Source organism: Pantoea leporis (assembly GCF_028048155.1).
Classification (GTDB): domain Bacteria; phylum Pseudomonadota; class Gammaproteobacteria; order Enterobacterales; family Enterobacteriaceae; genus Pantoea; species Pantoea leporis.
In genome coordinates this window covers 286,793-344,463 of the sequence record NZ_JALMEU010000003.1, presented here as the reverse complement: position 1 = coordinate 344,463, position 57,671 = coordinate 286,793, and the positions used below count along the sequence as shown (strand labels likewise).

Below are 57,671 nucleotides of genomic sequence, written 5' to 3'. Positions count from 1 at the left end.
CCCTCCTCGGTCGGTGCTCGCTGTCCCCCTCCTCGGTCCTCCCCCACAAGTGGGGGAGGAAGATGCTGCAATATGTCAGTTCGAGAGTTGCATGTGGCAGCGTCTCCTTCCCCCGCTGGCGGGGGAAGGCCGGGATGGGGGACAGCCAGCACAATCTCAATCTAAATCTAAACCGTCAACTCCAATCCAATACCCCGCTCGCGCAGGTCGCGGCACACCGCTTCATCCAGACGTGCATCCGTCACCACATCAGTCAGGCTATCAATCGGCGCGGCGCAATACAGCGACCATGAACCGTATTTACTGCTGTCAGCCAGCAGAACGCGGCGGCGCGCGTTGGCCAGCAGATCCATCTTCAATCCGGCTTTCTCTTCGGTTGGCGTGGTAATCCCGCGTTCGATGCTCCACGAGTTGCAGCTGACAAAGGCAATATCAGGATTGATGCTGCGCAGCAAACGGCGACCATGTTCGCCAATGCACGACTGGCTGGAATCGTCGATGCGTCCACCAATAATGGTGGTTTCAATTTGCTTAAACTCCGACAGAAACAGCGCGATATGCAGATCGGCGGTGATGACCCGCAGCTTGAGGTGCGTCAGCTGGCGCGCCAGCTCCAGCATGGTGGTGCCGGCATCCAGCACCACCGCATCACCCGACTGCACGTAGCTGGCGGCAAACTGCGCGATGGCCTGCTTCTCGGCGAGATTACGCTGCATCTTCTCCAGCGTGGTCGGCTGATTGGGGATAAAGCGATTCAGCGTAACGCCGCCATGGCTGCGGCTGATAACGCCTTCTTTATCCAGCTTGATCAGATCGCGGCGGATCGTCGCTGGCGAGGCAGAAATCGCGCTCACCAGTTGTTCAACAGTGACCAAATTATGGCTCTTCAGATAATCCATAATCTGGTCGAGACGGCTTTGTCCCTTCATATTTCCCTATGCAAGCTGCATCGCGAGTTTAATGGAGATCGCCATGCTCGCAGAGTTCGCTTTACCTGTCCAGGCGATATCAAACGCGGTGCCGTGGTCCGCCGAGGTGCGGATAAACGGCAGGCCCGCAGTGATGTTAACACCATCGTAAAAGCCTAGTAATTTCAGCGGGATATGGCCTTGATCGTGGTACATCGCTACCACCATATCGTATTGTCCTTCCTGACACTGCAGGAACACGGTATCGGGCGGACACGGGCCGCTGACATCAATGCCCTGCGCTTTCATGGCGTTAATGGCAGGCGCGACGATGGTGATCTCTTCATCACCAAACAGACCGTTTTCACCGGCATGCGGATTAACCCCCGCCACCGCGATGCGCGGCTGGTCGAAACCGACGCGGCGCAGGAAGCTGTCGGCCATGCCGATCACCGTTTGAATGCGCTCGCCGTTTAAGGTATCGAGGAACTTACGCAGCGCAATATGCGTGGTGACGTGAATCACTTTCAGCTTATCGGTGTAGAGCACCATGGCGTAATTTTTGGTGTTGGTCAGTTGCGCCAGCAGTTCGGTGTGGCCGGGATAGATATGACCCGCCGAGTGCAGCGCCTCTTTGTTTAACGGTGCGGTAGCGATCGCCTGCACGTCGCCAGCCAGCGCCAGTTCGGTGGCGCGTTTGACGCAACGCCAGGCCAAATCACCCGCTGCTTTCTGCACCACGCCAGGCTGCAGCGCGGCGGCATCCGCCAGCGGCTCATCAATCACGTTGATCATGCCGGGCGCGAAATGCGCATCCTTGACCTGGTCGAGCACGCGCAGTTCAGCCTGCGGCGTGACATGTAAACCCATCACCCGACGCAGCGTGTTAGCGCAACCGACCACCACGGCAGGCGCGCCCGCTAACTCCCCTTCTGCCAGCGCTTTAATGATGATCTCCGGGCCGATGCCCGCCGGATCGCCCATGGTAATCGCAATAATTTTACTCACTCGACTTCTCCTCAATAAAACGAATGGCTTCTACCAGGGTGTTTTCGTCACCAAAGCCACCTGCTTTGGTCATCACCGGCAGGTGTAATTCACTGTTAAGCAAAACCCCGTGCGGTACGCAGCCCGCCACAAGGCCCTGAATCTGAAAACCGCGGGCACCTGATGCCTGTGCCACGGCAATCGCCACATCGCCGCCAGAGAGATAAAGCCCAGCAGGCTGCACCTCGCGGCACACGCGGCGGGTTAACTGCGCGAGAAACTGGCAGATGCGTTCGCCCAATAGCTGACGAGAAACCTGATGCTGTTGGCACAACTGCGCAATCTCATGACGCTGCCCGGCATGTTGGGTAGTGCGTACCACGCAATGCGCGCCGTCGTGCAGCGCCTGCTGCATCTCTTGCTGCCACCGTTCAGCCTGCGGCCAGGCCGGTTGGGCAAACAGCTGACGGATATCAATGTCGATAATGCGGATGTCACGCTGGCTAGCGAGGCGTGTAATCTGCTGCTGCGCAATGGCGCTCATCGAACCGACCACCGCCAGCACCGGACGCGACTGACGTGCCGCCAGCAACGCGCCGAGCGCATCGCTGAGCCCGGATGCTCCGGCCAACAACGGACGCGTCTCCAGCGTGGCTGCCGCGGCCATCAACAAGGCAATGTCGGCGTCCTGCTCGATATCCACCACCAGCAAACCTTGCTTGCTGGCCAGCACCTGCGCCAGTTGATCGCTGCGCAGCGTGGCGAGATCGAGGGTTTCACCCGGCAATGTGCTCTGCATCTGCAGACACGTCAGCACATGGCCGCTGGTGACCGGCGTTTTGGGATCGCTGGCGAATTCGCTGTCGATCAAACGCTGCTGATGGATCCACACGTCACCCGCACGCGTGGTGCGTCCGAGCTTCGGCACCGCCGGCACCACTAAGGCTAATGTTTTACCGCTGGCCTGCATCGCGGCTTCGATCTCCGCGCCGGGATTGCCGCGCAGCGTGGAATCGATCTTCTTAAATAACCAACCGTCGTTAGCGATGGCCTGATGTTGCTCAATGGCAGCTCGCGTGCGTTGGGCCGCTTCTTGTGCGCTGGTTGCACGGCTATCGGTGCTGATCACCAGCACATCGGCAGCACCAGCGTCGTGTGGCGTGCTGCTCTCAAACAGCACATGCACACGCGCCCCGGCTTGTGCCAGCCCGCTGCCCGCGTCATTGGCGCCGGTAAAGTCATCGGCAATCACTAAGACTGGCGTTTTCCATGGCTGTGAAGTCATGCTCTCTCCTCTTCCGGCCGCTGCCGGGTCGCAATGATTATATTCAATCATGATTGATTATATGTGAGCAAGATCAAATTAATCGAAATCAATTTGCCCTATAAAATTAGGCACTGCAGTGATGGAACTTGCGGCGATTGAGCAAAATCAATCATTCCGCGCAAAAAACGTAAGGGTAAGAGATGAATATCAACAGCACCGTGATCAGTGGCTTTCAGGCGCTTAATGACCTCAGCTATTTACTGCAAGGTAAAGACAAAGCGCTGCTGGTGACCGATAAGAATATTGAAGGCATTCCGGCGGTACAAAAGCTGATCGCCCAGCTCACGCAGCAGATTGCCAGCCTGAGCATCGTCAACACGGTGCCGCCAGAGCCTAGCCAGCACGATGTGGCGGCCATTGTCGCCGCGCTGCCGAGCACCGATGTGGATCTGGTGATTGGCATCGGCGGTGGCAGCGTACTGGATGTCGCTAAGCTGCTGTCGATTCTGTGTGTCGAAGATGCGCCGACACTGGAGGCGTTACTGGCTGGTGAGAAGCCGCACACGCGCACCACTTCGCTACTGATTCCGACCACCGCAGGTACTGGCTCGGAAGCCACGCCCAACGCGATTCTGGCGATCCCCGAGAAAGAGACCAAAGTCGGCATTATCACGCCAGTGATGCTGCCAGATTATGTCGCGCTGGTGCCAGAACTCACCACCAGCATGCCACCGCACATCGCCTCTTCCACCGGTATCGATGCGCTGTGCCATTTGATTGAGTGCTTTACCGCGACCGTGGCGAACCCGGTGAGCGATAACTATGCGCTGATCGGCATGAAAAAGCTGTTTGCCAGCCTCGAAACCACTATCGCCGAACCCGACAATCTCGAAGCGCGCCTGAATATGCTGTGGGCATCTTATTATGGTGGCGCGTCCATTGCGCATGCCGGTACGCATCTGGTGCACGCCATGTCTTATCCGCTGGGCGGCAAATATCACCTGCCGCACGGTGTCGCCAACGCCATTCTCCTTGCGCCCTGCATGCGCTTTGTACGACCGGCGGCGGTGAGCAAATTCGCTCAGGTTTACGATCTGCTGTCGGATGCCGACATCACGCTGGACGACGAAGCCAAATCCCACGCGCTGGTGGCGTATTTTGCCGCACTGGTGAAGCGCCTGAAGCTGCCCGCCAGCCTGGAAGAGCTGGGTATCGGCCCGGATCATTTGCCGTATCTGGTGGAAGCCGCGCTCGACGTGCAGCGCCTGATGAAGAATGTACCGATGAAAGTGGGCGCCGAAGACGTACGAAACGTCTACCTGACGCTGTTTCCGGCTTTGAATCACTAAGTATTATCGAGGACAACATGAGTAAGAAAATTCAGGGCGTGTTAACCGCCATCGTCACCACCTTTGATCGCGACGGCGCATTCAACCCAGCCGCCCAGCGCGAGCAGGTACAACGCCAGTTAAGCGCCGGCAACGGTATCTTTTGCGGCGGCACCAACGGCGAATTCTTCGTGCTGAACGAACAGGAGAAGCTGGCGGTAACGCAGACCTGCGTTGATGAAGTGAACGGCAGCGCACCGGTGGTGGCGCACATTGGCGAGATCTCCACGCGTGAAACCATTCGCCTTGGGAAACAAGTGGCGAAGCTGGGCGTGGATGCGGTTTCGGTCATCACACCCTATTTCGTGCCGCTAAAGCAGGAAGAGCTGATTGCCCACTATCGCGCGGTGGCTGACGCCATCGACGTGCCGCTGTTCCTTTACAACATTCCGGCGCGCACCGGCAACACGCTGCAACCGGAAACCGTACGCACGTTGGCCGCACACCCAAACATCATCGGTATCAAAGACAGCGCCGGCAGCTATGAGAGCCTGAGCGGCTTCCTGCAAGCGGCTGCAGGCATCAACAGTTTTGATGTGCTGAACGGCCCGGATTCGCTGATTCATCAGGGCTTTGTCGACGGCTGTTCGGCCTGTATTTCTGGCCTTGCTAACGTGGCGCCTAAAGAGATCAACGCAATTTGGGCGCACTTCCATGCCGGCGATATCGAAGGTTCGCGCCTGGCGCAAGAAAATGTGACCGGTCTGCGCACCGATCTGTATAGCGTCGGCTTCTCTCCCGCCGCAGTGAAAAAAGCAGTGACGCTGCTTGGTTTTGAGGTTGGTGACAGCCGCTACGCGGTGAGTTTCTCAGCCGAAGAAGAGCAGAAGATCCGCCAGATTGTGAATCAGTATTTGCAGTAATTAGAGTCATCACCATAGCAGCGTGAAGCCGATTTCAATCGCCGCACAAGCCGTAGCGGCGCGATTTTTCGCGCAATAAATTGCGCCGCTACGATGCATGCGATCCGCGGGAACGGTATTTATTTTCAACATCGGGAAGAATTATGAAAGTCATCTGTACCTCACCGTCGTTTGCAAAATATGACGCGACGCCGATAACCACGCTGCAACAGCACGGTTTTGAGCTGATCACGCTGCCCGCCGATGCGCCGCTGAGCGCACTCCAGCCGCATCTGGCGGACACCGTGGCGCTGATCGTGGCTTTTACTGACATCAATGAAGAGCTGCTGGCGTTAGCACCGCAGCTGAAAATCGTCTGTAAGCACGGCGTTGGCGTCGACAACATCAATCTGGATGCCACGCGTGCACGCGGGATTTACGTCACCAACGTGCCGGATGCCAATAAACATGCTGTCGCTGATTTCGCCTTTGCTTTGATCCTTAACAGCGCGCGTCAGATCACCCAAGCCGCCATCGAAACCCGAGCGGGCAGCTGGCCGCGTATTTTTGCCACCGACGTGTACGGCAAAACGCTGGGCATCATCGGGCTGGGCAATATTGGCAAGCAGGTCGCGCTGCGCGCCAGAGGTTTCAACATGCGGGTGATCGCATTTGATTTTTATCCTGATGAGCCGTTTGCTGCTGAAAACGGCATCGACTTCGTCACGCTGGATCAGCTGACCGAAACCAGCGATTTCATCACTCTGCACATGCCGCTTACCGACAAAACGCAGAATCTGTTTAATGCCGCGCGCCTCAAACGCATGAAGAAAAATGCCTTCCTGATTAATGCCTCACGCGGCGGCGTAGTGAATGAGCAGGATCTTTATCAGGCGCTGCTGGATAACGTGATCGCCGGAGCAGCGGCTGACGTGTTTGTGCAGGAACCGCTGACCGAGCATCCGCTGTTTACGCTTAGCAACTTCATTCCCACTTCGCATATCGCCGGTTACACCGACGGTGCGATCAGCGCGATTGGTGAACGCTGCGTGACGCAAATTGTGCAGTGCATCCAACAGGGCGAACGCCCAATCAACGTGATGAACGGGCTGGAATAACACGCCGCCTTATCCTGTAACCTTTTTCGAGTGGATAATTACTATGACTAACTCTGCGCGCTCGAGTCGTATCCGTTGGTGGATTGCTGGCCTGATGTGGCTGGCCATCGCCATTAACTACATTGACCGCACCGTTCTCTCGGCAGCGGCTCCGCATCTGATCAAAGAACTCGATATCAATCCTGAAATGATGGGCTTCATCATGGCGGCGTTCTTCTGGTCTTATGCGCTGTTGCAGATCCCGGCGGGCTGGTTTGCCGATCGCTTCGGCCAGAAAAAAGGGCTTGGTATCGCCGTCGGCTGGTGGTCGATCGCCACCATGGCGATGGGACTGGCGACCGGCTTTAAATCGCTGCTGGCGCTGCGTTTAGCACTCGGTGTCGGTGAGGCCGCCGCCTATCCCAGCAACGCGGGCATTACCGCGCGCTGGTTCCCGGATCGCGAACGCGCCACGGTTTCTGGCCTGTTCGACAGTGCCTCCAAATTTGGTGGTGCGGTGGCCATGCCGCTAATCGTCTTTATGATCGCCCTGTTCGACTGGCGTCTGACCTTCCTCGCTATAGGCGCGCTGGGCTTGTTCTGGGTGATTGCCTGGTACTTTATCTACGCCGAGAATCCGGAAGATCATAAGTCGATAAGCCAGCAAGAAGTGCGCTTCATCCGTAATGGTCAGACGCAAAAGCACGGCGACAAAAGCGTGCGTCCGATGAAGTGGTACAAGCTGCTGCGCTATCGCAATATCTGGGCAATGTGCATTGGCTTTTTCACCATCAACTACACCTCCTATTTCTTTATTACCTGGTTGCCGACCTATCTGGTGAAAGATAAAGGCATGGATTTCCTCAAAATGGGGATGGTGGCTGCGCTGCCGCTGATCTGTGGCATGGTGATTGAAGTGCTGGCGGGTTGGGCATCGGATCGGATGGTGCATAACAAAGTGCTGTCGCTGACCGCTACACGCAAACTGTTTCTCACCATCGGCCTGCTGATGGCGCTGTGTATCGGATTTGCCCCGTTCACCGATTCGGTGTTTATGACCGTGCTGCTGCTGTGTATCGCCAAATCCGGCACCACCGTGGCGGCATCACAAGTGTGGGCCTTGCCGGGCGATGTGGCACCGCAAAACAGCGTGTCGATTGTGGCGGGGCTGCAGAATACCGTTTCAAACATGGGCGGCGCGGTGGGTCCAATCATAACCGGCGCGATTGTTGGCGCAACCGGTCACTTTACCTGGGCGCTGGTGTTCTCGGCGGTGCTGGTGGTAATTGGCATTCTTAACTATCTGTTCCTGATGGGTAAAGTTGAACCTATCGTCGATGAGGAACAGGTGACGCATGCGCATTCCGTGGCAAGTGGCGCGACGCGGTAATCGGCTGGGTCGCCATCAATGGCGACCTTACTGTTTAGTTATTTACCGGCAATAAACAGCCGATAAGCGGCAATCACTGCAAGAAAATCGTCGACGCCACAGAAAGAGAGGCTCTCTTCGTCGTAATAAGTCATGCCCTCTTCCATGCCGTCATCTTCCAGCGCCAGCTGGTTGGCACGAATCATCACCTCTTCATCATCCAGCCACAGCGTGTATTCATGCCCGACACGCTGCCACTGATTGATGGTGCCTTTCACCTGTTGGGCAGCGGCCTCAACTTCATCCAGCAACGGCAGATTGTCTTTGACCTCTTCGTTGAACCAGTGCCCCACCGCTTCGTGGTCCATCGACATACGCACTTTGACCTGACCGGTCAAATCACGCAGAAATTCATATTCCATGATTGCCTCATACTGATGACGCGCTGTGCAGCACAGTGTTAGTGCATTTTGTGCGCAGCACGCTGAATAAAGTGGGATCGCGCTCGCATTATGCCTGGAGATGTCAGCGGAAAAAAGGGCATAAAAAAAGGGACGATTTTCATCGTCCCCTTGTTCATCCCGATAACCGATTAAACGGCAGTCTGGAAGATCACTGTGTCGGCTTTGTCAGTGTATTGTCCCAGCTGATCAAAGTTGAGGTAGCGATACGTGTCAGCCGCGGTCTTATCAACCTGCAGCATGAACTGCTGATACTCGTCCGGCGTTGGCAGCTTGCCAAGCAGCGAAGCGACCGCCGCCAGCTCTGCTGACGCCAGGAAGACGTTCGCACCGGTACCCAGACGGTTCGGGAAGTTACGGGTTGAGGTGGAAACCACCGTCGCGCCGTCTGCCACACGCGCCTGGTTACCCATGCACAGTGAACAGCCCGGAATTTCGATACGCGCACCGCTCTTACCAAAGACGCTGTAATAGCCCTCCTCGGTCAGCTGTGCGGCGTCCATTTTGGTTGGCGGCGCAACCCACAGACGGGTTGGCAGCTGGCCTTTATGGGCATCCAGCAGCTTACCGGCCGCGCGGAAGTGACCGATGTTGGTCATGCACGAACCGATGAACACTTCGTCAATCTTCTCGCCCTGCACGTCAGACAACCAACGCGCGTCGTCTGGATCGTTCGGTGCGCACAGAATTGGCTCTTTGATCTCGGCCAGATCGATATCGATCACCGCCGCGTATTCAGCATCCGCATCGCCTTCCAGCAGTTGCGGATCGGCCAGCCATTTCTGCATGCCTTCAATGCGGCGCTCCAGCGTACGACGATCGCCGTAGCCTTCCGAGATCATCCATTTCAGCAGCACGATGTTCGAGTTGAGATACTCGATGATCGGCTCTTTATCCAGCTTGATGGTACAGCCGGCAGCAGAGCGCTCAGCCGAGGCATCGGTCAGCTCAAATGCCTGCTCAACTTTCAGTTTCGGCAGACCTTCGATTTCCAGCACGCGGCCAGAGAAGATGTTCTTCTTCCCTTTTTTCTCAACGGTCAGCAAGCCAGCTTTGATCGCATACAGCGGAATGGCGTGTACCAGATCGCGCAGGGTGATACCCGGCTGCATTTCGCCTTTGAAGCGCACCAGCACCGATTCCGGCATATCCAGCGGCATCACGCCCGTCGCAGCAGCAAACGCCACCAGACCAGAACCTGCCGGGAAGGAAATACCGATTGGGAAACGGGTGTGTGAGTCACCGCCGGTACCAACGGTATCTGGCAGCAGCATACGGTTCAGCCAGCTGTGGATAACGCCATCGCCAGGACGCAGCGACACGCCGCCACGGTTCATGATGAAGTCTGGCAGCGTATGGTGCGTGGTCACGTCGACCGGCTTCGGATAGGCGGCGGTATGGCAGAATGACTGCATCACCAGGTCAGCGGAGAAGCCGAGGCACGCCAGGTCTTTCAGTTCATCACGGGTCATTGGACCGGTGGTGTCCTGAGAACCCACTGAGGTCATTTTTGGTTCGCAGTATGAGCCCGGACGGACACCCTCTACGCCGCACGCGCGGCCGACCATTTTCTGCGCCAGCGAGTAACCGCGGGTGCTAACAGCCACATCTTTGGCTTGCACGAACACATCGCTATGCGGCAGACCCAGCGATTCGCGCGCTTTGGTGGTCAGGCCGCGACCGATGATCAGCGGAATACGACCGCCAGCACGGACTTCGTCCAGCAGCACGTCGGTTTTCAGCTCAAAGGTCGCCAACAATTCGTCGGTTTCGTGATTGCGCACTTCGCCTTTGTACGGGTAAACGTCAATGACATCGCCCATGTTCAGACGATCAACGTCGAGCTCGATCGGCAAGGCGCCCGCATCTTCCATGGTGTTGAAGAAGATTGGAGCAATTTTACCGCCGAGGCACAGACCGCCGCCCTTTTTGTTTGGCACGTAAGGGATATCATCGCCCATAAACCACAGCACCGAGTTGGTGGCGGATTTACGTGAAGAACCGGTACCGACCACGTCGCCGACGTAGGTCAACGGGAAGCCTTTGGTCTGCAGTGCTTCGATCTGTTTGATCGGGCCAATGTTACCCGCATCGTCGGGTTCGATGCCTTCACGGGCGTTCTTCAGCATTGCCAGCGCGTGCAGTGGAATATCCGGACGTGACCATGCATCCGGCGCCGGAGAGAGGTCGTCGGTGTTAGTTTCGCCGGTCACTTTGAACACGGTGGTGGTAATTTTTTCAGCCAGTTTTGGACGCTTCAGGAACCATTCGGCATCGGCCCAGGACTGGATAATTTTTTTCGCGTGTGGGTTACCCGCTTTGGCTTTCTCTTCGACATCGTAGAAGTTATCGAACATCAGCAGCGTGTGAGACAGGGCTTCGGCAGCAATCGGTGCTAAGGCTTCATCTTCTAGCGCTTCAATCAGCGCATGGATGTTATAACCGCCCTGCATGGTGCCCAGCAGCTCAACGGCTTTTTCGCGAGTAACCAGAGGAGAGTGGGCTTCGCCCTTAGTGACAGCTGCCAGGAAACCGGCTTTTACGTACGCCGCTTCATCAACACCTGGTGGGACACGGTTGACCAACAGGTCGGTCAGGAATTCTTCTTCACCCGCTGGCGGGTTTTTCAGCAGTTCAACCAGCGCGGCCATTTGGGAAGCATCTAACGGCTTAGGTACGATTCCCTGGGCAGCACGCTCGGCAACGTGCTTACGGTATTCTTCTAGCACGACGTTCTCCTCGCTCTCATTGTATAGCTTTCCGGTGCACCCCTTGATGCTGACGAACAGTAGGGTGAGGTGCCCGGTTCCGCGTGGGGCAGCATAGCAGCATTTCGCCTGATTGTTAATCTGTTTACAAAAAAGCAACATTCGTGCGTTTTTTAGCAGCTTCATCTGCAAATTGAGCGGGATCACATAAAAAAGCAGGCTTTGAAAGCCTGCTTGTTCTCATATACGCAGAAGAGTGTTAACGATCAACCAGCACGAATTCGCTGTCGTTATAGCGTTCGCCCAGAATATTTTTCTCGCTAAACCACTCGTCCAGCGTGGCGACATCCGCATGACGTAATGCTAAATCGGCGGCGACACAGTTCTGTTCCAGATGGGCGATTTTGCTGGCACCGGGAATCGGCACAATAAACTCGCCTTTTGCCAGCACCCACGCTAACGCTAGCTGGGCGGCTGTTGCATCATAACCTCCAGCCATCTCGGTAAGTTGATTCACTAACTTCTGGTTATGAGCCTGCGCATTCTGCAGGGTGGTAATGAGCGGATATTACACGCAGCCCGTACGGGCGTAGGCATTGCCTTTCTGCATCAAGGTACGGTGCGGGAAGATTTAATTCGCGGTGACTTAGTAGAAATACTGGCGGACTTCACTCAGGTAGAAGAAGGATTCTGGCTCTACTATCCGAGCCGTAAATATCTTTCTGCTCCGCTAAGGCATTTTATTGATTGGCTTAAAGAAATTAACTTTTAATTAAAAACATCCATTACTCGATCTATTTAAATGGTTAGATAATATATGAATCCATTAATCATAAATAATTTTAGAATTAAGGTGAAATATAAGAAGTTTGGCGTACGCTGCCTGCGGGCGCTTGAGGCAACTTGCTTCAAGCTGAAAAGATTGGGGTAGGTTGTGGAGAGTGAACCCGTGAGATTAATTTTCATTAACCACACGGGTGAGCGACTTAACACCCTAACACCTAGACAATGTCAGGGTAGTCGCTTGCTCGTGCTAAATCAAGAGGAACGTGACTATGAAGTCTATATTCAGCAAGCTGATTATCAGCGGACTCATTCTATTAGGATTGTGTCTGGTTAATCGCAGTTCACTCTGTGAATTACGATTACGGATATTCACTGCTGAATTATCGGCTGTTATGGCTTACGAACCACAACAGTAAAACTTCATTAGCGGGAGTTCGCTCCCGCTATTTCGGCATTGCGCATGTGTTAGCTATCGCGCCTTTTTTATTTGTTTATGTAAATAGAACCACTAATAATAAACGGCTCCTTAAAGGAGCCGTTTATTTATTCAAAGCGCAAACTTATTTCTTTTTCGCTTTAGGGTTCGGCAGGTCCGTGATGCTACCTTCGAACACTTCGGCAGCCAGGCCGACAGACTCATGCAGCGTTGGGTGCGCGTGAATGGTCAGAGCGATATCTTCGGCATCACAGCCCATTTCAATCGCCAGACCGATTTCACCCAGCAGCTCGCCGCCGTTGCTACCGACAATCGCACCACCGATAACACGGTGAGTCTCTTTGTCGAAAATCAGTTTAGTCATACCGTCTGCACAATCAGACGCAATAGCACGGCCTGAAGCGGCCCACGGGAAGGTGGACACTTCGTAGCTGATGCCTTTCTCTTTGGCTTCTTTCTCGGTCAGACCAACCCAGGCAACTTCTGGCTCGGTGTAAGCAATGGATGGGATCACTTTCGGGTCGAAGTAGTGCTTCAGACCCGAGATCACTTCCGCCGCTACGTGGCCTTCGTGCACACCTTTGTGCGCCAGCATTGGCTGACCCACGATGTCACCGATAGCGTAGATGTGCGGTACGTTGGTGCGCATCTGCTTGTCGACGCGGATAAAGCCGCGATCGTCCACTTCCACGCCTGCTTTACCCGCATCAAGGCCTTTACCGTTCGGTACGCGACCAATCGCCACCAGCACCGCATCATAACGCTGTGCGTCAGCTGGCGCTTTTTTACCTTCCATCGATACGTAGATACCATCGTCTTTCGCTTCAACAGCGGTCACTTTGGTTTCCAGCATCAGGTTGAATTTCTTGCTGATACGCTTGGTAAAGACTTTCACTACGTCTTTATCGGCAGCCGGGATCACCTGGTCGAACATCTCAACCACGTCGATCTCTGAACCCAGCGCTTTATAAACGGTGGCCATTTCCAGACCGATGATGCCGCCGCCCATAACCAGCAGACGCTTCGGCACTTCTTTCAGTTCCAGCGCATCGGTTGAATCCCACACGCGCGGATCGTTGTGCGGAATGAATGGCAGTTCGATTGGACGAGAACCGGCCGCGATGATCGCGTTATCGAAGTTAATGGTGGTTGCGCCACCTTCACCTTCGACCACCAGCGTGTTAGCACCGGTGAATTTGCCGAGGCCAGTCACCACTTTCACTTTACGACCTTTCGCCATACCCGCGAGGCCGCCAGTGAGCTGGTTGATCACCTTCTCTTTCCACGAACGAATTTTGTCGATGTCAGTTTGCGGCTGGCCAAACACGATACCGTGCTCTTCCAGGGCTTTTGCTTCGTCGATCACTTTGGCGACGTGCAGCAGCGCTTTTGACGGGATACAGCCTACGTTCAGACAAACACCGCCGAGGGTGCTGTAACGCTCAACGATTACGGTTTCCAGACCTAAATCAGCGCAACGGAAGGCTGCAGAGTAACCTGCAGGACCTGCCCCAAGTACCACGACTTGAGTTTTAATCTCTGTACTCATCATGACCTCTTGTTTGATTACCGGCAGTCAGGAAAAAGCTTTTCCCAAGCTCTAATGCCCTATATCCGCCGGGACATTTCACCGCGAGAGTTTACAGAATTGTTAACAAACTGCCAACCGCGGCAACATTGAATGCTTACAACAAGGCCGGCTTTCGCCGGCCTTGATTAACTTCACATCACCAGACGGCGAATGTCGGACAGTGTGTTGTTGATGATGGTGATAAAGCGCGCACCATCAGCACCGTCGATCACACGGTGGTCGAAGGAGAGTGAGATCGGCATCATCAGACGCGGCTCAAACTCTTTACCGTTCCACACCGGCTCCATCGCTGACTTGGAAACACCGAGGATAGCCACTTCCGGCGCGTTGACGATTGGCGCGAAGTGCGTGGTGCCCAGGCCGCCAAGGCTGGAGATGGTGAAGCAACCGCCCTGCATGTCGCCGGCGGTCAGCTTGCCATCACGCGCTTTCTTGGAAATCGCCATCAGCTCGCGGGACAGTTCAGTGATGCCTTTCTTGTTCACATCTTTGAACACTGGAACCACCAGACCGTTTGGCGTATCAACCGCCACACCGATGTTGATGTATTTCTTCAGCGTCAGTTTCTGTGCATCTTCAGACAGTGAACTGTTGAAGCGTGGCATCTGCTCAAGAGCAGCGGCAACGGCTTTCATGATGAACACCACTGGCGTGAATTTCACATCCAGTTTGCGTTTCTCTGCTTCGGCATTCTGCTGTTTGCGGAACGCTTCCAGATCGGTGATATCGGTTTTGTCGAAGTGTGTAACGTGCGGGATCACCACCCAGTTACGGCTCAGGTTGGCACCGGAGATTTTCTGGATACGGCCCAGTTCCACTTCTTCAATTTCGCCGAACTTGCTGAAGTCCACTTTCGGCCAAGGCAACAGACCTGGCAGGCTTCCGCCACTGGCTGCTGCAGCCGGAGCCGCTTCAGCGCGTTTCACCGCGTCTTTGACGTAAGTCTGCACGTCTTCTTTCAGGATGCGACCTTTACGGCCGGTACCTTTGACTTTTGCCAGGTTAACGCCGAACTCGCGCGCCAGGCGACGAATCACCGGCGTCGCGTGTACGTAAGCATCGTTCTCAGCGAACTCGCCTTTCGCATCGGCTTTCGCTGCTACTGGGGCCGCTGCCGGTTTCGCGGCTTCTGCCGCTGGAGCCGCTTCCTGCTTAGCCGCAGGCGCCGCAGCCGGTGCCGCGCCTTCCACTTCGAACACCATGATCAGTTTACCGGTGCTGACTTTATCGCCAGTCGCCACTTTCAACTCTTTCACGGTACCGGCGAACGGTGCAGGCACTTCCATTGAGGCTTTGTCGCCTTCAACCACGATCAGGGATTGCTCAGCAGCGACTTTGTCGCCCACTTTCACCAGGATCTCGGTGACTTCAACTTCGTCGCCACCAATGTCCGGCACGTTGACGTCTTTAGCGCCAGAAGCGGCAGGTGCTGCTGCTGGAGCCGCTTCCTGTTTAGCTGCTGGAGCAGCCGCCGGCGCTGCGCCTTCTGCTTCGAACACCATGATCAGTGAACCGGTGTTCACTTTGTCGCCGGTGGAGATTTTAATCTCTTTTACCACGCCCGAGAACGGTGCCGGGACTTCCATTGAGGCTTTGTCGCCTTCAACGGTGATCAGCGACTGCTCAGCCGTTACGGTGTCGCCCACTTTGACCAAAATCTCAGTGACTTCAACTTCGTCGCCGCCGATGTCCGGTACGTTGACTTCTTTGCTGACCGCAGCAGCGGCAGCAGCTGGAGCAGGAGCGGCTTCCGCTTTCTTCTCTTCGGCTGGCGCTGGCGCCGCTTCTGCGGCACCTTCTGCGTCAAAAATCATAATCAGCGAGCCGGTTTCTACTTTGTCGCCGGTCGAGATTTTGATCTCTTTAACCACGCCCGCCTGCGGCGAAGGCACTTCCATGGAGGCTTTATCGCCTTCCACGGTGATCAGCGACTGTTCAGCTTCAACTTTGTCGCCCACCTTTACCAGGATTTCGGTGACTTCAACTTCGTCTGCCCCGATGTCCGGTACGTTAATTTCGATAGCCATTACTCTCTTACCTCTTATGCCAGACGCGGGTTAACTTTATCGGCGTCGATATTGAATTTGGTGATGGCTTCAGCCACCACTTTCTTATCGATTTCACCGCGTTTAGCCAGCTCACCCAGCGCAGCCACAACCACATACGATGCATCCACTTCGAAGTGGTGACGCAGGTTTTCACGGCTGTCAGAACGACCGAAGCCATCGGTACCCAACACGCGATAATCGCTGGAAGGCACGTAGCTGCGAACCTGTTCTGCGAACAGCTTCATGTAGTCGGTCGATGCGACGGCCGGTGCTTCGTTCATCACTTGCGCGATGTAAGGTACGCGTGGCTCATCGGTTGGGTGCAGCATGTTCCAGCGCTCACAATCCTGACCATCACGCGCTAGCTCGGTGAACGAAGTTACGCTGTAGACGTCAGAAGCGATGCCGTAATCTTTCGCCAGGATCTGCGCGGCTTCACGCACGTGACGCAGAATTGAACCTGAACCCAGCAGCTGCACTTTGCCTTTGCTACCTTCTACGGTTTCCAGCTTGTAGATACCCTTACGGATACCCTCTTCCGCACCCTGCGGCATCGCAGGCATGTGGTAGTTTTCGTTCAGCGTGGTGATGTAGTAGTAGATGTTTTCCTGCGCTTCGCCGTACATACGCACCAGGCCATCTTGCATGATGACCGCGATTTCGTACGCGTAAGACGGATCGTAAGAGATACAGTTCGGGATAGTCAGCGACTGAATGTGGCTGTGACCATCTTCGTGCTGCAAGCCTTCGCCGTTCAGCGTAGTACGACCTGAAGTACCGCCCACCAGGAAGCCGCGTGCCTGCATATCGCCGGCCAGCCACATCAGATCGCCGATGCGCTGGAAGCCGAACATCGAGTAATAGATGTAGAACGGAATCATCGGCAGGTTGTTGGTGCTGTAAGAGGTCGCCGCCGCCAGCCAGGATGAACCTGCGCCCAGCTCGTTGATCCCTTCCTGCAGAATCTGGCCTTTCTCGTCTTCTTTATAGTACGCAACCTGCTCGCGGTCCTGCGGGGTGTACTGCTGACCGTTCGGGCTGTAGATACCAATCTGACGGAACAGACCTTCCATACCGAAGGTACGGGCTTCGTCGGCAAGGATTGGAACCAGACGATCTTTGATCGACTTGTTCTTCAGCATCACGTTCAATGCACGCACAAAGGCGATGGTGGTGGAGATCTCTTTATTCTGCTCTTCCAGCAGTGGACGGAACTCTTCCAGCGTTGGCATTTCCAGCTTCTCGCTGAACTCAGCCTGACGCGTTGGCAGGTAGCCGCCCAACTTCTCACGCTGACCGTGCAGATAGTTGTACTCTTCAGAGCCTTTTTCGAAGGTGACGTATGGCAGCTCTTCGATTTTGTCATCGGCCACCGGCACATTGAAGCGATCGCGGATGTAGCGAACGCCATCCATGTTCATCTTCTTAACCTGGTGCGCGATGTTTTTACCTTCAGCAGTGTCACCCATGCCATAACCTTTGATGGTATGGGCCAGAATCAGCGTTGGCTGACCTTTGGTTTCCTGCGCTTTTTTCAGTGCAGCGTAGACTTTCTTCGGATCGTGGCCGCCGCGGTTCAGCGCGAAGATCTCTTCGTCTGACCAGTCTTTCACCAGAGCTGCGGTTTCCGGATATTTACCGAAGAAGTGCTCACGTACGTACGCGCCGTTACGGGATTTGAAGGTCTGGTAATCGCCATCAACGGTTTCGTTCATCAGCTGAATCAGCTTGCCGCTGGTGTCCTGACGCAGCAGTTCATCCCAACGACCGCCCCAAATCACTTTGATCACGTTCCAGCCAGCACCGGCAAAGATGCCTTCCAGCTCGTTGATGATCTTACCGTTACCGGTGACCGGGCCGTCCAGACGCTGCAGGTTACAGTTGATGATGAACACCAGGTTGTCCAGCTTCTCGCGGGTGGCGATGGTGATCGCACCTTTGGATTCCGGCTCATCCATCTCACCATCACCGAGGAAGGCGTAAACGGTTTGTGCTGAGGTGTCTTTAAGACCGCGGTGTTCCAGATACTTCAGGAATTTCGCCTGATAGATCGCGTTCAACGGACCCAGGCCCATTGATACGGTTGGGAACTGCCAGAAGTCCGGCATCAGTTTCGGGTGCGGGTAAGAAGAGAGACCTTTGCCCTGCACTTCCTGACGGAAGTTGTTCATTTGGTCTTCGCTCAGACGACCTTCAAGGAAGGCGCGGGCGTAGATACCTGGAGAAATGTGACCCTGGAAGAAAACCAGATCGCCGCCGTCTTTGTCGCTACGCGCGCGGAAGAAGTGGTTAAAGCACACTTCATAAATGGTCGCGGAAGACTGGAAGGAGGACATATGACCACCCAACTCCAGATCTTTCTTCGACGCACGCAGCACCGACATGATGGCGTTCCAACGAATTGCGGAACGGATACGACGTTCAAGAGAGGTGTTGCCCGGATAGTCCGGCTCATCTTCAACAGCAATAGAGTTAATGTAGTTGCTGATTGCAGAGGAACCTGCGGCAACTTTCACGCCACCTTTGCGTGCTGCACTCATTACCTGATCAATCAGATACTGCGCGCGCTCAACACCTTCTTCACGGATGACCGATTCGATCGCTTGTAGCCAATCACGAGTTTCGATCGGATCCACGTCATTCTGTAAACGTTCTGACATGGGGTGTATTCCTTATCTGTGTCTAATACGTTGAAATTATCAGGAGCCTGTCTTCTTGTGCTTTGCTTCTGGTTCACAGCACAAGAAGACAGGCCCGTCGTGTTTTCCGCACGTTCGTTGCCGTGCGTTATTCCTTACGTTGCTGTAAACGACGCAGGGAGCGTTCACGACGACTCTGCTCCCGACTTCTATCCAGCAAGATTTCCTCAATGAACGCCAGGTGACGATGAGATGCCTCGCGTGCTTGTTCTGGCTCACGAGCCACAATCGCCTCGTAGATACTGGCGCGGTGACCGCTCACTTTCGCCAGCATTTCCCGACGAGCGTAGAGCAATTCAAAATTCTGACGGACGTTTTGTTCCAGCATAGGGCCCATGGAACGCAGCAGATGCAGCAACACCACATTATGGGCGGCTTCTGTGACAGCGATCTGATACTTCATCACTGCATCCGCTTCGGCGTCGAGATCGCCGCTGTCCTGTGCCTGCTGAATATGAACATGGCAGTCGCGGATGCGCTGCAAATCTTCATCGGTTCCCCGCAGTGCCGCGTAATAGGCAGCCACGCCTTCCAGCGCGTGGCGGGTTTCCAGCAGATCAAACTGAGATTCTGGATGTTCGGCAAGCAGACCGACCAGCGGGTCGCTCAGGCTTTGCCAGAGATTTTTTTGGACGAAGGTGCCGCCGCCCTGACGACGTAGCAGCAGGCCTTTAGCTTCCAGGCTCTGAATCGCTTCGCGCAGGGATGGACGTGAGACATCAAACTGTTTCGCCAGTTCACGCTCGGGGAGCAGTTTTTCACCCGGCTGGAGCGTCCCTTCCATAATGAGGGATTCCAGCTGTTGCTCAATCGCATCGGAGAGCTTGGGTTGGCGAATTTTACTGTAAGCCATCTTCCCTTCTTATCAGCCAAACGTCCGGAGTAAATTGGTAATACCAATTGAAAAATGGTGCCGGTAAAGTAACAAAGTATTCACCTTGTGTCTATATGGGTGCGGTCACACTTCAGGGGAGGATCGTAGCGCTGGTGCGCTAACCTACCGGCATCAAGCGAGAAATCCTCCGCACGCGGCAAATGTTAACGAATTGCACTTTTACCTAACCTTACACTGAGTTAGCCCCCGAAAAACGGCCCAACCATAAGGGAAACCTATTCGTGTTCACCCTTTTTTCATGGCAGAAATACTGCGACGGGCGCGCAGAGGATGCTGCTGCTTTTTCAGTCATCTCTCAGCACAAAAAGCAAAAGCAGGTGCAAACTGACGCGCTTATCACTATTCTGAACGCCGTGGTAGCTCATGCATGCACACAGCACGCCAGATACCGTAAAGAAAAGAATACATTAAGGTAAACAGCCTTACAGTGCGGGCACTGCAGGTGCACAATAACAACATCACGAGGTTTGTATGGAACAACAGCATGGCGACACGCTGCACCGCGGCTTAAAGAATCGCCATATTCAGCTGATTGCGCTGGGCGGAGCCGTAGGTACTGGCCTGTTTCTGGGTAGCGCATCAGTGATTCAATCGGCCGGTCCGGCCGTGATTCTGGGATATGCGATTGCCGGTTTTATTGCCTTTCTGATCATGCGCCAACTCGGCGAGATGGTGGTTGAAGAGCCGGTTGCCGGCAGCTTCAGTCACTTCGCCTACAAATATTGGGGCAACTTCGCCGGTTTCGCCTCGGGCTGGAACTATTGGGTGCTGTATGTGCTGGTTGCCATGGCCGAACTCACCGCTGTGGGCAAGTACGTACAATTTTGGTGGCCGGATTTTCCTACCTGGGCCACCGCCGCCATCTTCTTTGTATTGATCAACGCCATTAACCTGACCAACGTCAAAGTGTTCGGTGAGATGGAGTTCTGGTTCGCGATTATCAAAGTGGTCGCGGTCATCGGCATGATTCTGTTCGGTGGCTGGTTGCTGTTTAGCGGCAACGGCGGCCCGCAGGCGAGCGTCAGCAACCTGTGGGATCAGGGCGGCTTCCTGCCTCACGGCATGACCGGATTGGTGATGATGATGGCAATCATTATGTTCTCGTTTGGTGGTCTGGAGCTGGTGGGCATCACTGCCGCAGAAGCCGACAATCCACAAGAGAGCATCCCGAAAGCCACCAATCAGGTGTTGTGGCGTATTCTGATTTTCTATATTGGCTCACTGGCGGTGCTGCTTTCGCTGCTGCCTTGGACGCGAGTCACTGCCGATACCAGCCCGTTCGTGCTGATTTTCCATGAGCTGGGCGATGCCTTTGTGGCCAACGCGCTGAACGTGGTAATCCTGACGGCGGCGCTATCGGTCTACAACAGCTGCGTTTACTGCAACAGCCGCATGCTGTTCGGCCTGGCGCAACAGGGTAACGCGCCGAAAGCATTGCTGAAAGTGGACAGTCGCGGCGTGCCGGTCGCCACCATTCTGGTCTCAGCCGTAGCGACCCTGCTGTGTGTACTGATCAACTACCTGATGCCAGGCGAAGCCTTTGGCCTGCTAATGGCGCTGGTGGTTTCTGCACTGGTGATCAACTGGGCGATGATCAGCCTCGCGCATCTGAAATTCCGTAAAAAGAAAGACCAGCAAGGTGTCACCACGCGCTTCAAAGCGGTGCTCTATCCGCTGGGTAACTGGATTTGCCTGGTGTTCCTCGCCGGTGTGTTGGTCATTATGCTGATGACGCCAGGCATGGCGATATCGGTATGGTTGATTCCGGTATGGCTGGTGATTCTGGCTATCGGTTACACCATCAAAAACAAACTACAGAAAGCGTAATGTTGTTCCTGCCCGGCACGCTGTTGCCGGGCAGCACTTCTGATCTGGCTCACACTTTTCCCCGCCCGCGCGTTTTGTCCATCTACCCGACCATTTGCTCCCCAGCAGATTACTGATTTTGCACAGATAATTCCTGCTCATCATATCGCTGGAGACGATCAATGAAAGGAGCAGCCCTCTCGTTCAGAGAGAAACTGGGATATGGCATGGGCGATGCCGGATGCAACATGATTGGCGGTGCCATCATGCTGTTCCTCAATTATTTCTACACTGATGTGTTTGGTTTAGCCCCGGCGCTGGTCGGTACGCTATTACTGTCGGTACGCGTACTTGATGCGGTAACCGATCCGATCATGGGCGCCATTGCCGATCGTACGCAAAGTCGCTGGGGCCGCTTCCGTCCGTGGCTGCTGTGGGTTTCCGTGCCTTACGTGCTGTTTAGCGTGCTGATGTTCACCACGCCGGAGTGGAGCTATGACAACAAGGTTATCTGGGCGTTTGTCACTTACTTCCTGATGTCACTCACTTACACCGCCATCAACATTCCTTACTGCTCGCTGGGCGGTGTGATCACCAACGATCCGGGTGAGCGCGTGTCATGTCAGTCCTATCGCTTTGTGATGGTGGGCATCGCCACGCTGATCCTCTCACTTTCGCTGTTGCCGATGGCCGAATGGTTTGGCGGCGACAACAAAGCGCGCGGTTACCAAATGGCCATGGGCGTGCTGGCGCTGATCGGTTTGGCGATGTTCCTGTTCTGTTTTGCCAATGTGCGTGAACGCATTCGCCCGGCCACGCCAAGCAACGATGATTTGAAACAAGACTTGCGCGACGTGTGGAAAAACGATCAGTGGGTGCGCATTCTGCTGCTGACCTTCTGCAACGTCTGCCCCGGTTTTATCCGCATGGCCGCCACCATGTACTACGTCACTTGGGTGATGGGGCAATCAACGCACTTTGCCACGCTGTTTATCAGCTTGGGCGTCATCGGCATGATGTTCGGCAGCACGCTGGCAAAAATCCTCACCGATCGCTGGTGCAAGCTCAAGGTGTTCTTCTGGACCAACATCGCGCTGGCGCTGTTCTCCTGCGGCTTCTACTGGATTGATCCGCACGCCACCGTCGCGGTGGTCATCGCCTACTTCGTGCTGAATATCCTGCACCAGATTCCCTCGCCGCTGCACTGGTCGCTGATGGCCGACGTGGATGATTACGGCGAATGGAAAACCGGCAAACGCATCACTGGTATGAGCTTCTCCGGCAACCTGTTCTTCCTCAAAGTGGGGCTGGCGGTGGCGGGGGCGATGGTCGGTTTCCTGCTGTCGATTTATGGCTACGATGCCGGCGCAAAACAGCAGGCCCCCAACGCGATTAACGGCATCATGCTGCTGTTCACGGTGATTCCGGGCGTGGGATATCTGATCACTGCCGGCGTGGTGCGTTTAATGAAAGTGGATCGCAACTTAATGCGTACGATTCAGGCCGATCTGGCGCTGCGCCGTGCCCATTCACACCACGAATCCCCTATCGCGTCCTCTGCGACTGCGCAACCCGGAGAGATCAAATGAGCTGGCCCAATCCTTTTATTACGCAACGCGCCGATCCCTTTATTCTGCGCCATGCCGATGGCTACTATTTTATCGCCTCGGTGCCGGAATATGACCGACTGGAGATTCGCTATGCCTCAACGCTGGCTGGCCTGATTGAGGCAGAAGCGGTAACGGTGTGGCACAAACCGGATACCGGCCCCTTTAGCGCGCTGATCTGGGCGCCAGAACTGCATCACATCAACGGGCAATGGGTGATCTATTTCGCTGCCGCACCGACGCGGGCGATAAAAGATGGCCTGTTCCAGCACCGCATGTATGCGCTGGTGTGTAATGATGCCGATCCGCTGAGCGGTAACTGGCAGCCCTGCCGCCGCGTACATACGCCCATCGACTCCTTCTCACTGGACGCCACCTACTTCCACCATCAAGGTAAACACTGGTATCTGTGGGCGCAAAAAGATCCGGCGATTCCCGGAAACTCTAACCTGTATCTCGCCGAGTTGCTCAATCCGTGGACGCTAAAAAGCGCCCCGCTGATGCTGAGCCGACCGGAGTATGAATGGGAGTGCGCAGGATTTAGCGTTAATGAAGGACCGGCGGTGATTCAGCATGGCGACCAGCTGTTTGTCACCTATTCCGCTAGCGCGACCGATGAAAATTACTGTCTGGGGATATTAAGCATTGATGTGTTGGCCGATCCACTCAACATCAACGCCTGGCGTAAATCCGCGCGACCGGTATTTGCCACCAGCTGGGATAGTCAGCAATACGGACCGGGACACAATAGCTTTACAGTGGATGAAGCGGGAAGAGCGGTGCTGGTGTATCACGCACGCAATTACACCGAAATTGAGGGCGATCCGCTGTGGGATCCGAATCGCCATACGCGCTTGAAATATTTCGACTGGCGTGAAGACGGCACACCGGATTTTGGCGTGCCGCCAGCCGATCACACCAGCGTGCCGTAGATCGTCAACAGCGCGACCACCACCACCAGCACCAGAGAAATACGTTTCGCCAACGCCACTGCAACACGTGGCGTTTCGACTTTATCCATGTGCGGATCGCGCGCCAGCGAGAACTGCGCCAGGCTGGTCAGCACCTGATATTGCGGGCGATGCAGATCGCCCAGCGCGGCAAACCACGCTGGCAGCGCACGTTCGCCGTGGCCGAGCAACGCGTAAGCCACGCCGGTCAGACGCACGGGGATCCAGTCCAAAACGTGCAGCAGACGATCAACGCCAGACTGCGAGCGCGCCAGCGGCGACTGATGCTTCGCCAGCCAGCTCTGCCAGGCGCGCAGAAACGCATAACCCACCAGCAGCACCGGGCCGTAAGGTCCACCGACCACAAACCAGAACAGCGGCGCAAGATAGAAGCGGAAGTTAATCCAAATCAGCGCGTTCTGCAGTTCACGCAGGAACTCGCGCTCGCTGCACTCAACCGGCACGCCGTGAATCAGCGTCAGTTCAGCCGCCATCGCCTGATGCGCCGCTTCATCGTCATGGCTCGCCGCTTTGAGATAGCTGTGATAGTGCAGTCGCACCGAACCCGCGCCGATACACAGCAATCCCACCAAAATCCAGAACAGCAGTTGCGCCACGCCAAACAAGATGCCTTTCAGGCTCCACACCACCAGCCAGACGATCAGCATCGCTATCACTGTCATCATCAGCGTGCGCAGCAGGGAAAAACGCTGGCGGCCACGAAACAGCGGCTCCAGCCGATGGTCCAGTTGCCAATGCTCACCCAACTTAAACAGGCGTTCCCAACCTAAAACCAATAACAAGCTAAACAACGTCATACCCGCTCCTGCTGTCTCAGGGATTCTCCTGCCTGATGGATTCTTTATAGCGCAACCAGTCAAAAGAGGAACCGGGATCGGTTTTCCGCTCTGGTGCGATATCGCTATGGCCGGTGATGCGCGCTGGCGTCAACGGATAGTGCTGCAGCAGGAGTTGAGTTACCTGTTGCAAAGTCGCGTACTGGGCATCGGTATAGGGCAGCGTATCAGTGCCTTCCAGTTCAATGCCCATGGAAAAATCGTTGCAGCTTTCACGTCCTTCAAACTGCGACACGCCGGCGTGCCAGGCGCGCTGATCGAAAGAGACGTATTGCACCAGCTCGCCGTCGCGACGGATTAAGCAGTGCGCCGCCACGCGTAAATGGGCGATGTCCGCAAAATAGGGATGCGCATCGGCAGGCAACGTGCCGGTAAATAAGCGATCAATCCACGGCCCGCCAAACTCACCGGGCGGTAAGCTGATGTTGTGAATCACCAACAGCGAGGGCACTTCATCATTTGGACGCTGATTGAAGTGTGGTGAAGGTACTTTACGCGCGCTGGTAATCCAGCCCTCTTCCAGTTTCATGCTGTTAAATCCTAAGCAAAATCAGGCTGAGAATAACATGTTTCACTCAGCAGACTTGCGACTTAATGCGCCGACACAGTTGAGTTCAGGATACTAAACATTTCACCGCCAGCAACTGGCAATGGTCGATAAATCAGGCTAAGGTGAGCGCACGAAATTTCGTCTTATAAGGGGCAAACCATGGCAACGCGTCGTTACGATCCCGATCATCGCCGTCAGGAGCTAATTAAACGTATTGAACAGGATATCCCGGAGGCCGTTGCCCGGGCGCTTCAGGAGGATTTAGGCGGCGAAGTGGATGCGGATCGCGATATCACCGCGTTGCTGCTGCCAGCAGAAAAGCAGGCGGTGGCAAAAGTCATCACCCGTGAAGCCGGTGTTTTTTGTGGTAAACGCTGGGTAGAGGAAGTATTTATCCAGCTCGGTAATAAAGTCACTCTTAACTGGCATGTAGAAGATGGACAAGCGCTGGTTGCCGATCAGCTGCTGTTCGAGCTTACCGGCCCGGCGCGCCTGCTGTTAACCGCAGAACGCACCGCACTCAACTTCGTGCAGACGCTCTCTGGCGTGGCCACCGAGGTTAGCCGTTATGTCGCCCTGCTGGCGGGCAGCGAAACCCAGTTGCTTGATACACGCAAGACCTTGCCAGGCCTGCGTACCGCGCTGAAATATGCGGTGTTGTGCGGTGGCGGTAATAACCACCGTTTAGGCCTGTCGGATGCTTTCCTGATAAAAGAAAACCACATTATCGCCAGCGGCTCGGTGCGTAACGCCGTAGAAAAAGCGCTGTGGCTGTCGCCGGATGTGCCGGTAGAAGTTGAAGTTGAATCGCTGGCGCAACTGCAGGATGCCATCGATGCCGGAGCGGACATCATCATGCTCGACAACTTTAGCCTTGAGATGATGCATGCAGCGGTTGCGCTAACCCACAAACGCGCGCTGCTGGAAGTCTCTGGCAACGTAACCGAAACCACGCTGCCACAAATTGCCCAGACCGGCGTTGATTATGTCTCTGTCGGCGCGCTGACCAAACATGTGCGCGCGCTGGATCTGTCGATGCGTTTCCGAGAGCTTTAATGCCCCGTTCTGCCGCGTGTTAGTGCGGCAGATATGCGAGCTGGCTTCCAAAATGCTGTTATCTCCGCTGTAAATCTGACGATTCTCTGCGCGATGCTTTCCAGCCTCGCGCCGCCATGACTTCCGCTTTCCCTCGTCCTTTTCTACCGTAGCGGCTCCACAACAAGGAGCCTCACTATGGACAGACAACGCGGTTTTACCCTTATCGAATTAATGATTGTGATTGGCATCGTCGCCATTCTCAGCGCCATCGGTTTACCGGCCTATCAAAACTACCTGCAACGCGCAGCGCTCACCGACATGCTACAAACCATGGTGCCGTACAAAACAGCAGTAGAACTCTGTGCCATTGAGCGCGGCGGACCGGCGCAGTGTCAGGCAGGAGAACATGGCATTCCGGTGGCCAAAGGTTCGCGCTATGTGGCAACGCTGAGCGTGGTAAACGGAACCATCAACCTGACCGGCCAGGAAAGTCTCAGCGGATTAACGGTTGAAATGCTGCCGATTTGGAGCGCAACGGATGGCACGTTGAGCTGGCAACGCACTTGTACCAGCGATAACAGCAGCCTGCGCGATAGCTGCCTTGAGCAGTTTCGCTTTGCCGACAAGGATGCCAACTGATGGACAACCCTAATAGTGCGCTGCACACGTTGTGCGCCCGTTATCAGGCGGTGATTCTGCACCATGACGCCACACTACTGCGCGTAGCGGTAGCCGACACACCCGATCCGCTGCTGCTGGAAGCGCTACAGTTCGCCAGCCAGTGCAAGGTGGAGGTCGAGTGCTGGCCTGCGGCACGGCTTGAGCAGTTGCTGCACGAGCCGGATGCCGCTGCAGCACCACGTGAACAGGCCAGCGCTGAGTCAGCGATTAACGCGGTCGATCAGATTTTGCGCCAGGCCATTCAGCGGCGCGCCTCAGATGTGCATTTTGAACCGCAGCGCCATGGACTGCGGGTGCGTCTGCGCATCGATGGCGTGTTGCACAAACTACCGCAGCCTTCTGAAGCACAACCCGCTGCGATTCTGGCGCGCCTGAAAATTCTCGGAGGATTGGATATCGCCGAACGGCGTCTGCCGCAGGACGGACAGTTTACGCTGGAAATAGAGGACAAACTGGCGGCGTTTCGTCTCTCAACGCTACCGGTAAGCCAGGGCGAAAAAGCCGTGGTGCGGCTGCTACAAAGTGAAAACAGCGCCATCACCCTCGATAAACTCGGCATGCCCGCAGCACAGCTGCGTTTACTGAAAAACGCGCTGGCGAAACCGCAGGGTTTGATTCTGGTCACCGGACCGACCGGCAGCGGTAAAACCTTCACGCTCTATAGCGGGTTAAGCGCGCTTAATGTGCCAGAGAAGAACGTTTGTAGCGTGGAAGATCCGGTTGAGATCCCGCTGGATGGTATTAATCAAACGCAGATCCAGCCGCGTAGCGGGCTCGATTTCAATCGTGTGCTGCGCGCACTACTGCGCCAGGATCCCGATGTGATTATGGTGGGGGAAATCCGTGATGCCGAGACGGCCAGCATAGCCGTTAAAGCAGCGCAGACCGGCCATCTGGTACTTTCCACACTGCATACTAACTCGACTGCTGAAACCCTGACGCGCCTGCGCCAGATGGATATTCCCGGTTATCTGCTGGGCCCCGCTTTGCAATTGGTGGTGGCGCAGCGTCTGGTCAGACGCTTGTGCGTGCATTGCCGTCAGCCGGGACAAGCCATCGCCCATCTGCCGGCCGAACTCTGGCCGGGCACACTGCAAACCTGGCGAGCGCCGGGCTGTGATCACTGCTTCTCCGGCTATTACGGGCGACTGGCGCTGTTTGAAGTCTTGCCGCTAACCAGCAAATTGCAGAATGCTATCTCGGCAGATATGCCGCTGGAACATCTGCTAACGCTGGCAAATGAACAGGGAATGAAAACATTGCTAGCTGCGGGACTGGAAGCAGTAAGTCGCGGCGATACTTCTTTCGAAGAGATGCAGCGCGTGGTGGGACTGGGCGATGGCTAATCTCTATCATTTCCGCTGGCAGGCTCTTGATACCATGGGTGTGCTGCAGGAGGGCGAATCACTTAATGCCAGCCAGGATGCGTTGCTCAATCAACTCTCCGATCGCGGCATGCTGCCGGTGAACTGGCAGCGTGGAAAATGCTGGCGTTCGCGCGACTGGAAGTGGCAGCAAAAAATCGATTTGGTGCGGCAACTGGCGACGCTGCTAAAGGCCGGCTTACCTCTGGCGGAAAGTCTGATTCTGCTGGCAGAAGGCCATCCTCATGCCGGTTGGCGGATATTACTGAAAGGATTGCAGCGCCGCGTCATCGCCGGTGAGCCCTTCTCGCAAGCCTTGCAGGAGTGGCCGCAAATCTTTCCCCCGCTGTTTCCCGCTTTGATGCAAGTGGGTGAATTAACCGGCCAACTCGACGAGTGCTGTCGCCAACTGGCGCAGCAGCAAAGCAAGCAGCAATACTTACGGCAAAAAGTGGTGAAGGCGCTGCGCTATCCCCTGTTTATCTTGCTGGTAGCGCTCGCGGTCAGTGCTGGCATGCTGCTGTTTGTTTTGCCAGAATTTGTCTCTGTCTATGCCAGTTTTGATGCGCCGCTGCCCGCTTTTACTGCTGCGGTGATGTCGCTGTCAGAACTGCTGCAGAAGGCCGCGCTGCCGCTGTCGCTAGTAGGTGCCGTATTAGTGATGATTGTGCATCAGACTTATCGACGTTCGGTACCGTGGCAAAAGCGCGTACATCAATGGTTACTGCTTATGCCACTGTTATCTCCGCTGTGGCGCGGCGGGCAGCTCAGCCAGATATACGCCATCCTGCAACTTACACAACAATCCGGTTTGACCTTGTTGCAAAGCCTGCAGGCGGTTGAAGTGACCTTGGTATCGCGATTGTGGCGCGATGCCATCGTTCAGTTGCAGCAACACATTGCTGCGGGTGCGCCGCTGCATCAGGCGCTGCAACAGCATCTGCTGTTTACACCTCTTTGTGCCCAACTCATCCGAGTGGGTGAAGAAGCGGGTGCATTAGATGTGATGCTGGCACGGCTGGCGGAGTGGCATGAGGCGCAAACATTAGCGCGCGCTGATGCTCTGGCGGCATCGCTGGAACCGATGATGATGGTGGTAATCGGCGGGATAGTTGGCACTTTAGTGATTGCAATGTATCTGCCGGTATTTGGTCTTGGTGATGCCATTCGATGACGGGCACGCTCGATGCGCGCCCGTTGTCTGAGATCAGCGAGTGAACACACGGTTCTCTTGTTCAGCGACGCGGATAAAGGTGGTGCGTTTCGTCAACTCTTTCAATCGTTCTGCACCGACGTAGGTACAGGCTGAGCGTAAACCGCCAAGGATATCTTTAACCGTCTCCTCAACCGGGCCGCGCACTGGCAACCGCACGGTTTTGCCTTCCGCCGCACGGTATTGCGCAACACCGCCAACGTGGCGTTTCATCGCCGATTCGGAGCTCATGCCGTAGAACAGCATAAATTTCTCACCCTGTTCTTCGACGATGGTTCCTTCACACTCGTCATGTGCCGCAAGCATGCCGCCGAGCATGGTGAAATCTGCACCGCCCCCGAAAGCTTTGGCAATGTCACCTGGAACCGAGCAGCCGCCGTCGCTGACGATTTGTCCGCCTAAACCGTGTGCCGCATCTGCGCACTCGATAACGGCAGAAAGCTGAGGATAACCAACGCCGGTCTTCACGCGTGTAGTGCACACTGAGCCGGGGCCAATACCCACTTTGACGATATCTGCGCCAGACAAAATCAGCTCTTCCACCATTTCACCGGTAACCACGTTGCCTGCACAGATGGTTTTACCTGGGAAGCTTTCACGCACGCGCAGCAGGAACTGAACGAAGTGCTCAGAGTAGCCGTTAGCAACGTCGATGCAGATAAAGTTGAGCTGCGATGATAACGCCAGAATGGCGGATAACTTCGTGAAATCTGATTCTGATGTACCAGATGAGACCATCACATGACTCAGCACCGCCGCTGGCACGCGTTGTACAAATGCCTGCCACTCTTGCACGCTGTAATGTTTATGCACTGCGGTCAGTACGTTAAAACTCGCCAGGGCTTCAGCCATCGTGAAAGTACCGACGGTATCCATGTTGGCGGCAATAATCGGTATGCCACTCCAGTTCAAGCCTGAGTGTTTAAAGGTGAAGGTGCGTTCCAGCTCAACCTCGGAACGGCTTTTCAAAGTGGAACGTTTTGGGCGGATCAAAACATCTTTAAAGCCCAGTTTTAGATCTTCTTCAATGCGCATAGCTGATTATCCTGGTTAGTGACGACGAACCGCGGTTCGGGTAGCGCTCACGGCTCCAGTGTCGTTATCATACGCGCCATTCGTTCCGCGACAAGACTGCGAATTTCACTTTATTTAGGCTACAATCCCTTAAATTTAGCTGAGAAAATTGATTGTGATCATGCTCTCATCTTGCTGTGGTTAATCGCCGCTCACGATATAAATTTTGCGAGAACGCTATGCCTTATACCGTTGCGCTCACCGGCGGCATTGGCAGTGGTAAAACCACTATTGCCAACGCTTTCGCAGCGCTAGGCGTTGATATTATTGACGCTGACGTCATTGCCAGAGAAGTTGTTGAGCCCGGAACGCCTGCCCTAAAGGCGATTGCTCAGCGTCATGGAGATACCATTTTGACGGCAGAAGGCACGCTCTATCGTGCGCGGCTTCGTGAAATTATTTTCCAACAGCCACAAGAGAAAAATTGGCTCAATCAGTTGCTTCATCCACTCATCAACGCCCGCACGCAACAATTAAAATTATTGGCCACCTCACCTTATGTGCTTTGGGTGGTGCCGCTGTTGGTCGAAAACGGCTTACAGCATCAGGCCGATCGCGTGTTGGTCGTGGATGTGGATACCGCCACGCAGTTGCAACGCACCCAACAGCGAGATGGTATTTCGCTAAGTCAGGCGAAAAATATTCTTGCCGCACAGGCTAGTCGCGAACAGCGTCGGGCCTGTGCGGATGACATCATTGATAACAGTGGTACGCCTGAACAGGTGCTACCGCGCGTTGCTGAGCTTCACCAGCGCTATCTACGCCTGGCAGCAACCGGAAAGGATTAACATCATGAGCACAATTGTTCTGTTTGAACACCCATTGAATGAGAAGATGCGCACCTGGCTGCGCGTCGAATATCTGATTGATCAGCTGCATGAAACGGTGCCGGTTAACGGTTCGGTATCAGCACTTGGCGTTTTCCGTATTCTTAGCGATTTACTGGATATTTTTGAGCGCGGAGATATGCGCACTGAATTGTTAAAAGAACTAGAGCGCCAGCAACAAAAATTACGCGCCTGGCTGGATGTGCCAGGCATTGATGAACTGCGCGTGAATGATCTGCGTCAGCAGCTGAAGCAATGCTCAAGCGAACTCATGGCGGCACCGCGCATGGGCCAACAGTTACGTGAAGATCGCCTGGTTGCTCTGGTACGTCAGCGTTTGAGCATTCCCGGCGGCTGCTGCAGTTTCGATCTACCCAGCCTGCACATCTGGCTGCATCAGGAGCAAGCGGTGCGAGATGTTCAGGTGAATGGCTGGCTGGCATCACTGAATCCGCTGCGTAATAGTTTGACGATGATCCTCGATTTGGTGCGTCAGTCTGGCATATTTCGTCATCAAACCAGCCTCAACGGTTTTTATCAGGATAACGCCGAAGGATCCGATTTACTGCGCCTGCAATTAACTCTGGAAGACGCGCTGTACCCACAAGTCTCGGGTCACAAAAGCCGTTATGCGATTCGTTTCCTGCCATTAGACAGCGAACGTGGAGAAGTACCAGCCCGACTGAATTTTGAATTAGCTTGTTGTTAGAGGAAGTTATGCCGGAAGAGATAATTACCGTACCTTGCCCCAATTGTCGTCGCGATGTGATTTGGGATGAGTTGAGCCCGTGGCGGCCATTCTGCAGCAAACGTTGCCAGCTGATTGATTTAGGTGAATGGGCAGCAGAAGAGAAACGTATTCCCAGCAGCGGTGACCAGATGGACAGCGATGACTGGAGCGAAGAACAGCAGTAAAAAGTAAGGGGCTTAGCGCCCCTTCACTTAAATCTCGCCAGCCACTAATCGGCTGATCAATTCATGGTTCGCAGGCGGAAATTCATCCGCGACCAAATCCTGCTGTTCGACCCAACGCTGTGGCTGACCTTCACGACCATAAGGTTCGCCGTTCCAGCCTTCAACCAGGAAGAAATGCAGCGTAACGCGCAGATCTTCATAACTGTGATCGGCCTGACCAATCGCGCTTGCCGACGTGACTTCAATACCGGTTTCTTCCATCAGCTCACGCTTGAGCGCCTGCTCGGCAGATTCATCTTGTTCAATTTTTCCGCCGGGAAACTCCCACTTATTCGCCATATAGGAGCTTGCCGCACGCTGGGCAAGGAAGATTTGACGTTCTGTATTGCGAATGATGCCCACCGCAACCTGCAGGTGTTTCATAAGCTGGATTCCGCTTTTTTAATAAAATGAGCGCTGAGTGTAAATCAGACATCGAGTGATGTTAACCTTTGAGAGGAAAGTGACGTCCCACGCCCTACAAAAGCCAGTGATTAAGACATGTCGTAAGGATCGCAACCGGGAATGTTGGGAATACTCGCAGCACTTTCTTCTGTTAAACCCGACTACCTATGGAATTCAAAGAAACAACGTTTCTGGCGCAAACTACGCCGGAACAATTACATGCCCTACGCCATCTGGTATTTCATGACATCCTGACGTTAGACAGCGCAAAGAACACCTTAACATGGTGGCCTGAACACAAAGTTATTTCGTTGAATGAAGCGCAAAAACGATTCTTCTCCTGTCTGTTGCTGCGGATTACCTCGAAGCGTCAGATTATTGCCACCGTTTGGAATGAGAGCTATCCGAGCATCAGCGATAACAATTACCATCAGCTACTGTTCCAAAGCCGGGCGCTGTTGAAGCGAGCTGGCTTACCGGATGGTTTGCTGGTCACGCTGCCGTATCATGGCGTGCGCCTAAACGAAGAGAAACTCATGGCGATAACACGCTAAATCGTCAGCAAAAAAAATGGAGCCCGAAGGCTCCTTTTTTTATCAGGCCAGACGGCCGTGACACTGCTTGTATTTTTTGCCGGAACCACATGGGCAGAGATCATTACGGCCCACTTTACGCTCCCCGCCTTGTGCGGCTAACGCTTCGGCTGCTGCGGTGGCATCATCAACATGGCTCAGCTGCTGCTGTTGCGCTAAACGCTCCGCTTCTTCACGGCGCTGCTGCTCCATCGCTTCCACTTCTTCTGGCATGCGTACCTGAACTTTGCTCAGGGTGCTAATCACTTCGTACTTCAGTGATTCAAGCATCGCCGCAAACATAGAGAAGGATTCACGCTTGTATTCCTGCTTCGGATCTTTCTGGGCATAACCGCGCAGGTGGATGCCCTGACGCAGGTAATCCATCGCTGCCAGATGCTCTTTCCACAACGAATCCAGCGTTTGCAGCATCACGCCTTTCTCAAAGTTGCGCATCATCTCTTCGCCAACCACTTCTTCTTTGGCAGCATAGCTTTCCGCGGCGTGGGTCATGATACGTTCGCGCAGCGTCTCTTCGTGAAGATCGGGCTCTTTATCCAACCACTCAGCAATAGGCAAGTTCAGATCGAAGTCGTTACGCAGACGCTCTTCCAGGCCGGCAACATCCCACATCTCCTCCAGTGACTGCGGCGGAATGTAGGTATCAATGGTAGTTTTGTAGACATCTTCACGGATGCTATTGATGGTTTCAGACACATCAGACACATCCAGCAGTTCGTTACGCTGGCTGTAGATGGCGCGACGCTGATCGTTGGCAACGTCATCGTATTCCAGCAGCTGTTTACGAATATCGAAGTTGCGGCTTTCCACTTTACGCTGCGCGTTGGCAATCGCTTTAGTCACCCATGGATGCTCGATTGCTTCGCCTGGCTTCATGCCCAGTTTACGCATCATGTTCGATACGCGATCTGAAGCGAAGATACGCATTAATGCATCTTCCATCGACAGGTAGAAGCGTGAAGAACCGGCATCACCCTGACGACCCGCACGACCACGCAGCTGGTTATCGATACGGCGAGATTCGTGACGCTCAGTACCAATAATGTGCAGACCGCCTGCAGCCAGCACCGCATCGTGACGCAGTTTCCACGCTTCTTTCATCGCCTGAATCTGCTCTTCGGTTGGCTCGTCCATTGCGGCGAGCTCAGCCTGCCAGCTCCCGCCCAGCACGATATCGGTACCACGACCGGCCATGTTGGTTGCGATAGTAACCGCTGCAGGTTGACCCGCCTGAGCAACGATATCCGCTTCGCTGGCATGGAATTTGGCATTCAGTACGCTGTGTTTAATGCCCGCGCGCGTCAGTTCATTGGAAACGACTTCAGATTTCTCAATCGAAATTGTACCCACTAACACCGGCTGCCCTTTAGCAGTGCAGGCACGGATGTCTTCGATAATGGCGTCAATCTTCTCTTTCTCGGTCATATAGACCAGATCGGCCATATCTTTACGCACCATCGGACGGTTGGTTGGCACCACGATCGTGTCGAGCTTATAGATGGAGCTGAATTCGAATGCTTCGGTATCTGCGGTACCGGTCATACCGGCCAGTTTCTCGTAGATACGGAAGTAGTTCTGGAAGGTAATGGAAGCCAGCGTCTGGTTTTCATTCTGGATTTCCACGCCTTCTTTCGCTTCAACCGCCTGATGCAGACCATCTGACCAGCGGCGACCTTGCATGGTACGGCCGGTGTGTTCATCAACGATGACCACTTCGCCATCTTTAACGATGTAATCAACATCGCGGGTGAAGAGTGCATGAGCACGCAGCGCCGCAGTAACGTGGTGCATCAGCATGATGTTGGTCGGGGAGTAGAGTGACTCGCCCTCTACCATGATGTTTTGGCTAACCAGTAGCTCTTCAACTTTTACCAAGCCGCGCTCGCTCATGTGTGCCTGGCGCGCTTTTTCATCGACCCAGAAATCGCCTTCGCCCTGGAAGGTTTCAGAGTCTTCTTTTTCCTGACGCACCAGATGCGGGATGATCTTGTTAACTTTGGTATACAGCTCAGAGCTGTCTTCCGCCGGACCAGAGATGATCAATGGCGTACGTGCTTCATCGATCAGGATTGAGTCGACTTCATCCACTAATGCGTAATGCAGCTTACGCTGCACGCGCTCTTCCGGACTGAACGCCATGTTGTCGCGCAGGTAGTCGAAGCCGTATTCGTTGTTGGTGCCGTAGGTGATGTCAGCGGCATAAGCTGCACGCTTAGCCACGGCTGGCATGTTTGGCAGGTTAATGCCGATGGTCAGGCCAAGGAATTCAAACAGTGCACGGTTATTTTCGGCATCACGCTGCGCCAGATAGTCATTGACGGTAACAACGTGCACGCCTTTGCCGCTCAGCGCGTTCAGGTAAGCGGGCAGAGTCGCGGTCAGGGTTTTACCTTCACCGGTGCGCATCTCTGCGATGCAACGTTCGTTGAGCACCATGCCGCCAATCAGCTGCACATCAAAGTGACGCATACCGAAGACGCGCTTACTTGCTTCACGTACGGTGGCAAAGGCCTCAGGAATCAGGCTCTCAAGGCTTTCGCCTTTTTTCAGGCGCTCGCGGAACAGGTCAGTTTTCGCTTTCAGTTCATCGTCAGAGAGCTTTACGAAATCCGGCTCCATCTTATTGATGACGTCGACGATTTTGCGCATACGGCGCAGAGTACGATCATTGCTGCTGCCGAATACTTTAGTTAATAATTTGATTAACATGATAAATTTTTCTCAATTCAGCCGTGATTTCACGGGCTGCAAAATCTGATTCAGGATGTGGAAAAAACGTTAGCAGTTAAGCAATGAAAGGCCCGGCGCGGATGCCATGAATAGCAGCTTGCCAATCAGCAGAGGAAAGGATTTGTGGTTCGTTGTGACGCAGGTTTTGTTGCGGCTCAACAACAGTCAGCGATTGCGCCGGAGAAGTCAGCAACGCCTGAAGCGAACCTATCAACGCCAGCTTTTGTGCCGTTAGCGGCACAGCTTGATCGGCTTCCGCCTGAGCGGGCGGCGTCATACTAAAGGAAAGGTGGCGAATAACGGTGCGAATCGCATGCTGGTGCCAGTAATCGACGTTGAAATTCGGTCGACGCGCGCTTTCCTGCAGACGAATCAGATGGTCAAAATGGACAACATTGCCGACAAACAGGCTGCTGATCGGCGAATCATTTGCTTTCGGCTCAGAACTTTGCGCACAGGCAGGCAAACCTAAACTGGCCGCCACCATCCCCAACAGGAGATGTGGCCAGAAATAGCGTCTGCCTAATTGTCGCCAGCGTGAGAAAATCCCGATCACAATCCGTCCACAATGCATTGAATAAAGTAATAAAGCGGTAGCAAAAATCTGCGTTACCCAGCTTATGTGAGCGCCAGATGATAGCACTTATGTGGGGCTACGACACCAGTGATTAAAGGGGCTTCGGCGGAATTCACGTTTTTTTGTACAGGGTTTCGCCAGTTGCTACAGCGAATTGAGATCGGCTTGGCAGGAATAAAAATGAGGCAATAAAAAACGGCAGGTTAAACTGACCGGAGAGGGTGTCAGCGAAACCTGCCGTTTTATGTCTGACTTACGCCAGAACTAAATTTGGTGCTTTGAATGCCAGTGGCAGTTCAGCTTCATCTTCGAAGGTCGCCCATTCCCAGGCTTCCTGTTTAGCCAGAACCGCTTGTAGCAACTTGTTGTTCAACGCATGGCCCGATTTAAAGGCGGTAAACGCGCCAATAACATTATGACCGCACATGAACAGGTCGCCGATCGCATCGAGCATTTTATGACGAACAAATTCGTCTTCAAAGCGCAGACCGTCTTCGTTTAATACGCGGAAATCATCAAGGCCAATCGCACAATCTAAACTACCGCCCAGGCACAGGCCTTTAGACTGCAGATATTCGATTTCACGCATAAAGCCAAAGGTGCGCGCACGGCTGATTTGGCGAACAAAGTTCTCAGCCGAGAAGTTGAGCTGGTAACGCTGCGAGCTTGAGTCGATCGCTGGATGTTTGAAGTCGATAGTAAAGTCGAGTGAGAAACCGTTGTACGGCTTGATCTCGGCCCACTTATCGCCATCTTCCACACGCACCGTTTGCTTAACGCGTACGAATTTCTTCGCGCTGCTTAGCTCTTCGATGCCAGCGTCCATCAGCAAATAGACAAAAGGCGCGGCACTGCCATCCATGATCGGGATTTCCGGTGCATCAACTTCAACAATAATGTTGTCGATGCCCAAGCCCGCCAATGCGGCGTTCAGGTGTTCAACGGTTGAAATACGCACGCCTTCATCGTTCACCAGGCAAGTACTCAGCATGGTGTCGCGCACATATTTTGCATCAGCCGGGAAATCTACCGGTGGATTCAAGTCAGTGCGACGATAGATGACCCCGGTGTTAGCCGACGCAGGGCGTAACGTCAGTGTGACTTTCTTGCCGGTATGTAAACCGACACCAGTCGCCTGAACAATACGTTTTAATGTCCTTTGTTTGATCATCGCTTTATCTCGCAATATTACCTGTCCGACCGCCAGTATAAATTACCAGCGGGCGAATACTTTAGCACAAAGAGCGGAGAATCCCAATTCTCGGGATATTCTTAATCAGCCTGCTTACGCAAGAAGGCTGGAATATCAAGGTAATCGGGTTCTTTGCTGGATGCCGCCGGTTGGTCATTCACCACTTTCGCAGCCGGTTTCTGCTCCTGCGGCAGCGGCGCCATGCCGTGCTGCTGGTAGCGATGATCCATCACTGGCTGAGTGGCCGGCTTGTTGGTCACCAGCGTGATTTCCGGACGCTTATCCATGCCGATGCCGGTTGCAACTACGGTCACACGCAGTTCGTCGTTCATCTCTGGATCCAGAGAAGTACCGATAACCACGGTTGCGTTGTCAGAAGCGAAGGCGCGGATGGTGTTACCCACGGTTTCAAACTCATCAAGACGCAGGTCGAAGCCCGCAGTAATGTTGACCAGCACGCCGCGCGCGCCAGACAGATCGATGTCTTCCAACAGCGGAGAAGAGATAGCCATTTCTGCCGCTTCTTCCGCACGATCTTCACCACATGCCACGCCTGAACCCATCATGGCGTAACCCATTTCTGACATCACGGTACGCACGTCCGCAAAGTCAACGTTCATCAGGCCAGGACGGGTAATCAGTTCAGCGATACCCTGTACAGCGCCTTTCAATACGTCGTTGGCTGCGCCGAACGCATCCAACAGAGAAATACCGCGACCCAGAACTTTCAGCAGCTTGTCGTTTGGAATAGTAATCAGTGAATCGACATGCTTAGACAGTTCAGCGATACCTTGCTCAGCAAAAGCCATACGCTTTTTGCCTTCAAAGTTGAACGGTTTAGTTACCACCGCAACGGTCAGGATACCCAAATCTTTTGCCACTTCAGCCACAACTGGCGCTGCACCAGTACCGGTACCGCCGCCCATGCCAGCTGCGATGAACACCATGTCTGCACCATCCAGCGCAGCACGCAGTGCTTCGCGATCCTCTTCTGCAGAGTTACGGCCCACTTCTGGGTTCGCACCTGCACCAAGACCTTTGGTGATATTGGTCCCGATCTGGATCGTCTGGCCGACCGCTGTCTTACGCAACGCTTGCGCGTCGGTGTTTACAGCGAAGAATTCCACACCTTCGATACGCTCGCGTACCATGTGCTCTACGGCGTTGCCACCGCCACCGCCGACGCCGATGACTTTAATCACCGCGTCATTGGTTAATTCCATAGGTTCAAACATGATTTCTCTCCGTTATGTGCCTGTCGCCTGGAGATCATAAACATTGCCAGCATGATCTCCTTTTTCAAAAATTAAAACTCTTTCTTCAGCCAGCTGTTGATTCGCTTGAACCAGTTGCCCACTGAAGCACGTTTTTCCGTTTCTGCATCACCGTTCATGTGTGACTCTTTGCCGTAATGCAGCAGGCCAACCGCCGTAGAGTAATACGGCTCCTGCGCATAGTCCGTCAGGCCGGTGATGTTAAGCGGCTGTCCGATGCGCACTTGCGTGTGGAACACGCGCTGTGCGCAGGCTGCCAAACCTTCAATCTGCGCCGCACCACCGGTCAGCACGATACCGGCCGCCAGATGATGTTTTACGCCTTGCTGGCGCAGCTGCTCCTGTAATTGCAGAATCTCGTCGTTGACCAGATTCAACAGTTCGGTGTAACGCGGCTCGATGACTTCAGCCAGCGTTTGACGCTGCAGGCTACGTGGTGGACGTCCACCTACGCTCGGCACTTCGACATTTTCGTCTTTGCCGACAATTGAGCCCAATGCACAACCGTGACGCACTTTAATCGCTTCTGCGTCGGTCGGCGGTGTACCAAAAGCGTAAGCGATATCGCTGGTTACCACGTTCCCGGCATACGGGATCACTTTGGTGTGACGCAGTGCACCGCCAGTATAGACAGCGATATCCATTGTACCGCCACCGATATCAACAACACAGACGCCCAGCTCACGTTCATCTTCCGTCAGTACGGAGAAACTGGATGCCAACCCCGCAAAAATCAGTTGGTCAACTTTCAGGCCGCAACGTTCAACGGCTTTGACAATATTTTTTGCCATATCGTTGTGGCAAGTGATCAAATGTACTTTCGCCTGCATACGTACGCCAGAAAGTCCCACTGGATTCTTAATGCCTTCCTGATAATCGATGGCGTATTCCTGCGGGATAACATGCAGAATACGATGCTCATCACGTACGCGAACGGATTTCGCCGTATGCACCACGTTCTCTACATCATCCTGAGTCACTTCCTCTTCCGAAATCGGAACCATCCCGATTTCGTTCTGGCAACTGATATGTTTGCCCGATAAAGCAAGGTAGACCGAGGAAATCTGGCAGTCCGCCATCAATTCAGCCTGATCGATGGCGCGCTGTACGCATTTCACCACCGATTCCAGATCGTTTACGCCGCCTTTATCCATGCCGCGAGACGGGCAACTGCCCACCCCAATAATATTGACCATACCATCGGGCAGAATTTCCCCAACCAGGGCGGACACCTTCGCGGTGCCAATTTCGAGTCCTACTACCAGTTTTCTGTCCGTTGCCTTAATCATTGTGGTTTAGCCTGTGCCTGGTTCTGTTGCTGATTACTGTCCTGTGGCTCTATCGGTGCAGCGGCCCAACCGACTGCGGCGCCCGAATCGTAGCGCAAATCAACGTACGTGATGCGCTGGTTCTGACTCTGGCCCTGCTGCTGCAAATCCGGATAAAGCTCAATAAAACGGTTCAGACGCTTCATGGTATCGCTACGACCTAATTCGATGCGCACATCGTCACTGGTCACTAATTGCCACGAGCGCCGCGCCGTCATCGACGCGACCTTCAGGGTAAACTTGTTAGCCTTTAATACATCACTCATGGTGTGATAGCCGGCTAACACCTCGTTTTCACTGCCTTCCGGACCGTACAGCATCGGCAACGTTTCTTTGCCAACGTGACTGGCCGGAACGCTGAAGGAGACGCCAGCGGCGTCCACCATATGTGAGTCATTCCAGCGTGCAACTGGAACATACTCCACCAGATTTATCTTCAGCTCATCAGGCCACTGCTTGCGCACACTGACCTGCTTAATCCAGGGTAAACGCTCAATCTGCTGCTGGATGATATCCACGTTCTGCGACATGAAGGTTCCCGGCGCGCCAAGCGATAAAATGGCCTGACGAATATCATCATGCGTGGTGTAGTGGGTTTGCCCGGTCACCACCAGCTTCGATAACGGCAAGCGTGACGCGTCATTCATCCACTTCAGCACCACGAGGCCACCCGCCACCATAATGCCCAACACAATCAACAGGAACACCATGCCAAACAGTCGCGCACCGTTGCTGCGCCCGGAGCGTGTCCGCTCCTGAGGTTCGCGATTGCGTACTCGTATCGCTGCCTGAGACATATCAGTCAGCCAGCTCCAGAATACGCGCCACCAGCTGCGGGAAGCTGTATCCCGCTTGCTTCGCGGCCATCGGCACTAAACTGTGGCTGGTCATGCCGGGCGAAGTATTCACTTCCAGCAGCTGGAAGTTGCCCTCACCGTCAGCCATCACGTCCACGCGACCCCAGCCGCTGCAACCCAATGCGCGCCAGGCTGACCACACCAAGGTCTGCAATTCTGCTTCCTGCTCGGCGCTTAATCCGCTCGGGCAGAAGTATTCAGTATCGTCAGAAATGTATTTAGCTTCATAGTCATAGAACTCGCTGGCGGTTTTAATTCTGATAGAAGGCAGAATTTGCTCACCCACGATGCCCACGGTGTATTCCGCGCCGCTCAGAAAAGCTTCGATCAGCACGTCATCATCATGACGAAAGGCTTCTTCAAGCGCTGCGGGTAATGCATCCGCATGGTTCACGCGGCTGATACCGACGCTAGAACCTTCGCAGCTTGGCTTGACAAATAGCGGTAAACCCAGCGCCTCAATGGCTTTGATGGTATCCGCGTTTAAACCTTGTTCATGTTGCTGACGCGTCAGCCAGACAAATTTGCCTGAGGGTAATCCCCTGCCCTGCCACAGCAATTTGCTGCGCAGCTTATCCATGGTGATGGCGGAAGCCATCACACCGCTGCCGGTATAGGGCAGTTGCAGAAACTCCAGCACCGCTTGCAGCGTGCCGTCTTCACCACCACGACCGTGCAAAGCAATAAACGCTTTAGCGAAGCCTTGCTGTTTCAGGTCAAGCACCGACACATCACGCGTATCGACTGCATGCGCATCAATGCCCATTTCACGCAGTCCGGCCAGCACTGCCGCACCGGACATCAGCGACACATCACGCTCGGCCGAGGTGCCGCCCATCAATACTGCAACCTTCTCAGTCATGGCGCGCCTCCGACTTAACGGCAGGCTGTAATTCGTTTTCGGCCAGCTTGCGGGCAATCTTGCCGATGTTGCCTGCACCCTGCACGATCACCAGATCGTCGCCCGACAGCAACGGTGCCAGCGCATCTGGCAGCGCGTCATGCTCAGAGACCAGAATCGGATCAACTTTGCCACGGTTACGAATCGCGCGGCACAGCGAGCGGCTATCAGCGCCTGGAATCGCCGCTTCACCCGCCGGATAGACATCCAGCATCAGCAACACATCCACCTGCGACAGCACATTAGCGAAATCATCAAACAGGTCCCGCGTACGCGTGTAGCGATGTGGCTGGAACACCATCACTAGCTTCTTGTCAGGCCAGCCCGCACGTGCGGCTTTGATGGTGACATCCACTTCGGTGGGATGGTGGCCGTAATCGTCGACCAGCATCGCACTGCCTGGATTACCGTTGACGGCGGCGGTATCGAACTCGCCCAGCACGTCAAAGCGGCGTCCGGTGCCCTGGAAGCTCTCCAGCGCGGCCAGAATCGCGTTATCTTCAATCCCCTCTTCGCTGGCAACAGCTACCGCGGCGGCTGCGTTCAGCGCGTTATGACGGCCAGGCGCATTCAGCGTCACTTTCAGCACCGGCTTATCCTGACGAATAATGGTGAAGTGTCCTTGTGCGCCACGCTGCTCGTAATTCTCGATACGCACATCCGCGTCATCGCTGAAGCCGTAGGTTGTTACCTGACGGCCTACGCGCGGGATCAGGTCACGAATCACTGCATCATCCACGCACATTACCGCGCGTCCATAGAATGGCAGGTTGTGCAGGAAGTTAATGAACGTCTGCTTCAGGTTCTCGAAATCGCCCTGATAAGTGTCCATGTGATCCGCTTCGATGTTGGTGACAATTGCCACCATCGGTTGCAGATGCAGGAAGGACGCATCACTTTCATCTGCTTCAGCAATCAGATAACGGCTGCTGCCCAGGCGCGCATGCGTGCCTGCGGCTTTAACCAAGCCACCGTTAACGAAGGTGGGATCCAGCCCGCCTTCCGCGTAAATGCTGGTCACCATCGCGGTGGTGGTGGTTTTACCGTGCGTGCCCGCAACCGCAATGCCATGACGGAAACGCATCAGTTCAGCCAACATCTCAGCGCGACGAATCACGGGAATACGCTGCTCACGAGCGGCAACCAGTTCAGGATTATCCTGCGCTACAGCCGTCGACACCACGACAACGCTGGCATCGGTGACGTTTTCCGGACGATGGTTGAAATAAATCGTCGCACCCAGCGCAGCCAGATGCTGTGTCACCGCGTTCGGCGCCAAATCAGAACCGCTGATGTGATAGCCTTCGTTCGCCAACACCTCGGCAATACCGCCCATGCCAGCACCACCGATGCCGACAAAGTGAATGTGCCGGACGCGACGCATCTCGGGCACAATAGAACGCAGTTTTGCCAATTGTTGTGTATTCATCTGTTTCAATTACCTGTTTTTCCCGTTTGTACCTGCTAAAAGGTACGGGCCAAATCAACTGGCCGATTAATTTACTTCGCGACGCGCGCCACTTCATTTGCAACCCGCTCGGTTGCATCGGGAATCGCGACCTGACGGGCTTTTTCTGCCATCGCCAACAATGTGGTGCGATCCCAGTGACGCAGCGTGTCCGCTACCACAGCCGCGGTGAACTGCGGCTGCTCGAAAATTTTGGCTGCGCCCGCTTTTTCCAGCGGCAACGCGTTCCAGTACTGCTGACGATCTTTGTGCTGAAACGGTACGAAGATTGCCGGTAAACCTGCGGCCGCCACTTCACTTACCGTCAATGCGCCCGAACGGCACACTACGACATCGGCCCAGGCGTAAGCTTCGGCCATGTCATCGATAAATTCGGTGACTTTGTGCTGCGGCTGGCCCGCTGCGCGGTAAGCCTGCTGCACGGTTTCCAGTCCGCCTTTACCGGTTTGATGCCAAACCGTAATGGCATCGCCCAACGCTGCGGCCACTTGCGGCACGGTCTGGTTGAGGATGCGCGCGCCCTGGCTGCCGCCAACCACCAGCACGCGAATCGGGCCGAAACGTGCACTTAGACGCTCTGCCGGTAACGGCAGCGCTAACACATCGGTACGCACCGGATTGCCAACCACTTCAGCATTCGGAAACGCCCCCGGAAACGCCTGCATCACTTTGGTGGCGATCTTAGCCAGCCACTTGTTGGTCAGTCCGGCAATGCCGTTCTGCTCATGCAGCACCACCGGAATACCGCAGCTCCACGCCGCTAAGCCGCCAGGGCCCGAAACGTAGCCACCCATTCCCAGCACCACATCCGGCTGCCAGCTCTTCATGATGCGACGCGCCTGGCGCCATGCATTGAAGATGCGTACCGGTGCCAGCAACTGCGCTTTTACACCTTTACCGCGTAAGCCGCTGATGCGGATAAAATCAATTTCAATGCCGTGTTTCGGCACCAAATCCGCTTCCATTCGGTCAGCGGTTCCCAGCCAGCGCACCTGCCAGCCTTGTTCCATCAGGTGATGGGCAACGGCCAGACCGGGGAACACATGTCCGCCAGTACCGCCTGCCATGACCATCAACCGTTTGCCACTCATCGTGCACCTCGGGTAAACGCCTGCGCTTTTGCCAGACGCGTTTCATAATCTATGCGTAATAAAAACACGATGGCGGTCGACATGATGATCAGACTCGAACCACCGTAACTAATCAGCGGCAGCGTCAGACCTTTCGTCGGCAGCATGCCAGCAGCTGCACCCACGTTAACCAGCGCCTGGAAGCTAAACCACACGCCAATTGAGCAAGCGAGGAAGCCTGAGAAGCGCTGATCGATCTCCAGAGCACGGCGACCAATCGACATCGCGCGAAAAGCGACGAAGAATACCATCAACAGCGCTAAAACCACACCGACATAACCCAACTCTTCACCGATGATGGAGAAGATGAAGTCGGTATGTGCTTCCGGCAGATATTCCAGTTTCTGCACCGAGTTGCCTAAGCCCTGCCCCCAGAACTCACCGCGCCCAAACGCCATCAACGATTGCGTCAGCTGGTAGCCGCTGCCGAAGGGATCTTCCCACGGGTTCCAGAAGGAGGTCACACGGCGCATACGGTACGGTTCGGCAATGATCAGCAGCACCACGGCGAAAATGCCGGAGCCGATGATCGCCAGGAACTGCCACATTTTCGCCCCGGCGAGGAACAGCATCGCCAGCGTGGTAACAAACAGCACAACGACGGTACCGAGATCCGGCTGCGCCAGCAGTAGCACGGCCAGCACCACCATCACGCCCATCGGCTTACAGAAGCCCCAGAAGTTGTTACGCACCTCTTCGACTTTGCGCACCAGGTAACTGGCGAGATAGCAAAACAGCGTCAACTTCGAAAGCTCGGCTGGCTGAATACGCAGCGGGCCAAGAGCAATCCAGCGCGATGCACCGTTCACCGAGCTACCGACGACCAGGACGATGAGCAGCATCACCACGGACACCATCAGCATCACGTTGCTGTAGCGCTGCCAGAAATCCATCGGGATGCGCAAGGTCACCAGCGCCATACCAAACGCCAAAGCGATATAGAATGCATCACGCTTGGCAAAGTAGAACGGATCTTCATTCAGACGTTGACCGACCGGCATCGACGCCGAGGTCACCATCACAAAACCAATCAGCGCCAGCCCAAAGGTCAGCCACAGCAGCGTGCGATCGTACAGCACCACCGGCGCATCATCACTGTCGCGCGCGCCCATCACCCACTCACGCAGGCGCAACGACAGATAGTTGGCGATACCGGCTCCAGGAATGCGCATCAGCTCAACTCCTTCGCCAGTTGCGCGAACTGATCGCCGCGCTGTTCAAAATTACGGAACTGGTCAAGGCTGGCGCAGGCCGGTGATAACAGCACCATATCGCCGGCTTTAACCTGGGCGGCAATCTGCGTCATCGCCTGCTGCATGGTTTCAGTGCGCGTGGCGATCTCCGGACGCAATGCCGCTAACGCATCACCATCTCGACCAAAACAGAACAGCTTCACGTTGTCGCCCTGCAGATAGCGCGCCAGCGGGCTGAAATCAGCCGACTTGCCGTCGCCGCCCAGCAGCAGCCACAAGGTACCTTTCACCTGCAAGCCATTCAGCGCCGCTTCGGTGCTGCCAACATTGGTGGCTTTAGAATCGTTAATCCAGCGCACACCGTGGGCTTCATGCACCAGCTGGAAGCGGTGCGCCAGGCCGGTAAAGGTGGTTAACGCTTTCAGGCTGGAAGCACGCGGGATGTTCACCGCGTCGGCTAATGCCAGCGCTGCCAGCGCGTTGGTGTAATTGTGTTGACCTACCAGCGTCATCTCATCGGTGTTCAGGACTTTCTCGCCTTTTACCCGCAGCCAGGTGCTGCCCTGCTGCTGATTGAGATGATAATCGCCGAGGTTGATGCCGAAGCTTACGCAGCGCTGATCAACACCGCGCACCGGCATGGTCATGCCATCGTCAGCATTCACTATGCAGACGCTGGCGTTTTCGTAAATGCGCAGCTTGGCGGCACGATACTGCTGCATGCCGAGCGGATAGCGATCCATGTGATCCTCGGTGAGATTGAGGATCGTCGCCGCCGCCGCTTTCAGGCTATGCGTGGTTTCCAGCTGGAAGCTGGAGAGTTCGAGTACATAAAGCTGTGCTGGCGATTTCAACAGCGTCAGCGCCGGCAAACCGATGTTACCGCCCACGCCTACCTGCCAACCTGCTGCGCGCGCCATTTCACCCACCAGCGTCGTCACGGTGCTTTTACCATTCGAACCGGTGATCGCCACAATCGGAGCCTGCGCTTCACGGCAGAACAGCTCAATATCGCCGATGATTTCAATTCCGGCATCGGCGGCTTCGCTTAATGCAGGATGCGCCAGCGCGATGCCGGGGCTGGCGATAATCAGATCGGAGGCCAGCAGCCAATCACTATTAATACCGCCAACATAGCGCTCCACCGAAGCTGGCAGTTTGTCCAGCCCCGGCGGCGAGACACGGGTATCCATCACGCGTGGCGTTACGCCTTGCGCGAGGAAGAAATCAACACAGGAGAGGCCAGTAATGCCTAATCCAATGATGACGACTTTTCTGCCCCGATAGTCAGCCATGATTAACGTACCTTCAGCGTTGCCAGGCCAATCAGCACCAGCATCAGCGAAATAATCCAGAAGCGCACAATGACGCGCGGCTCCGGCCAGCCTTTCAATTCATAGTGATGGTGAATCGGCGCCATGCGGAAAATACGTTGACCGCGCAGCTTGAACGATCCCACCTGCAGAATCACCGACAGCGTTTCAACCACAAATACGCCGCCCATGATTAACAGCAAAAATTCCTGGCGCAGCAGCACGGCGATGGTGCCGAGCGCACCACCCAGCGCCAATGAGCCGACATCGCCCATGAACACTTGCGCTGGATAGGTGTTGAACCACAAAAATCCGAGTCCGGCTCCGACAATCGCGGTGCAGACAATCACTAATTCTCCCGCGTGCCGTAAATAAGGAATGTGCAGATATTCGGCAAACTTAACGTTACCGGTCGCCCACGCCACCAGCGCAAAGCCTGCGGCCACGAACACCGTTGGCATAATGGCTAAGCCATCAAGACCATCCGTTAAGTTAACCGCGTTGCCGGTACCGACAATCACGAAGTAGGCCAGCACCACGTAGAACAGGCCCAGCTGCGGCATCACGTCTTTAAAGAACGGCACCACCAGCTGCGTTGCAGGCGTATCTTTACCGGCGATAAACAGCGCGAACGCAACCGCCAGCGAAATTACTGACATCCAGAAATATTTCCAGCGCGCGATCAGGCCTTTGGTGTCTTTGCGCACCACCTTACGATAGTCATCCACAAAGCCGATGATGCCAAAACCGACCAGCACCACCAGTACGCACCAGACGTATGGATTAGACGGATAGGCCCACATCAGCACCGAAATAGTGATGGAGGTGAGGATCATTACGCCGCCCATGGTTGGCGTGCCGCGTTTGCTGAAGTGTGACTCTGGACCGTCGTTACGCACCACCTGACCGATCTGCAGCTTCTGCAGCCAGGCAATCAGGCGCGGGCCCATCCACAGAGAAATGAACAAGGCGGTCAGCAGGCTGACAATGGCGCGAAACGTCAGATACGAGAAGACGTTAAAGCCGGAATAAAATGCGACCATATGTTCGGCCAGCCAGACTAGCATGTTCCTTTCTCCTGTAAGCTCTGTACTACCTGCTCCATGGCGGCACTACGTGAACCTTTAACCAAAATAGTGATGTCCTGATGTTCGGACAGCAATGTGCGTAAACGTTCAGTTAGCGCGGTTTTTGTGGCGAAATGCTCGCCTTTACCGCTGTTTTCGCCAATCAGCTGGCTCAGAGTCCCAATGCTCAGCACGCGATCGACACCGGCCGCTTTGGCCGCATCGCCGACCTGGCGATGACACAGTTCGGCTTCATCACCCAATTCAGCCATATCGCCCACTACCATCACGCGGTAGCCCGGCATATCGCCTAGCACCTGTGCGGCGGCAGTCATAGAACCGACATTGGCGTTGTAACTGTCATCCAGCAGCAGTTGATTGACCGCCAGGCGAATCGGGAACAGTCGACCAGGAACAGCCTGCAAGGTTTTAAGGCCAGTTTGAATCGCCGACAGCGGCGCATCTACTGACAATGCCAACGCTGCAGCGGCTAACGCATTCGAGATGTTATGACGGCCCGGCAGCGGCAGCTCCACGGCGATATCACCGCGTGGCGTATGCAGCGTGAACAGCGTGGCATCGGCTCGCAGCACGATTTCGCTGGCGCGGAACTCTGCATCAGCCATCGGCTGCGGCGAGAAGCGCCACAAGGTTTTATCTGCAAACTGTGATTTCCAGTTGGCCAGATCGTTGCTGTCAGCGTTGACGATGGCGGTGCCGTGTACCGGCAAGCCGCCAAAAATTTCGCCTTTGGCTTTCGCCACGCCCGCCAGCGAGCCAAAGCCTTCCAGATGGGCGGCAGCAAGGTTATTCACCAGCGCAGTTTCCGGACGCACCAGATCGGTGGTGTAGGCAATTTCACCCTGATGGTTGGCACCTAACTCGATCACCGCGTAAGCATGCTCTTTGGTGAGACGCAGCAGCGTCATCGGTACACCGAAGTCGTTGTTCAGGTTGCCGGCCGTGTAAAGCGTTTCGCCACACTGACGCAAAATCGCGGCGGTCATCTCTTTGACCGAGGTTTTGCCAGATGAACCGGTCAGCGCAACCACGCGAGCGTTCGCCTGTTGGCGTACCCACGCGGCGAGTTGCCCAAAAGCAATCCGCGTATCAGCCACAACCACCTGCGGGATAGAAACCGGCAGCAGTTGACTGACCAGCAGCGCCTGCGCGCCGTTGGCAATGGCATCGTTAGCGAAATTGTGAGCATCAAAACGTTCACCCACCAGCGCCACAAACAGGCTGCCGGCGGTAACTTTGCGAGTATCGGTGGTGACATCGGCAAGGGTTAAATCAGCGCCGTGCAGTTGACCGCCGCTGATTTCGGCCAGCGTATTGAGAGAAACGGGAATCATGCCATCACCCCCAACAAACGGGCGACGGTGTCGCGATCGGAGTAATCCAAACGGCGGTTGCCAATGATTTGATAATCTTCGTGGCCTTTTCCGGCCACCAACACGATGTCATCGGCGCCAGCTTGCATCACGGCGTTGGTGACCGCCTGCGCACGACCGGAAACCACGCGTGCGCGGCCCGGATCGAGCAAGCCGGTGAGAATGTCATTCACAATCGCCATCGGCTCTTCGCTGCGCGGATTATCGTCGGTGATCACGACGATGTCGGAGAATTGCTCAGCAATCGCGCCCATCAGCGGACGTTTGCCTTTGTCACGATCGCCACCGCAGCCAAACACGCACCACAGCTGGCCTTTACAGTGCAGACGCGCCGCTTCCAGCGCTTTTTCCAGCGCATCCGGCGTGTGAGCGTAATCGACAACCACCGTAGGTTTGTCTGGCGCAGTGAATACTTCCATGCGACCACACACCGGCTGCAGCTGCGGCGCAGTGGCAACCAGCGCATCAAGCGGGTAATCCACCGCCAGCAGCGTACCCAGCGCCAGCAATAGGTTGCTCACGTTGAAAGCGCCCATCAGGCGGCTATCAAACTCGCCGTTGCCCCAGCTGGAGCTGAACTGAATATGCGCACCGCCGTCGTGATAATCCACCGCCGTGGCTTTCAGCCAGCGGCCATGACAGCCCGATTGCAGATTGTCTTCCATGGTGACCGCTACCGCATCCGGCAATTTCGCCAGCCAGCGACGCCCCACTTCATCATCCGCATTGATGATGGCTTCAGCGACCTGATGCTCAGAGAACAGTAACCATTTAGCGGATTCATAACTCTGCATATCACCGTGATAATCGAGGTGATCGCGGCTCAGGTTAGTAAATACCGCGGCCGCAAACGGCAAGGCGGCAACGCGATGCTGCACCAAGCCGTGTGAGGAGACTTCCATTGCCGTCAGGGTTGCGCCCTGCCCGACTAAATCATTCAGCACATGCTGCACATCCACCGCAGAACCGGTGGTGTTTTCGGTTGCCACCAGTTGACCGTAAAGGCCATTGCCTACCGTGCCCATCACTGCGCCGGTTTCACCGAGCAGATTGGCCCACTGCGCCATCAGTTGCGTGGTGGTGGTTTTGCCGTTAGTGCCAGTAACACCAATCAATTTCAGTTTGCTTGCAGGCTGCTGATAAAAGCGTCCGGCCAGTGCAGAGAGACGCTGCTGCAACTGCGCCAGATAGATAACCGGGACGCCATGCATCTCGCGGATATCTCCATCGCTGGCTTCGCCTTCGGCTTCGGCAATCACTGCCGCTACGCCTTGTGCAATAGCCTGCGGAATAAAACGACGTCCATCAGCATGATGGCCCGCCACGGCGATAAACAGATCGCCAGAAGCCGCCGCGCGGCTATCTAGTGTCATGTCACGGAGTGGACGCGCCGGCGCACCCGGCACCCACGGGGCCAGTAAGTCGCGCAGGTTACGATCTGTCACTTGATTCCTCACTTCTATTCTTCACCAACTCGTTCTTATCAACTGTTGGCAGCGCATCAGGTTCGATATTCATGGTACGCAATACGCCGCCCATGATGGCGCCAAACACCGGTGCTGAAACCGCACCACCATAATATTTACCGGCCTGGGGATCGTTGATCACCACCACCAGCGCAAAACGAGGACGGCTGGCAGGCGCAACGCCTGCGGTATAAGCAATGTATTTGTTGACGTAACGTCCATCCGGTCCAACTTTCTTGGCGGTACCGGTTTTGATGGCAATGCGATAGCCCTTGATGGCGGCTTTAACCCCACCACCGCCAGGCAACGCAACGCTTTCCATCATGTGCATCACCGTTTTCACCAGGTCTTCCTGGAAAACGCGTTCACCCGCCACTGGCGGGTCAACTTTGGTGATCGACAGCGGGCGATTGATGCCGTAGCTGCCAATGGTTGCGTAGACTCGCGCTAACTGTAACGGCGTTACCATTAGCCCGTAGCCGAAAGAGAAGGTGGCCCTCTCTATGTCAGACCACCGTTGTTTTTGAGGGTATAAGCCACTACTTTCCCCGACCAGCCCCAAATTGGTCGGTTTACCCAGTCCAAAGCGCGCGTAAGTATCTACAAGTGCTGAGGAGGGCATCGCTAACGCCAAACGTGAAACCCCGACGTTACTCGACTTCTGTAAAACCCCGGTAAGGGTCAATTCGTTATAGCGCGCCACGTCTTTGATCTCATGACCATTGACGCGGTACGGCACGGTATTCAGTACGCTGTTCTCTTTCACCACACCGCGCTGCAAAGCCGTCATCACCACCATCGGTTTCACGGTGGAACCTGGCTCGAAGATGTCGGTAATAGCGCGATTACGCATCACGTCTTTCGGCGTGTTGCTGAGATTATTCGGGTTGTAAGCGGGGCTGTTCGCCATCGCCAGCACTTCGCCGGTGTTTACATCCACCAGCACCGCGGTGCCTGATTCGGCTTTGTTGAACGCCACGGCATTATTCAGTTCGCGGTACACCAGCGCCTGCAGACGTTCATCAATGCTTAGCGTCAGGTTGTGCGCGGCGCGGCTATCTACCGAGGAGATATCTTCAATGACGCGGCCGTTGCGGTCTTTACGCACCGTACGTTCACCCGGTGCGCCAGTCAGCCATTTGTCGAAGCTTTTTTCGATGCCTTCAATGCCCTGGCCATCAATGTTGGTAAAACCAATCAGGTGCGCGGTCACCTGGCCCGCCGGATAGTAGCGGCGCGACTCTTCACGCAGGTAGATGCCCGGCAGCTTAAGCTTTTTCACATACTCGCCAATCGCTGGATTCACCTGACGCGCCAGATAGACAAAGCGCCCTTTCGGGTTGGCATTGATACGTGCAGCAAGCTGATCGAGCGGAATCGATAACGCATCCGACAGCGCTTTCCAGCGACTATCCAGCGAGACGCCGCCGTGTTCGGTCAGCTCTTTCGGATCGGCCCAGATCGCATTCACCGGCACGCTCACCGCCAGCGGACGACCGGCACGATCGCTGATCATACCGCGCGCGGTTGGCACCGATTGCACGCGCAGCGAACGCAAATCGCCCTCTTTCACCAGCTTGTCAGGGTTGATCACCTGCAGCCACGCTACGCGCGACAGCAGTCCGCCCAGCGCCAGTAAAATGCACCCGCACAGTAACGCAAAGCGCCAGCTTACAAAGCTGGCCTTATCTTCTTGTTTTTTTAACTTCAGCGTTTTGCCTGCGCCACTCATTGAGTTCTGCGATTCCTTATTTCTGCACCACAATATTTTCCTGCGAAGGATCAACATGCTGCATTTGCAGTTTATCGGTTGCTATCCGCTCTACGCGGCTGTGATCGCCCAGTGCGTTCTCTTCAAGAATCAGGTTGCGCCATTCGATATCGAGCGCATCACGCTCCAGCACCAGCTGTTCACGCTGCGCCGTTAACAGGCGCGTCTTATGCGTGGTGGTCACGACCATTACCGAGGACACCAGCACCGCGATCAACAGCAACAGCGGGATCTTGCCAAATCGCAGCAAGTCCCCACCAATGACACCGGGTAAGCTGTGGCGCTCGTTGCCAATCATGAGGCCGTTCGCTCCGCGATACGCAATACCGAACTGCGCGCACGTGGGTTTTCGTTCACTTCGGCTTCGCCAGGAATCAATTTGCCCAGCGTTTTCAGCTCACGACCGCCTAAGGCTTTAAGCTGCGACTCCGTCATCGGAATGCCTGCTGGCACCTGAGGACCGCGGCTCTGATCGCGCATAAAACGCTTCACTAAGCGATCTTCCAGTGAGTGGAAGCTGATGATCGACAACCTGCCGCCTGGCGCGAGAACCGACAAGGCCCCTTTCAGCGCGGTATCGATCTCTTCCAGCTCACTGTTGATCCAGATACGAATCGCCTGGAAAGTACGCGTTGCCGGGTGCTTAAATTTGTCTTTGACGGGCATTGCGGCGGCAATCACCGTCGCCAGCTCTTTGGTGCGCGTCATCGGCTGGTCGCGGTTACGCTCTACGATGGCGCGCGCAATACGTTTACCGAAACGCTCTTCACCGTAGGTCTTGATCACGAAAGCGATATCCGCCTCCTCTGCGCTCATCAGCCATTCGGCGGCCGATTGCCCGCGTGTTGGATCCATACGCATATCCAGTGGCCCATCACGCATAAAGGAGAAGCCACGTTCGGCATCATCCAGTTGCGGAGAAGAGACGCCCAGATCGAGGAGAACACCATCGATCTTGCCGGTCAATCCACGCTCTTCGACGTATTCCGCCAAAGCCGAAAACGGCCCGTGGACGATCGAGAAGCGCGGATCGTTTATCTCAGCGGCTGCGGCTATCGCTTGCGGATCGCGATCAATCGCTATCAGTTGCCCTTTCTCACCAAGCTGCGAAAGGATTAAGCGCGAGTGACCGCCGCGACCAAAAGTGCCATCAATATAAATGCCGTCTTCCCTGATATTGAGGCCGTTTACCGCCTCATCCAGCAGCACTGTGGTGTGTTTGAAATTTTCCTGCATAGCTATAGCGACAAGTCCTGCAACCGCTCAGATAAAGGCTCCTGAGCCGACTGTTCTGTGTCAATATCATCCTTAACTTGTTGATACCAGGTCTGTTCATCCCACAGCTCAAACTTATTGAACTGTCCAACCAGCATCACTTCTTTGGTCAGGCCGGCATGTTGACGTAACGTGTTCGCCAACAACAAACGACCCGCATTATCCATCTGGCATTCACTGGCATGTCCCAACAGCAGTCGCTGTACGCGACGCTCGGCAGGATTCATGCTGGATAAGCGAGACAGCTTTTTCTCAATGATTTCCCATTCAGGCAGGGTATAAAGCAGCAGGCATGGCTGGTGGAGGTCAATGGTGCATACCATTTGCCCCTGAGACTCTGCGACAAGCAATTCACGATAGCGCGTTGGTACTGCTAATCGTCCTTTGCTGTCGAGATTGACCAACGTTGCTCCACGGAACATGCCAGCCTTACCCCTCAATCACCCGTTTTCACCACTTTATCCCACTTTTTACCACGAAACGAGTTTACGGAGCCGATGAAATCCTTGTCAAGCCGCAACGGCAAGTGAATATCACTATTTACATCGGGTGAAATTAATCAATGAGGGAATTAATCGACATAGATTCGTAAAATAAAAAATTAACCTGATGAATAATTGAATAAAAATTTCTGCACGAGGAAAAATGGTGAAAAATAAAGCGCTCCAGCGCAAAAATATAATTGCCCCGCAATCTGCGACAGCGGCGGCATTTTAGGGGATTTCTGAAAGGAAGCCCAGCATCATCGCGCCAGCTCTGCCGCGCCTCACTGGTGAACATGTAAACAATTAAGAAAAGTCAGCAAGGTTAAATTGTTAGCTGGAGTGGCGATTATTTACGCTTATTTACGCCCTAAGGTTTCAAAATATCGACAGGATTAATAAATGCTGGGCAGCGAACTGCCCAGCATTTCATTTAGAGCGGCGACTTAATTGTCCGCGGCGGAATAAATTGCGACGGATACGGGTTAAACCAGGCTTGGGTTTACGTGGTTCATCTAGCGAGGCTAACACCAGTTCCAGCACGCGCTCAGCGACGTCGCGATGACGTTGCCCCACCGCCAGCACCGGGCACTCGAGGAAATCCAGCAATTCATGGTCGCCAAAGGTGGCGATCGCCAAATCTGTCGGCAGGCGACCATCACGCTTCAGCGTAATGTCCATTACGCCCTGCAGCAGCCCAAACGACGTGGTGAACAGTGCCTCCGGCATCGGATGATCTTCGAGGTACTTCTCAAACAGCGCCGCAGCGGCGGCCCGATCGAAACTGTTGCAGTAGATGTAATCAATTGGCCGCTCATCATCTTTCCACGCATCGCGGAAACCTAACTCACGCAGGAAGCTGACCGACAACTCAGGCAGCGCGCCGAGGAACAGCACATTTTTCACCGGTAGCTGACGCAATTCAGCCGCCAGCGCCTGCGCATCATCCTGATCGGCACCCACTACGCTGGTAAAGTGTTCACGATCCAGCGCACGGTCCAGCGCGATAATCGGTAACGGATCGTTGATCCAACGCTGATAGAACGGATGCTCTGGTGGCAGTGAAGTTGAAACAATGATGGCATCAACCTGGCGCTGCAACAGATGCTCGATGCAGCGCATTTCGTTGTCTGGCTGATCTTCTGAGCAGGCAATCAGCAGCTGATAGCCGCGCTGACGCGCCTGACGCTCCAGATAATTCGCAATGCGCGTGTAACTGGTGTTTTCCAGATCGGGGATCACGAGGCCAATCGAACGTGTGCGCCCGGCGCGCAGCCCAGCCGCGACGGCATTGGGGTGATAGTTGTGTTCACGCACCACCGCCATCACTTTTTCGACGGTTTTTTCGCTGACACGATACTGCCGCGCTTTGCCATTAATTACATAGCTGGCCGTGGTGCGCGACACGCCTGCCAGGCGCGCAATTTCATCCAGTTTCACGGTGACACCTTAATTCTGATAAGCCAGCGCTGACGAAAATATCCGCAGAGTAGCTATGGGTAAAACATTTGTAACATCTAACCGCAGAACACTACGCCGAGCAACCGCTTTTCTCTCGCATCCTGGTTAAGCGCATAAAATAAAAAAACCCGGCATTTCGCCGGGTTAGAATCAGATGAAATCGTTACTTTGGGTGATTAACGCATCACGCGATCGCCGCGCGACACACCCACAATTCCTGAGCGCGCCACTTCGACAATTTCTGCCACGTCACGCACGGTGTTGAGAAACGCATCGAGTTTATCGCTGGTGCCTGCCAGCTGAACCGTGTAAAGCGTTGGCGTGACATCGATAATCTGCCCACGGAAAATTTCCGCGCTGCGCTTAACTTCTTCACGGCCGTAACCGCTGGCCTGGATTTTCACCAGCATGATCTCACGCTCAACGTAAGCGCCCTGACCCAGCTCGCTGACACGTAACACGTCCACCAGCTTGTGCAGCTGCTTCTCAATCTGCTCCAGCACTTTCGCGTCGCCGACCGTTTGAATGGTCATGCGTGACAAGGTGGGATCATCGGTCGGTGCCACAGTCAGGCTTTCGATGTTATAGCCACGTTGAGAGAACAGCCCCACTACGCGGGACAATGCGCCGGATTCGTTTTCCAGCAGAACCGATAAAATACGACGCATAATTAAGTCCTCTCCGTTTTGCTCAGCCACATCTCATCCATCGAACCACCACGAATTTGCATCGGGTAAACGTGCTCGCTGCCGTCAATGTTTACATCGACAAACACCAGACGGCCTTTCGCCAGCGTATCCAGTGCCAGCTGCAGCTTCTCTTCCAGCTCCGCCGGATGCGCAATGGAAATGCCCACATGCCCATACGCTTCGGCCAGACGCACGAAGTCAGGCAGCGATTGCATGTAGGACTGCGAATGGCGGCCCGAGTAAATCATGTCCTGCCACTGCTTAACCATGCCGAGGAAGCCGTTGTTGAGGTTCAATACCAGCACCGGTAAATCGTACTGCAATGCGGTCGACAGCTCCTGAATGTTCATCTGGATACTGCCATCGCCGGTCACGCAGATAACCGTCTCATCCGGCAGCGCCATCTTCACGCCCAGCGCAGCAGGCAAGCCGAAGCCCATGGTGCCTAAGCCGCCGGAGTTGATCCAGCGACGCGGCTTGTCGAACTGGTAGTAAAGTGCGGCAAACATCTGATGCTGACCAACGTCAGACGTCACGTAAGCTTCGCCTTTGGTCAAACGACAGATGGTCTCGATGACTGCCTGCGGTTTGATTTTGTCGCTGGTACGATCGAATTCCAGGCACTTGCGACCGCGCCAGCCTTCAATGGTCTGCCACCAGTCGCGCAGGCTATCGAGTTCTTGCTTCGCATCGCTTTGCGCC

The 57,671-nt window shown here is 54.9% G+C and carries 52 protein-coding genes (1 of these 52 cut by a window edge); 17 read left to right on the top strand and 35 right to left on the bottom strand.

Annotated elements, in window-relative coordinates:
• Window positions 1–167: 167 nt before the first annotated feature.
• The 3 genes from MWH02_RS12430 to dtnK are packed head-to-tail and all read right to left on the bottom strand — an operon-like array spanning window position 168 to window position 3,180.
• Window positions 168–929, bottom strand: coding sequence for a DeoR/GlpR family DNA-binding transcription regulator (locus tag MWH02_RS12430; RefSeq protein WP_101762081.1), 762 nt, complete (start codon window positions 927–929; stop codon window positions 168–170).
• A gap of 6 nt (window positions 930–935) precedes the next feature.
• Complete coding sequence (locus tag MWH02_RS12425; RefSeq protein ID WP_217549079.1) at window positions 936–1,916, bottom strand: D-threonate 4-phosphate dehydrogenase; 981 nt, start codon at window positions 1,914–1,916, stop codon at window positions 936–938.
• Window positions 1,909–3,180: a D-threonate kinase gene (gene dtnK / locus MWH02_RS12420; RefSeq protein ID WP_271460741.1), complete on the bottom strand. Its 1,272-nt coding sequence runs from the start codon at window positions 3,178–3,180 to the stop codon at window positions 1,909–1,911. Before dtnK ends, MWH02_RS12425 begins: the two co-directional genes overlap by 8 nt.
• Before the next feature lie 182 nt (window positions 3,181–3,362).
• On the opposite strand from dtnK, the gene MWH02_RS12415 reads away from it, so the two are divergent.
• From MWH02_RS12415 to MWH02_RS12400, 4 genes are all read left to right on the top strand, one after another.
• Window positions 3,363–4,511 (top strand): iron-containing alcohol dehydrogenase, encoded by a 1,149-nt coding sequence (locus tag MWH02_RS12415; RefSeq protein WP_271460740.1) that lies wholly within the window; start codon window positions 3,363–3,365, stop codon window positions 4,509–4,511.
• A 17-nt stretch (window positions 4,512–4,528) separates the two neighbouring features.
• The gene (locus tag MWH02_RS12410; protein WP_271460739.1) at window positions 4,529–5,413 is read left to right on the top strand and encodes a dihydrodipicolinate synthase family protein; all 885 of its coding nucleotides are present in this window, start codon (window positions 4,529–4,531) and stop codon (window positions 5,411–5,413) included.
• Window positions 5,414–5,556: 143 nt separating this feature from the next.
• Entirely contained in the window at window positions 5,557–6,510 is a 954-nt protein-coding gene (locus tag MWH02_RS12405) for a phosphoglycerate dehydrogenase (protein ID WP_271460738.1), read from the top strand.
• Between the two features lie 43 nt (window positions 6,511–6,553).
• Window positions 6,554–7,879 carry an MFS transporter gene (locus MWH02_RS12400; RefSeq protein WP_217549089.1) on the top strand — a complete coding sequence of 442 codons (1,326 nt, stop codon included), beginning with the start codon at window positions 6,554–6,556 and terminating at the stop codon, window positions 7,877–7,879.
• A gap of 38 nt (window positions 7,880–7,917) precedes the next feature.
• On the opposite strand, the gene yacL is transcribed toward MWH02_RS12400, so the two are convergent.
• The 3 genes from yacL to MWH02_RS12385 all read right to left on the bottom strand — a co-directional run bounded on the left by yacL (window position 7,918) and on the right by MWH02_RS12385 (window position 11,544).
• Entirely contained in the window at window positions 7,918–8,280 is a 363-nt protein-coding gene (gene yacL, locus MWH02_RS12395) for a protein YacL (protein WP_101762088.1), read from the bottom strand.
• A gap of 170 nt (window positions 8,281–8,450) precedes the next feature.
• Window positions 8,451–11,048 (bottom strand): bifunctional aconitate hydratase 2/2-methylisocitrate dehydratase, encoded by a 2,598-nt coding sequence (acnB, locus tag MWH02_RS12390; RefSeq protein WP_101762089.1) that lies wholly within the window; start codon window positions 11,046–11,048, stop codon window positions 8,451–8,453.
• A gap of 238 nt (window positions 11,049–11,286) precedes the next feature.
• Window positions 11,287–11,544, bottom strand: coding sequence for an aldo/keto reductase (locus tag MWH02_RS12385; protein ID WP_271460737.1), 258 nt, complete (start codon window positions 11,542–11,544; stop codon window positions 11,287–11,289).
• A 12-nt stretch (window positions 11,545–11,556) separates the two neighbouring features.
• Between MWH02_RS12385 and MWH02_RS12380 the strand changes: the two genes are divergently transcribed.
• Entirely contained in the window at window positions 11,557–11,799 is a 243-nt protein-coding gene (locus MWH02_RS12380) for a LysR substrate-binding domain-containing protein (RefSeq protein ID WP_439652369.1), read from the top strand.
• Window positions 11,800–12,082: 283 nt separating this feature from the next.
• Window positions 12,083–12,229: a Hok/Gef family protein gene (locus MWH02_RS23105; RefSeq protein WP_110867540.1), complete on the top strand. Its 147-nt coding sequence runs from the start codon at window positions 12,083–12,085 to the stop codon at window positions 12,227–12,229.
• Window positions 12,230–12,373: 144 nt separating this feature from the next.
• Here MWH02_RS23105 and lpdA read toward each other — a convergent pair whose 3' ends face one another.
• The 4 genes from lpdA to pdhR all read right to left on the bottom strand — a co-directional run bounded on the left by lpdA (window position 12,374) and on the right by pdhR (window position 19,440).
• Window positions 12,374–13,798, bottom strand: a complete 1,425-nt coding sequence (lpdA, locus tag MWH02_RS12375) for a dihydrolipoyl dehydrogenase (protein WP_271460736.1) — start codon at window positions 13,796–13,798, stop codon at window positions 12,374–12,376.
• A gap of 173 nt (window positions 13,799–13,971) precedes the next feature.
• Entirely contained in the window at window positions 13,972–15,867 is a 1,896-nt protein-coding gene (gene aceF, locus MWH02_RS12370) for a pyruvate dehydrogenase complex dihydrolipoyllysine-residue acetyltransferase (protein ID WP_271460735.1), read from the bottom strand.
• A 14-nt stretch (window positions 15,868–15,881) separates the two neighbouring features.
• Window positions 15,882–18,548 (bottom strand): pyruvate dehydrogenase (acetyl-transferring), homodimeric type, encoded by a 2,667-nt coding sequence (gene aceE, locus MWH02_RS12365; protein ID WP_101762093.1) that lies wholly within the window; start codon window positions 18,546–18,548, stop codon window positions 15,882–15,884.
• Between the two features lie 127 nt (window positions 18,549–18,675).
• Window positions 18,676–19,440: a pyruvate dehydrogenase complex transcriptional repressor PdhR gene (pdhR, locus tag MWH02_RS12360; protein ID WP_008108566.1), complete on the bottom strand. Its 765-nt coding sequence runs from the start codon at window positions 19,438–19,440 to the stop codon at window positions 18,676–18,678.
• A 513-nt stretch (window positions 19,441–19,953) separates the two neighbouring features.
• On the opposite strand from pdhR, the gene aroP reads away from it, so the two are divergent.
• From aroP to MWH02_RS12345, 3 genes are all read left to right on the top strand, one after another.
• On the top strand, window positions 19,954–21,309 hold the full coding sequence (aroP, locus tag MWH02_RS12355; protein ID WP_110867537.1) for an aromatic amino acid transporter AroP: 1,356 nt from the start codon (window positions 19,954–19,956) through the stop codon (window positions 21,307–21,309).
• 161 nt (window positions 21,310–21,470) lie between these two features.
• Window positions 21,471–22,877, top strand: coding sequence for a glycoside-pentoside-hexuronide (GPH):cation symporter (locus MWH02_RS12350; RefSeq protein WP_271460734.1), 1,407 nt, complete (start codon window positions 21,471–21,473; stop codon window positions 22,875–22,877).
• A complete protein-coding gene (locus tag MWH02_RS12345; RefSeq protein ID WP_271460733.1) occupies window positions 22,874–23,827 on the top strand; it encodes a glycoside hydrolase family 43 protein in 954 nt (317 codons plus the stop codon). Before MWH02_RS12350 ends, MWH02_RS12345 begins: the two co-directional genes overlap by 4 nt.
• Here the strand turns inward: MWH02_RS12345 and ampE are convergent.
• Window positions 23,809–24,663, bottom strand: a complete 855-nt coding sequence (gene ampE / locus MWH02_RS12340) for a beta-lactamase regulator AmpE (protein ID WP_271460732.1) — start codon at window positions 24,661–24,663, stop codon at window positions 23,809–23,811. The genes MWH02_RS12345 and ampE overlap by 19 nt on opposite strands.
• A 16-nt stretch (window positions 24,664–24,679) precedes the next feature.
• Window positions 24,680–25,231, bottom strand: a complete 552-nt coding sequence (ampD, locus tag MWH02_RS12335; RefSeq protein WP_101762099.1) for a 1,6-anhydro-N-acetylmuramyl-L-alanine amidase AmpD — start codon at window positions 25,229–25,231, stop codon at window positions 24,680–24,682.
• A gap of 180 nt (window positions 25,232–25,411) precedes the next feature.
• On the opposite strand from ampD, the gene nadC reads away from it, so the two are divergent.
• The 4 genes from nadC (at window position 25,412) to hofC (ending at window position 29,509) form a co-directional block, all read left to right on the top strand.
• Window positions 25,412–26,308: a carboxylating nicotinate-nucleotide diphosphorylase gene (nadC, locus tag MWH02_RS12330; protein WP_271460731.1), complete on the top strand. Its 897-nt coding sequence runs from the start codon at window positions 25,412–25,414 to the stop codon at window positions 26,306–26,308.
• 177 nt (window positions 26,309–26,485) lie between these two features.
• Window positions 26,486–26,929, top strand: coding sequence for a prepilin peptidase-dependent pilin (ppdD, locus tag MWH02_RS12325; protein ID WP_271460730.1), 444 nt, complete (start codon window positions 26,486–26,488; stop codon window positions 26,927–26,929).
• Entirely contained in the window at window positions 26,929–28,317 is a 1,389-nt protein-coding gene (gene gspE / locus MWH02_RS12320) for a type II secretion system protein GspE (protein WP_101762102.1), read from the top strand. The genes ppdD and gspE overlap by 1 nt, the downstream gene beginning before the upstream one ends.
• Window positions 28,310–29,509 carry a protein transport protein HofC gene (gene hofC, locus MWH02_RS12315; protein WP_271460729.1) on the top strand — a complete coding sequence of 400 codons (1,200 nt, stop codon included), beginning with the start codon at window positions 28,310–28,312 and terminating at the stop codon, window positions 29,507–29,509. Before gspE ends, hofC begins: the two co-directional genes overlap by 8 nt.
• Window positions 29,510–29,542: 33 nt before the next feature.
• On the opposite strand, the gene MWH02_RS12310 is transcribed toward hofC, so the two are convergent.
• Window positions 29,543–30,583, bottom strand: coding sequence for a GMP reductase (locus tag MWH02_RS12310; RefSeq protein ID WP_110867529.1), 1,041 nt, complete (start codon window positions 30,581–30,583; stop codon window positions 29,543–29,545).
• Between the two features lie 218 nt (window positions 30,584–30,801).
• Here MWH02_RS12310 and coaE point away from each other — a divergent pair, with 218 nt between their 5' ends.
• The 3 genes from coaE to yacG are packed head-to-tail and all read left to right on the top strand — an operon-like array spanning window position 30,802 to window position 32,364.
• On the top strand, window positions 30,802–31,410 hold the full coding sequence (coaE, locus tag MWH02_RS12305; protein WP_101762105.1) for a dephospho-CoA kinase: 609 nt from the start codon (window positions 30,802–30,804) through the stop codon (window positions 31,408–31,410).
• Between the two features lie 4 nt (window positions 31,411–31,414).
• Window positions 31,415–32,158, top strand: a complete 744-nt coding sequence (gene zapD, locus MWH02_RS12300; protein WP_101762106.1) for a cell division protein ZapD — start codon at window positions 31,415–31,417, stop codon at window positions 32,156–32,158.
• An 8-nt stretch (window positions 32,159–32,166) separates the two neighbouring features.
• Window positions 32,167–32,364, top strand: coding sequence for a DNA gyrase inhibitor YacG (yacG, locus tag MWH02_RS12295; protein WP_061718119.1), 198 nt, complete (start codon window positions 32,167–32,169; stop codon window positions 32,362–32,364).
• A 27-nt stretch (window positions 32,365–32,391) separates the two neighbouring features.
• Here yacG and mutT read toward each other — a convergent pair whose 3' ends face one another.
• The gene (gene mutT, locus MWH02_RS12290; protein ID WP_101762107.1) at window positions 32,392–32,787 is read right to left on the bottom strand and encodes an 8-oxo-dGTP diphosphatase MutT; all 396 of its coding nucleotides are present in this window, start codon (window positions 32,785–32,787) and stop codon (window positions 32,392–32,394) included.
• Between the two features lie 188 nt (window positions 32,788–32,975).
• On the opposite strand from mutT, the gene MWH02_RS12285 reads away from it, so the two are divergent.
• On the top strand, window positions 32,976–33,362 hold the full coding sequence (locus MWH02_RS12285) for a winged helix-turn-helix domain-containing protein (RefSeq protein ID WP_101762108.1): 387 nt from the start codon (window positions 32,976–32,978) through the stop codon (window positions 33,360–33,362).
• Window positions 33,363–33,404: 42 nt separating this feature from the next.
• Here the strand turns inward: MWH02_RS12285 and secA are convergent, their stop codons facing one another.
• The 21 genes from secA to ilvI all read right to left on the bottom strand — a co-directional run.
• Window positions 33,405–36,110, bottom strand: a complete 2,706-nt coding sequence (gene secA / locus MWH02_RS12280; RefSeq protein ID WP_101762109.1) for a preprotein translocase subunit SecA — start codon at window positions 36,108–36,110, stop codon at window positions 33,405–33,407.
• A gap of 76 nt (window positions 36,111–36,186) precedes the next feature.
• Complete coding sequence (gene secM / locus MWH02_RS12275) at window positions 36,187–36,687, bottom strand: secA translation cis-regulator SecM (RefSeq protein WP_222185270.1); 501 nt, start codon at window positions 36,685–36,687, stop codon at window positions 36,187–36,189.
• 274 nt (window positions 36,688–36,961) lie between these two features.
• Window positions 36,962–37,879 carry a UDP-3-O-acyl-N-acetylglucosamine deacetylase gene (gene lpxC / locus MWH02_RS12270; protein WP_097094933.1) on the bottom strand — a complete coding sequence of 306 codons (918 nt, stop codon included), beginning with the start codon at window positions 37,877–37,879 and terminating at the stop codon, window positions 36,962–36,964.
• Between the two features lie 101 nt (window positions 37,880–37,980).
• A complete protein-coding gene (gene ftsZ, locus MWH02_RS12265; RefSeq protein WP_008108602.1) occupies window positions 37,981–39,135 on the bottom strand; it encodes a cell division protein FtsZ in 1,155 nt (384 codons plus the stop codon).
• A gap of 71 nt (window positions 39,136–39,206) precedes the next feature.
• The gene (gene ftsA, locus MWH02_RS12260) at window positions 39,207–40,463 is read right to left on the bottom strand and encodes a cell division protein FtsA (RefSeq protein WP_007888634.1); all 1,257 of its coding nucleotides are present in this window, start codon (window positions 40,461–40,463) and stop codon (window positions 39,207–39,209) included.
• A complete protein-coding gene (gene ftsQ / locus MWH02_RS12255) occupies window positions 40,460–41,299 on the bottom strand; it encodes a cell division protein FtsQ (RefSeq protein ID WP_101762111.1) in 840 nt (279 codons plus the stop codon). The genes ftsA and ftsQ overlap by 4 nt, the downstream gene beginning before the upstream one ends.
• A 1-nt stretch (window position 41,300) precedes the next feature.
• Window positions 41,301–42,221 carry a D-alanine--D-alanine ligase gene (locus MWH02_RS12250; protein WP_271460728.1) on the bottom strand — a complete coding sequence of 307 codons (921 nt, stop codon included), beginning with the start codon at window positions 42,219–42,221 and terminating at the stop codon, window positions 41,301–41,303.
• Window positions 42,214–43,689: a UDP-N-acetylmuramate--L-alanine ligase gene (murC, locus tag MWH02_RS12245; protein ID WP_101762113.1), complete on the bottom strand. Its 1,476-nt coding sequence runs from the start codon at window positions 43,687–43,689 to the stop codon at window positions 42,214–42,216. Before murC ends, MWH02_RS12250 begins: the two co-directional genes overlap by 8 nt.
• 71 nt (window positions 43,690–43,760) lie before the next feature.
• Entirely contained in the window at window positions 43,761–44,819 is a 1,059-nt protein-coding gene (gene murG / locus MWH02_RS12240) for an undecaprenyldiphospho-muramoylpentapeptide beta-N-acetylglucosaminyltransferase (protein ID WP_101762114.1), read from the bottom strand.
• Window positions 44,816–46,030 carry a cell division protein FtsW gene (gene ftsW, locus MWH02_RS12235; RefSeq protein WP_101762115.1) on the bottom strand — a complete coding sequence of 405 codons (1,215 nt, stop codon included), beginning with the start codon at window positions 46,028–46,030 and terminating at the stop codon, window positions 44,816–44,818. The genes murG and ftsW overlap by 4 nt, the downstream gene beginning before the upstream one ends.
• On the bottom strand, window positions 46,030–47,346 hold the full coding sequence (murD, locus tag MWH02_RS12230) for a UDP-N-acetylmuramoyl-L-alanine--D-glutamate ligase (protein WP_271460727.1): 1,317 nt from the start codon (window positions 47,344–47,346) through the stop codon (window positions 46,030–46,032). Before murD ends, ftsW begins: the two co-directional genes overlap by 1 nt.
• Window positions 47,347–47,348: 2 nt before the next feature.
• Window positions 47,349–48,431: a phospho-N-acetylmuramoyl-pentapeptide-transferase gene (mraY, locus tag MWH02_RS12225; protein WP_271460726.1), complete on the bottom strand. Its 1,083-nt coding sequence runs from the start codon at window positions 48,429–48,431 to the stop codon at window positions 47,349–47,351.
• Window positions 48,425–49,786 (bottom strand): UDP-N-acetylmuramoyl-tripeptide--D-alanyl-D-alanine ligase, encoded by a 1,362-nt coding sequence (gene murF, locus MWH02_RS12220; RefSeq protein WP_271460725.1) that lies wholly within the window; start codon window positions 49,784–49,786, stop codon window positions 48,425–48,427. The genes mraY and murF overlap by 7 nt, the downstream gene beginning before the upstream one ends.
• Window positions 49,783–51,270, bottom strand: a complete 1,488-nt coding sequence (murE, locus tag MWH02_RS12215; RefSeq protein WP_271460724.1) for a UDP-N-acetylmuramoyl-L-alanyl-D-glutamate--2,6-diaminopimelate ligase — start codon at window positions 51,268–51,270, stop codon at window positions 49,783–49,785. The genes murF and murE overlap by 4 nt, the downstream gene beginning before the upstream one ends.
• Window positions 51,257–53,023 carry a peptidoglycan glycosyltransferase FtsI gene (locus MWH02_RS12210; protein WP_008108616.1) on the bottom strand — a complete coding sequence of 589 codons (1,767 nt, stop codon included), beginning with the start codon at window positions 53,021–53,023 and terminating at the stop codon, window positions 51,257–51,259. The genes murE and MWH02_RS12210 overlap by 14 nt, the downstream gene beginning before the upstream one ends.
• A gap of 16 nt (window positions 53,024–53,039) precedes the next feature.
• A complete protein-coding gene (ftsL, locus tag MWH02_RS12205; RefSeq protein ID WP_101762119.1) occupies window positions 53,040–53,360 on the bottom strand; it encodes a cell division protein FtsL in 321 nt (106 codons plus the stop codon).
• Window positions 53,357–54,298, bottom strand: a complete 942-nt coding sequence (gene rsmH / locus MWH02_RS12200) for a 16S rRNA (cytosine(1402)-N(4))-methyltransferase RsmH (protein WP_101762120.1) — start codon at window positions 54,296–54,298, stop codon at window positions 53,357–53,359. The genes ftsL and rsmH overlap by 4 nt, the downstream gene beginning before the upstream one ends.
• Before the next feature lie 2 nt (window positions 54,299–54,300).
• Window positions 54,301–54,759, bottom strand: coding sequence for a division/cell wall cluster transcriptional repressor MraZ (gene mraZ / locus MWH02_RS12195; RefSeq protein ID WP_007885013.1), 459 nt, complete (start codon window positions 54,757–54,759; stop codon window positions 54,301–54,303).
• Between the two features lie 489 nt (window positions 54,760–55,248).
• Window positions 55,249–56,259: a catabolite repressor/activator gene (gene cra, locus MWH02_RS12190; RefSeq protein WP_101762121.1), complete on the bottom strand. Its 1,011-nt coding sequence runs from the start codon at window positions 56,257–56,259 to the stop codon at window positions 55,249–55,251.
• 197 nt (window positions 56,260–56,456) lie between these two features.
• Window positions 56,457–56,948, bottom strand: a complete 492-nt coding sequence (gene ilvN / locus MWH02_RS12185) for an acetolactate synthase small subunit (protein ID WP_007885011.1) — start codon at window positions 56,946–56,948, stop codon at window positions 56,457–56,459.
• A 2-nt stretch (window positions 56,949–56,950) separates the two neighbouring features.
• Window positions 56,951–57,671: the 3' portion of an acetolactate synthase 3 large subunit gene (gene ilvI, locus MWH02_RS12180; protein ID WP_137385150.1), read on the bottom strand. The gene runs 1,004 nt beyond the window's last position; the window shows 721 of its 1,725 coding nt (coding positions 1,005–1,725); its start codon lies beyond the right edge, outside the window; its stop codon occupies window positions 56,951–56,953.

Bases quoted from the DNA above. Each gene is read 5' to 3' on its own strand.
- MWH02_RS12430 (WP_101762081.1), bottom strand. From the start codon at position 929: ATGAAGGGACAAAGCCGTCTCGACCAGATTATGGATTATCTGAAGAGC.
- dtnK (WP_271460741.1), bottom strand. From the start codon at position 3,180: ATGACTTCACAGCCATGGAAAACGCCAGTCTTAGTGATTGCCGATGAC.
- MWH02_RS12415 (WP_271460740.1), top strand. From the start codon at position 3,363: ATGAATATCAACAGCACCGTGATCAGTGGCTTTCAGGCGCTTAATGAC.
- MWH02_RS12410 (WP_271460739.1), top strand. From the start codon at position 4,529: ATGAGTAAGAAAATTCAGGGCGTGTTAACCGCCATCGTCACCACCTTT.
- MWH02_RS12405 (WP_271460738.1), top strand. From the start codon at position 5,557: ATGAAAGTCATCTGTACCTCACCGTCGTTTGCAAAATATGACGCGACG.
- MWH02_RS12400 (WP_217549089.1), top strand. From the start codon at position 6,554: ATGACTAACTCTGCGCGCTCGAGTCGTATCCGTTGGTGGATTGCTGGC.
- yacL (WP_101762088.1), bottom strand. From the start codon at position 8,280: ATGGAATATGAATTTCTGCGTGATTTGACCGGTCAGGTCAAAGTGCGT.
- MWH02_RS12380 (WP_439652369.1), top strand. From the start codon at position 11,557: ATGAGCCTGCGCATTCTGCAGGGTGGTAATGAGCGGATATTACACGCA.
- MWH02_RS23105 (WP_110867540.1), top strand. From the start codon at position 12,083: ATGAAGTCTATATTCAGCAAGCTGATTATCAGCGGACTCATTCTATTA.
- lpdA (WP_271460736.1), bottom strand. From the start codon at position 13,798: ATGAGTACAGAGATTAAAACTCAAGTCGTGGTACTTGGGGCAGGTCCT.
- aceF (WP_271460735.1), bottom strand. From the start codon at position 15,867: ATGGCTATCGAAATTAACGTACCGGACATCGGGGCAGACGAAGTTGAA.
- aceE (WP_101762093.1), bottom strand. From the start codon at position 18,548: ATGTCAGAACGTTTACAGAATGACGTGGATCCGATCGAAACTCGTGAT.
- pdhR (WP_008108566.1), bottom strand. From the start codon at position 19,440: ATGGCTTACAGTAAAATTCGCCAACCCAAGCTCTCCGATGCGATTGAG.
- aroP (WP_110867537.1), top strand. From the start codon at position 19,954: ATGGAACAACAGCATGGCGACACGCTGCACCGCGGCTTAAAGAATCGC.
- MWH02_RS12350 (WP_271460734.1), top strand. From the start codon at position 21,471: ATGAAAGGAGCAGCCCTCTCGTTCAGAGAGAAACTGGGATATGGCATG.
- MWH02_RS12345 (WP_271460733.1), top strand. From the start codon at position 22,874: ATGAGCTGGCCCAATCCTTTTATTACGCAACGCGCCGATCCCTTTATT.
- ampE (WP_271460732.1), bottom strand. From the start codon at position 24,663: ATGACGTTGTTTAGCTTGTTATTGGTTTTAGGTTGGGAACGCCTGTTT.
- ampD (WP_101762099.1), bottom strand. From the start codon at position 25,231: ATGAAACTGGAAGAGGGCTGGATTACCAGCGCGCGTAAAGTACCTTCA.
- nadC (WP_271460731.1), top strand. From the start codon at position 25,412: ATGGCAACGCGTCGTTACGATCCCGATCATCGCCGTCAGGAGCTAATT.
- ppdD (WP_271460730.1), top strand. From the start codon at position 26,486: ATGGACAGACAACGCGGTTTTACCCTTATCGAATTAATGATTGTGATT.
- gspE (WP_101762102.1), top strand. From the start codon at position 26,929: ATGGACAACCCTAATAGTGCGCTGCACACGTTGTGCGCCCGTTATCAG.
- hofC (WP_271460729.1), top strand. From the start codon at position 28,310: ATGGCTAATCTCTATCATTTCCGCTGGCAGGCTCTTGATACCATGGGT.
- MWH02_RS12310 (WP_110867529.1), bottom strand. From the start codon at position 30,583: ATGCGCATTGAAGAAGATCTAAAACTGGGCTTTAAAGATGTTTTGATC.
- coaE (WP_101762105.1), top strand. From the start codon at position 30,802: ATGCCTTATACCGTTGCGCTCACCGGCGGCATTGGCAGTGGTAAAACC.
- zapD (WP_101762106.1), top strand. From the start codon at position 31,415: ATGAGCACAATTGTTCTGTTTGAACACCCATTGAATGAGAAGATGCGC.
- yacG (WP_061718119.1), top strand. From the start codon at position 32,167: ATGCCGGAAGAGATAATTACCGTACCTTGCCCCAATTGTCGTCGCGAT.
- mutT (WP_101762107.1), bottom strand. From the start codon at position 32,787: ATGAAACACCTGCAGGTTGCGGTGGGCATCATTCGCAATACAGAACGT.
- MWH02_RS12285 (WP_101762108.1), top strand. From the start codon at position 32,976: ATGGAATTCAAAGAAACAACGTTTCTGGCGCAAACTACGCCGGAACAA.
- secA (WP_101762109.1), bottom strand. From the start codon at position 36,110: ATGTTAATCAAATTATTAACTAAAGTATTCGGCAGCAGCAATGATCGT.
- lpxC (WP_097094933.1), bottom strand. From the start codon at position 37,879: ATGATCAAACAAAGGACATTAAAACGTATTGTTCAGGCGACTGGTGTC.
- ftsZ (WP_008108602.1), bottom strand. From the start codon at position 39,135: ATGTTTGAACCTATGGAATTAACCAATGACGCGGTGATTAAAGTCATC.
- ftsA (WP_007888634.1), bottom strand. From the start codon at position 40,463: ATGATTAAGGCAACGGACAGAAAACTGGTAGTAGGACTCGAAATTGGC.
- ftsQ (WP_101762111.1), bottom strand. From the start codon at position 41,299: ATGTCTCAGGCAGCGATACGAGTACGCAATCGCGAACCTCAGGAGCGG.
- MWH02_RS12250 (WP_271460728.1), bottom strand. From the start codon at position 42,221: ATGACTGAGAAGGTTGCAGTATTGATGGGCGGCACCTCGGCCGAGCGT.
- murC (WP_101762113.1), bottom strand. From the start codon at position 43,689: ATGAATACACAACAATTGGCAAAACTGCGTTCTATTGTGCCCGAGATG.
- murG (WP_101762114.1), bottom strand. From the start codon at position 44,819: ATGAGTGGCAAACGGTTGATGGTCATGGCAGGCGGTACTGGCGGACAT.
- ftsW (WP_101762115.1), bottom strand. From the start codon at position 46,030: ATGCGCATTCCTGGAGCCGGTATCGCCAACTATCTGTCGTTGCGCCTG.
- murD (WP_271460727.1), bottom strand. From the start codon at position 47,346: ATGGCTGACTATCGGGGCAGAAAAGTCGTCATCATTGGATTAGGCATT.
- mraY (WP_271460726.1), bottom strand. From the start codon at position 48,431: ATGCTAGTCTGGCTGGCCGAACATATGGTCGCATTTTATTCCGGCTTT.
- murF (WP_271460725.1), bottom strand. From the start codon at position 49,786: ATGATTCCCGTTTCTCTCAATACGCTGGCCGAAATCAGCGGCGGTCAA.
- MWH02_RS12210 (WP_008108616.1), bottom strand. From the start codon at position 53,023: ATGAGTGGCGCAGGCAAAACGCTGAAGTTAAAAAAACAAGAAGATAAG.
- ftsL (WP_101762119.1), bottom strand. From the start codon at position 53,360: ATGATTGGCAACGAGCGCCACAGCTTACCCGGTGTCATTGGTGGGGAC.
- rsmH (WP_101762120.1), bottom strand. From the start codon at position 54,298: ATGCAGGAAAATTTCAAACACACCACAGTGCTGCTGGATGAGGCGGTA.
- mraZ (WP_007885013.1), bottom strand. From the start codon at position 54,759: ATGTTCCGTGGAGCAACGTTGGTCAATCTCGACAGCAAAGGACGATTA.
- ilvN (WP_007885011.1), bottom strand. From the start codon at position 56,948: ATGCGTCGTATTTTATCGGTTCTGCTGGAAAACGAATCCGGCGCATTG.